We start from the raw sequence: 56694 nt of genomic DNA, 5'->3' as shown, positions 1-56694 counted from the left end.
CGGGGTTGCGCATCCATTCTTCTGAACCCGCATCATCCACCGAACAGGAGTCCGACCATGCAGGAACTGATCCCGATCACCCTCTTCATCTGCATCGCCTACGCGATCCATGCCATTGCCGATGCACGCGCCCGCAGCAAGCTGGTGGCCCCGCACGTGCCGGAGGAAGTGATCCGCTCGCTGGCCGTGCTGGAAGAAGAACGCCGCCGCCAGGGGGCGCTGCGCTGGGGCATCAGTCTGGTCTGCCTGGCGTTGGCCATGGCCCTGCTGGAAGCCATCGGTGCCCGTGACCTGACCTTCGGTGCCGCCGCCGCGCTGGTCGGCAGTGCTGGCCTGGGCCAGCTGCTGGCCTGGCACTTCACCCGCCCCGCCGCGCGCAAGGGCTGAGGCAGGCATGCCACGGGCACAGGGGGCGCCCCGCGCATGAGCCTGCTGGGTGGAGCATTGGCTGCATTGCGGGGGCGTCGCCGCGACGTCCCCGCCGAGCCCATACCCGACGCAGATGACGACCGCGCTCTGGTCCGCGCCATCATCGATGGTTCGCAGCCGGCGTTCGCGCAGCTGGTGCAGGCGCATCAGCGCACCTGCGCGCACGTGATCGGTCGCATGGTGGGCGACCGCGACCAGGTGGCCGATCTGCTGCAGGAAACCTTCCTGGCGGTGTTCCGCCAGTTGCACCGGTTCCGATTTGAATCTTCGTTGCGTACCTGGGTTTCGCGGGTGGCCTACACCACCGCGCTGCAGCACCTGCGACGGCGACGCCTGGAAGCGCAATGGATGGTTGCGGTGGAGGTGCCGGAAGAACTTGGCATCGGTGATGAAGGCCCGGGCCCGGCCGAACTGAGCGAGATGCTGCAGGCCGGGCGCCAGCTGGGCGCGGCACTGGAACGGCTGAGTGCGCCACAGCGGCTGATCGTCGGGTTGCACTACCTGGAGGATTTCGATCTGGCCGAGATCGAGCAGGTGACCGGGCTGGCGCGCGGTACCATCAAGAGCCACCTGCACCGCGCGCGCCAGGTCCTGAAGCAGGAACTGACGCGACATGCCGCCGCCGGAGAACTGCTGTGAGCCCATCGACTGACCCTCGCGATGCGGAAGAACGCGCGCTGGCGCAGGCGTTGCGTGAGCAGACGCAGCAGGAAGAAACACCGGATGTGAGCGAGGCGCTGCAGAAGCGCATTGCCGCTGAATCGCGCGATAGTGGCGTGGGCTATGTGGTGGTGCAGGTGGTGTTGTTGGGGGCGTTGGTGGCTGCCGCAGCCTGGTATTTCTGGGTCTAGAAGAACGCTGACGCCTGCACCTGATTCTGGACGCTTTTTCCTCCAACACCTGATCAGATGGCCAGGCATCGGGCGTTGTCTGCAAATCGACAGTTGGTCTTCCGCGTCAGATTCCGTCACCTCGGTCTCGTCATCAGTGTCGGTGGCTCTATCCAGGACCTACGAGCTGCGTGTGTTTCCTGAAGAAAGTTGCAAATTCCATGTCTCCACTTGAGGCGAAGTTTCACAAACAGAGATTCTCAACCATCAGCTTCCAAAGGCATGGAGTGAGAATCACGTGGACAGGTGCGCGAGTAAGCCAATGCCGGATGCAGTTGGATGATGCTCTACTACGTCCAGCTTTCGCTTGCCCGATTCAAGCAGAGAGTCGGCACTCATCTGGCAATCGCTCTCATGCTGGGTGCGGGGGTAGGGATCACCACCGTGATGCTTTCCATTGTTCTCCAGGCATCGTCGGATCCCGCTCCAGGCCGGAGCTCGGCACTGTTCCGCCCTTACCTTGACGCGCGTCCAGATGCACTGCGCAGTGGCTCTCCGGATCCTGGTCAGTCACTGACCTGGCCAGACGCGAAGGTGCTTCTGAACCAAGGCCGGACGTGGAAGCAGGCAGCAATGGCAGGGGGCGCGGTGACGCTCTCCCGGCCGGGAGAGCCCAGCGCAAGATTGCGCGCCAGGTTCGCCACGTCCGAAGTCTTCAGTGTCCTCGGCATTGCCGTTGTTCAAGGGCGCGCATGGACCGCCGAGGAGGGGCATGCTGCGAGTCGAATCGTGGTTCTGTCGCGTGCGCTCGCAGAGCGCGAGTGTGCACAGGGCTGTGTTGGTCATCAGTTGGACCTGGGCAGACGCACCTATACCGTGGTGGGTGTCGCGGAGGATTGGCATCCGGTGCCTATGTTTCAGGGAGACCTCGCGCGCAGACCGTTTGTGGAGCCTGACGAGATCTACCTGCCGCTTGAAACCGCAATCGCAGACAAGCTGACCGTTGTGGACGGGACGGCGATCTGGGGTGGTGACCAGGACACGGATCCTGCAGGGGCCAATGTTTCCTGGCTTCAATTGTGGGCGTGGCTGCCCACCGCAGACGATGTCGCCGCTTACCGCGCGAGTCTGAACGCCTATGCGCATGAAAAGGGGCTTCGGATCGAGCCAGGCGCCCAGCAGGTGGCACTCTGGCCGTTGATGGATTGGCTGGACAGGCTGGGATTGGTTCCGGAGCAGGCCAGGATGCAGCTTCGGTTGTCGCTGATCCTGCTCGGCGTGTGCATCGTCAACGCGGCGGCGCTGCTGAGCTTCAGTCTGGGGCGCCGTCGGCGGGAGCTCGCGATACGACGTGCACTGGGAGCACGACGCCGAGACGTGTTCATCCAGCTCATGTGGGAATCCATCGCGGCGGGCGTCGCAAGCGGTGCGCTCGCTGTCGTCACCTATACGCTGGGAATACGGGTGGTTGCTGCGGGAGACGTTCTGCCCAGCGCGATAACAGCGATGCATGCCGGGGCAATGCTGATGGCGGCTGGTCTGGGAGTCGTCACGACGTTGCTCTGTTCATTGGTCCCATCGTTTGAAATCTGCAGGGTCAGCTCACTGTCGAGTGCCTTCGCGAAGGGGGCTGCCTGAAATGTTCGAATCAATGAGGGAGACTCGACGACATCTGGGAAGCGCCGCACTGCTTGCAGTGCAGGCTGCGCTTGCAAGCCTGGCATGTGCGTTCGCACTGCAATCTGTGCTGGACAGCTTCGCCAGATTGAACACCCGCAGCATCCGGGACGCAGTATCGATTGGTGTGGTCAGGGTCTCGGATGTCGAAGAAGGCGCTGATGCTGCAGTGCTGCGGGCAGACCTGTCCGCGATCCGGCTGCCCGGTGTTCAGGACACGGTTGTGAGCGACGCTGTTCCGTTCGGGGGAAGAGCCCATCGATACGGCGTGTGCACCAGCGAGTCGGCCATGGCGTACTCGATGAACGCGGGTACGACAGACGTTGCTGGATGTGATCGCATTCCCGTGGCAACTGCCAGTTCTGGCTTGCTGGCGATGCTGGGCGCGGGAATCGTCCTGGGACGGGATGCCACAGAGGACGACATGGCTGAAGGTGCTCCGGTAGTGCTGATCAGTGAAGCGCTGGCTGCCCGTCTGTTCGGAACGGAGAGTGCTGTTGGCCGCCACCTGTATTTCGGCCCCGGCAGCAGCCGGGTCATCGTGGGCGTATTTGCGTCTGTTGCTGGACCGGCACCAGGAGGCAATGAGCGGGACTCGCAATGGGCGCTGCTTCCGGGCCTTCCCACGGGCGCCAGTCGCTATTATCTGGCGAAGTGGAAGTCGGAGGTTGATCGTTCATCGCTTGATCGCACTGTCGATGCGCTACAGCGGCCCTATCGGATCGTGAATTCGACCGGTGTCGAGACGCTGGCGGGATATCGCGACGCCTACGTCAAAGCTGATCGCTTCGCTACGACCGTGCTCGCGGTCATGACGGCCATCGTTCTCGGTGTGCTGATGGCCGGGGTTTCCGGAGTCGTAGGCGCCTGGCTTGATCGGCGCCGGCACTCCATTGGGGTTCGACGGACACTCGGTGCTCGCGGCTCAGTGATCTTTGCCGAAATCATGTTCGAAGTTTCACTGTTCACCACACTGGGCGCCCTGCTCGGCGCGTTGTCGTTGCAGTGGATAGGGCCGCCACAGGATGGCATCACAGGTTCACTGTGGTTATCGATATCGAGCGCTGTCGTGCTGGTGATGGCGGCCTGCTTGACTGCACTGGTACCCCGGGCCCTGCGAATCGCCAAGGAGCCGCCCTTGACCCTGCTGAAGCCCCTGTAGCCCGTTCATCCTGTCATCCAGCTTCCCTGCGACAAAGTGAAGCAGCGCGTCACCCGGTCGCATCCCACCTTAACGAAATCCTCCTAAAGTGGTCCGGTATCCCACCGGTCACAGGCAGGAGGCGTCCCTTGGACGCGTTGTTGTTGTCCCGGATCCAGTTCGGATTCGTCATCAGTTTCCACGTGCTGTTCCCCGCCTTCACCATCGGTACGGCCAGCTGGCTGGCCTTCATCGAATGGCGGTGGCTGCGCACGAAGTTGCCCGTGTGGCGCGAGCTGTATTTCTTCTGGCAGAAGATCTTCGCCGTGTCGTTCGGCATGGGCGTGGTCAGCGGCATCGTCATGGCCTTCCAGTTCGGCACCAACTGGCCGCGGCTGAGCGAGGTGGCCGGCACGGTCATCGGTCCGTTGCTGACCTATGAGGTGCTGACCGCGTTCTTCCTGGAAGCCAGCTTCCTCGGCGTGATGATGTTCGGCTGGGGCCGGGTCTCGCCGCGCCTGCATTTCTTCTCCACCTGCATGGTGGCGCTGGGCACGCTGTTCTCCACGTTCTGGATCCTGTCGTCCAACAGCTGGCTGCATACACCGGCCGGCTACGAGATGGTCAACGGCATCGTGCATCCGGTGGACTGGTGGCAGGTGGTGTTCAACCCCTCGTTCCCCTATCGCCTGGCCCACATGGCGCTGGGCTCGTTCATCACCACCTGTTTCGTGATCGGTGGCGTCGGCGCGTGGTACCTGCGCAAGGGCACACATGTCGAGGCCGGACGGCGCATGCTGATCGCGGCGGTGGCGTTCGCGGCGCTGACGGTGCCGGTACAGATCTTCGTCGGCGACATGCATGGCCTGAACACGCTCAAGCATCAGCCGATGAAGATCGCGGCGATGGAAGCGCACTGGCATGAAACCCAGGAAGGCGAGGGCGTACCGCTGGTGGTGTTCGCGCTGCCGAACGAGAAGGAAGAGCGCAACGACTTCGAAGTCGCCATCCCGAAGCTGGGCAGCGTGATCCTCACCCACAGCCTGGACGGCACCTTCGATCCGCTCACCTCGGTGCCGGCCAGCGAGCGGCCGCCGGTGACGCCGGTGTTCTTCGCCTTCCGCATCATGGTTGGGCTGGGCACGCTGATGCTGCTGCTGGCCTGGGTGTCGGCTTTCCAGCTGTGGCGCAGGAAGCTGCTGGATTCGCCGTGGCTGCTGCGCGGCTGGAACTGGATGCTGCCCAGCGGTTTCATCGCACTGCTGTCGGGTTGGTTCGTCACCGAGATGGGGCGCCAGCCGTGGGTGGTGTATGGCGTGCTGCGCACCGCTGATGCGGTCGGCCCGCAGAGTGCGTGGATGACGGCGTTGTCGCTGGGTGTCTATGTGGTTGGCTATGCCTTCGTGTTCGGCTGGGGCATCTGGTACCTGGTGAAGATCCTGCGCCACGGGCCGCAGCCGTATGCCGAGGGGCCGTCGCTGGACCATGGCAGCCATACCCCGGCACGTCCGTTGTCGGCCGCCGATGAACCGCTGGAGGAGCGCTGACATGGACCTGATGACCTGGCTGCCGGTGGCGTGGTTCGCGGTGATCGGCTTCGGCGTGCTGATGTACGTGGTGCTGGACGGCTTCGTGCTCGGCATCGGCATCCTTGCCCCGTTCGCCGAGGACGAGGAACAACTGGACCTGATGATGAACACCGCCGCGCCGATCTGGGACGGCAACGAGACCTGGCTGGTGCTCGGTGGCGCTGGCCTGCTGGCGGCCTTCCCCAAGGCCTATGCGGTGCTGCTGTCGGCGCTGTATCTGCCGGTGCTGCTGCTGGTGGTGGCGCTGGTATTCCGCGGCGTGGCCTTCGAGTTCCGCTTCAAGGCGCATCGATCGCGCCGGTTGTGGAGCGTGGCGTTCGGCCTCGGTTCGCTGCTGGCCACGTTTGCCCAGGGCGTGATCCTTGGCACCCTGGTGCAGGGCATCCCGCTGGTGGACGGTGTCTATCAGGGCGGGCCGTTTGCCTGGTTCAGCCCGTTCGCGATGCTGACCGGTGCCGCGCTGGTGGCCGGCTATGCGCTGCTGGGCAGCACCTGGCTGATCCTGAAGACCGAAGGGCGCGTGCAGGCGCTGGCGCGGCAGATGACCCGGCCACTGGTGGTGGCGGTGATCGCGGCGATGGGCCTGGTCAGCAGTTGGCTGCCGTTCCTCGATTCGCGGTTGATGGATCGCTGGTTCAGCGACGGCAACTTCTGGTGGCTGTCGCCGGTGCCGCTGCTGACCCTGGCGGTAGCCGCCGCGCTGTGGCGCAGTGCCACCCACCCGCGCCGTGACCTGCCGCCGTTCCTGCTCAGCCTGGCCCTGTTCGTGCTCGGCTTCCTCGGCCTGGTGCTGGGCATGTGGCCTTATCTGCTGCCACCGTCGATGACCCTGTGGCAGGCCGCCGCGCCGGCGTCGTCGCTGGGCTTCACGCTGGTCGGGCTGGTCATATTGCTGCCGGTCATCCTCGGCTATACGGCGTGGTCCTACCGGGTATTCCGCGGCAAGGTGCACGCCGACACCGGTTACCACTGATCGATTGAACACGGGGCCTGCCGGTGCCGGGCCCCCTGTTGGGGAATGTGAAACCTGCACACCCTGCGCGGGACGTGCTAGCGTGCGCTCCTTTCCGGCGGCCAGGGGGGCAGCCGGCGACGTCCTGGACGGACGCACGGCTGCAGGAACGGGGGGCCGCCGCGCGTCGCCGTAATGGCTCGTGCCTATCGTTCTCCCGTTGAAGCACCATCGCTAAATGATCGAATTCTCCATCGTCGACTGGGCCGCCTGGGCGCCCGGCCTGAGTGAGCGTAGCCAGTGGCTGGGCTGGGCCGATGCGCCGTACCCGCCGCATGGCGCGGACACGCCGGCGCTGGCCGAAGTGCCGGCGATGCAGCGCCGCCGCATCGAGCGGCTGGGCCGGATGGCGATCCAGGCCGCGTGCTGGTGCGAGGACGGGCAGGGCGCCGACAGTGACGTGCCGCTGGTGTTCGCCAGCCGCCACGGCGACGTGGCCCGTTCGATGGACCTGCTGGGCGCGCTGGTCGGCGACCAGCCGTTGTCGCCGACCGGATTCGGCCTGTCCGTGCACAACGCGATTGCCGCGCTGTATTCCATCGCCCGCGGCCACCGCGGCAACTACCTGGCGCTGGCGGCGGGCCAGGCCACGGTGGAGACGGCTTGCCTGGAGGCCGTCGGCCTGCTGGCCGACGGTGCCCGCGAGGTGCGGGTGGTGGTCTATGAGTCGCCACTTCCGGAAATTTACGCGACGTTCGCCGACGAACCCGACCCGTTCTTTGCCTGGTGCTGGCGCCTGACCGCCCCGACAGAGGGCCGGCCGACGCTGTCGCTGCAGTGGCAGCCGGCCGACGCCCAGGCCAGCACTGCGCCCGGCCTGCTGCCGCATGCGCTGGACCTGCACCGGTTCCTGTTGTCCGGCGCGCCGGCGCTGGAACACGTGGCCCACGGCCAGCGCTGGCGCTGGAGCCGCCGTGGCTGAGCTGCTGCGCCGCCTCGACCATGCCTGGCGGGTGTTTGGCACCGGCCTGAGCTTTGTCGCATTTGGCCTGGGCGGCCTGCTGCTCGGCGTTCTGGTGATGCCGGTACTGCTGCTGATGCGCGACCCGGTGGTCCGCCGCCGCCGGGCCCGCCGCGTGGTCCAGGCCGCCTTCGCCAGCCATCTGCGGCTGATGCGCGGGCTGGGGGTGATGACCTACGAGATCGAGGGCGGTGAACGCCTGCAGCGCGACGGCCTGCTGGTACTGGCCAATCACCCGACCCTGATCGACGTGGTCTGCCTGATCTCGCTGCTGCCCAACGCCGACTGCGTGGTGAAGCGGGCCGTGGCCTGCAACCCGTTCATGCGTGGCCCGGTACGGGCCGCCGGCTACATCTCCAATGACGATGGCGCCGGCCTGGTCGATGACTGCGTGGCGGCGGTACATGCCGGCGGCACCCTGGTGATCTTCCCGGAGGGCACCCGCAGCGTGCCGGGCCAGCCGCCGCGGCTGCAGCGCGGGGCCGCCAACATCGCCGTACGGGGCCGCCTGGACGTCACCCCGGTGCGGATTACCTGCAGCCCGCCAACGCTGACCAAGGGGCAGAAGTGGTATCGTGTCCCCTCACGTCGCTTTCACGTTCGGCTGCAGATCGGCGAAGATATCCCGATCGCGCCATTTCTGGCCGAAGACGACTCGCCAAGGGGGGATGCCTTGGCAGCCCGTCGCGTCAACGAGCACCTTTCTCGTTATTTCGACCTGTCTGGAGATCCGAACCGTGCAAGCACTTGAGCACGAGATCAAGGAATTGATCATTTCCTCCCTTTCGCTGGAGGACATCACGCCGGAGGACATCGATCCGACCGCCCCACTGTTCGTCGAGGGCCTCGGCCTGGATTCGATCGACGCGCTGGAGCTGGGCCTGGCGCTGCAGAAGAAGTACGGTGTGAGCCTCTCGGCCGATTCGGAAGAAACCCGTCGCCATTTCTCCAGCGTGCGCGCGCTCGGCGAGTTCGTCGCCGCCCGCCAGTCGTAACGGTGCCAGGACCTGCCATGACCAAGAATGAACTGTTCGAACGCATCGTCAGCATCCTGACCGACAGCTTCGAGATCGAAACCGCCCGGATCACCCCCGAGGCCCGCCTGTACGACGACCTGGACATCGACAGCATCGACTCGGTCGACCTGATCGTTCAGCTGAAGCCGCTGCTCGGCCGCAACCTGCAGCCGGAAGCGTTCAAGGCTGTGCGTACCGTGCAGGACATCGTCGATGTGGTGCACAGGCTGCTGCCGGACCAGGCAGCCGCCTGACCGCAGCGCCGGCGGCTCCACCATGGCACGCGCACGCACGGTCGTGGTGGCTGCGATCTCGCTGGCCTACCCGGTGCTGGTGTACCTGGCGATGGGCCGCTTCGAGCCACGCTGGTTGTCGCTGCTGCTGTTCACCCTGGCCCTGCTGCGCGCGCTGAGTACGCGTCAGCCGCTGTGGTGGGCCGCGGCCGCCGGCACCGGCCTGCTGGCGGTGCTGGCCACTGTGCTCAACCAGGCCCTGCCGCTGAAGCTGTACCCGGCGCTGGTCAACGCAGTGATGCTGGCGGTATTCGGCACCAGCCTGCGTTTCGGCCCGCCGCTGGTGGAACGCCTGGCACGGCTGCAGGAACCGGACCTGCCCCCGTTCGCGGTGGCCTATACCCGCCGCGTCACCCAGGTGTGGTGCGGCTTCTTCGTTCTCAACGGCAGCCTGGCCCTGCTGACCGCGCTGTACGCGTCGGACCGGGTCTGGATGCTCTACAACGGATTGTTGGCGTACGTGATGATGGGCGTGTTGTTCGCAGGTGAGTGGCTGGTGCGGCGGCGGGTGAAGGCGGCGCACGCGCATGGCTGAGTGGATTGCCCTGGACCGGCTGCTGCTGGAGGCGCGGCGGCATCGAAGCGTTGGCGTCTGCGATGGCGAGGTGATCGACCACGCCCGCTTCCGCCAGCGCGTACTGGCCTGGCGCGCCGCGTTTGCGGCGGCCGAAGGCCGTGACTGGGCCCTGTATTTCGATGATGCGGTGGCCTTTGCCGCTGCGTTGTTCGGTGCCTGGCATGCCGGCAAGCGGGTGTTCCTGGCTGCCGACAATCTGCCGGCCACGCTGCAGGCGCTGCAGCCGCAGGTGAGTGGTTTCGCAGGCGATGTGTCCGCCGATTATCGTCCGCTGGCGGCGCTGGACGCCGCACCGGACGAGGGTCTTCAGGCGCTGGACGAGCGCGCCTGCGAGCTGTGCGTGTTCACCTCCGGCAGCACCGGACAGCCCAGTGCGATCAACAAGCGCATGGACCAGCTGACGCGCGAGGTGGACGCACTGCAGGCTGCGTTCGGCACGCAGCTGGAAGGCGTGCAGGTGCATGGCACGGTGTCGCACCAGCACATCTATGGCCTGCTGTTCCGCGTGCTGTGGCCGCTGGCTGCCGGCCGCCTGATCCATCCACGCCGGTTCTTCCACGAAGATCTGGTGGGTGCGCTGGCCGGTACCGATACGGTGCTGGTCGCGACCCCGGCCCACCTCAAGCGCCTGCCCGGGCAGCTCGACTGGGCCAGCCTGCATGGCCGCCTGCGCGCGGTATTCTCCTCTGGCGGCCCGCTGCCGGAAGAAGCCGCACGCCAGGTGCGGCAGTGGCTGGGCGTGGCACCGACCGAGGTCTTTGGCAGCAGCGAGACCGGCGGCATCGCCTGGCGCCGCTGGGACACCGACCTGCCGCCGTGGCAGCCGCTGCCCGGCGTGCAGTGGCGCATCGAGGAGGGCTGCCTGGCGGTGGCCTCCGCACATCTGGAAACCCCGGATTGGTGGCGTACCCAGGACCGCGTTGAAGCGTTGGCCGATGGCCGCTTCCGCCTGCTGGGCCGCGCCGACCGCATCGTCAAGATTGAAGAGCGCCGCGTTTCGCTGGATGCACTGGAACGTGCGTTGCGCGAAGACGCCGAAGTGGATGACGTGCGCGTGCTGGTGCTGCCCGGGCAGCGCGAGCAGCTGGCCGCGGTGGTGGTACCGGCCGACCCGACGCTGCTGGAGGGCGGTGAGGCCGCGCGCCGCGCGCTGGGCCAGCGCCTTGGCACACGCCTGGCACAGGCTCATGACGCGGTCACCCGGCCGCGCCGCTGGCGGCTGGTGCCGGCGCTGCCGATCAACGCACAGGGCAAGGTCACCCAGGCGGCACTGGCAGCGTTGTTCCAGCCGCTGATGCCGGTGCCGGTCTGGGATCACCGCGATGCGGCCAGCGCCACGCTGCGGATGACCCTGGACCCGGCGCTGCGGCCGTTCCAGGGCCACTTCCCGCAGGCGGCGATCCTGCCCGGCGTGGCCCAGCTGGACTGGGCGGTGCGGTTTGGCCGCCAGGTGTTCGCCATGCCGGCAGTGTTCCTGCGCATGGATGCGGTGAAGTTCCAGCACGTGGCCCGCCCGGGCGATGAGCTGACCCTGCAGCTGGACTGGGATGCCGCACGCAACGTGATGGCCTTCCGTTACACCTCCAGGCACGGTGTGCATGCCAGCGGCAAAGTGGTCTTCGCCGATGCGGACTGATCCGGCCGGTGCCGGTGCCGCGTTCGCGCCACTGGTGGTGATTCCCGTCTACGACCACGAGCACGCCATCGCGGCGGTGGTCGACGGCGTGCAGGCCGCCGGCCTGCCGTGCCTGCTGGTCGACGATGGCTCGCATGAGGCGTGCGCGGCAGCACTGCGTTCGCTGGCACAGCGCCAGGGCGTCGACCTGCTGCGCCTGGACGTCAACCAGGGCAAGGGCGGGGCGATGCTGGCCGGTTTCGCCGAAGCCGGCGCGCGAGGCTACAGCCACGTGCTGCAGATCGATGCCGACGGCCAGCACGATACCCGCGATCTGCCACGCTTCATCGAAGCGGCGCGCGCCCATCCCGAGGCGGTGATCTGTGGCATTCCGGCCTACGACGCCAGCGTTCCCAAGGCGCGCCTGTATGGCCGCTACGCGACCCACATCTGGGTCTGGATCAACACACTGTCGCTGCACCTGCGCGACACCATGTGCGGCTTCCGCGTGTATCCACTGCCGCCAGTGCTGCGCCTGGTCGGCGAAGAGACCATCGGCCGGCGCATGGATTTCGATACCGAAGTGATGGTGCGCCTGTACTGGCGGCACCTGCCGGTCGAGCACCTGGCCACGCGCGTGACCTATCCATCCGATGGCGTCTCGCACTTCGATGTGTGGCGCGACAACGTGCGCATCAGCCGCATGCACACCCGCTTGTTCTTCGGCATGCTCTGGCGCGCACCGCGCCTGCTGTGGCGCCGCCTGCGGGGGCAGCGCTGAGATGGCGGCCGCGCAGGGGGCCCCGCACTGGGCCGACATCGGCGAATCGACGTCGGTGGCCGGCGTGCTGTTCCTGTGCTGGGTGCACCGCTGGTTCGGGCGCTGGCCGTTCCGCCTGTGCGTGTGGCCGGTGGTGGCCTGCCACTGGCTGGGCAACCGCGTTGGCCGCCAGGCCTCGATGCAGTACCTGCAGCGGCTGCAGGCATACAGCGGCGTGCTCGGCCGCACGCCGACCCGGGGTGACAGCCTGCGCCACTTCTTCGCGTTTGCCGACACGATGCTGGACAAGATCCTCGGCCTGGGCGGACGCTATCCGGCCGAACGCATCCACCTGCATCGCGACCTGGTGCTGGAAAAGATCGCGCGCCGCGAAGGCGGGCTGATCCTGACCGCGCACATCGGCTGCCTGGAACTGTGCCAGGTGCTGGCCGAACAGGTGCCTGGGTTCCGCATCACTGTGCTGGTGCACACCGCGCATGCGCAGCGCTTCAACCGCCTGCTGCAGCGGCTGGACCCGCTGGCGGCGGTGGAGCTGGTGCAGGTAACCGAAATGGGCCCGGCCACGGCGGTGATGCTGGCAGAGCGCGTGGCGGCCGGTGGCTTCGTCGCCATCGTCGGCGACCGCACGCCGGTGCAGGGCGGCCGCAGCGTCACTGCCGATTTCCTTGGCCACCGCGCCCCGTTCCCGATCGGCGCCTATGTGCTCGCCGCCGCGCTGGGTTGCCCGGTCTACACCATGGCCTGCCTGCACCAGGGCGAGGGCTATCGCGTGGCGTTTGAACAGTTCGCCGAACGCATCGTGCTGCCGCGTGGTTCGCGCGACGCCGCACTGGCAGAACAGGCACAGCGCTTCGCGCGCTGGCTGGAACTCCAGGTCATCCAGTCCCCGTTGGACTGGTTCAATTTCTTCCCCTTCTGGGATCAGGCTCCGCATGACGACTGACGCCGTACCCGTGTGCCGCTTTGGCGATGCACCGTTGACCATCGAAGACGTGGTTGCCCTGGCCCAGCGCCAGTGCGAGGCCGCGCTGAGCGACGCGCCGGCGTTCCGCGCGCACATCCAGCGTGGTGCCGACTTCCTCGACCGCCTGCTGCGCGAGGATGGCGTGATCTACGGTGTGACCACCGGCTATGGTGATTCGTGCACGGTGAACATCCCGCCGGCACTGGTGGCTGAACTGCCGCACCACCTGTACACCTACCACGGCTGTGGCCTGGGCCGTTACCTGGACCCGGTCGAGACCCGCGCGGTGCTGGCTGCGCGCCTGGCGTCGCTGGTGCGTGGCATGTCCGGTGTCAGTGTGCCGCTGCTGGAAGGCCTGGCCACACTGCTGCAGCACGACGTGCTGCCGATGATTCCGGCCGAGGGCTCGGTGGGTGCCAGTGGTGACCTGACCCCGCTGTCGTACGTGGCCGCGGTGCTGTGCGGCGAGCGCGAGGTGCTGCACGACGGCCGCGTGCAGCCGGCGGCGGATGTGCTGGCGAAGATCGGCATGACCCCGCTGAAGCTGCGGCCGAAGGAAGGCCTGGCGATCATGAACGGTACCGCGGTGATGACCGGCCTGGCCTGCCTGGCCTGGCAGCGCGCCGATTACCTGGCGCGCATGGCCACGCGGCTGACCGCGTTCAACGTGCTGGCCAGCGACGGCAACGCGCATCACTTCGACGAAACCCTGTTCGCCGCCAAGCCGCACCCGGGCCAGGGCCGCATCGCCGCGCGCCTGCGCAGCGACCTGCACAGCGAGCGTCCGCCGCGCAATGAACAGCGCCTGCAGGACCGCTACTCGCTGCGCTGCGCGCCGCATGTGATCGGCGTGCTGGAGGACAGCCTGCCGTTCCTGCGCCAGCTGATCGAAACCGAACTGAACAGCGCCAACGACAACCCGCTGATCGATGCTGACGGCGAGCGCATCCTGCACGGCGGTCATTTCTACGGCGGCCACATCGCGCTGGCGATGGACACCCTGAAGAACACCGTGGCCAACGTCGCCGACCTGCTCGACCGGCAGCTGGCGCTGGTGGTCGATGCCCGCTACAACCACGGCCTGCCGGCCAACCTGTCGGCGGCCACCGGCCCGCGCGCGGCCATCAACCATGGCCTGAAGGCGCTGCAGATCAGCGTTTCGGCATGGACCGCCGAAGCGCTGAAGCAGACCATGCCGGCCAGCGTGTTCTCGCGCTCCACCGAATGCCACAACCAGGACAAGGTCAGCATGGGCACCATTGCCGCGCGCGATTGCCTGCGCGTGATCGAGCTGACTGAACAGGTAGTGGCCGCGATGCTGATCGCTGCCCGCCAGGGCCTGGCGCTGCGCGAACGGGTTGGCCTGAACGCGCAGCTGCATGGCAGTCTGGCCGACATGTACGCCGACCTGGGGCAGCGCATCGCCCTGGTTGAAGAAGACCGCGCGCTGGATCGCGAACTGCGGGAACTGCTGGTGGAGATCCGCGCGCAACGTTGGGAGCTGTATGCCGGTGAATGAAGCAATCGAACGGGCCGGCGAGATTTCGCTGACCCCGGCCTTCCATGACTGCGATCCGATGAACGTGGTCTGGCATGGCAACTACTTCAAGTACTTCGAGATCGCGCGCTGCGCGCTGCTCGGCCGCTACGACTACGACTACCCGCAGATGCTCGAATCGGGCTACCTGTGGCCGGTGGTCGATGCGCGGGTGAAGTACGTGCGTCCGTTGCTGTTCAACCAGGCCCTGCGCGTGATCGCGCGCATCGTGGAATGGGAGAACCGGCTGAAGATCGAGTACGAGATCGTCGATGCGCAGAGCGGCCAGGTGCTGACCCGCGCGATGACCATCCAGGTTGCGGTGGACGCTGCCAGCAAGGAAATGCTGTACCAGTGCCCGCCGGTATTGTGGGAACGCCTGGGAGTGCCTGCGCCATGAGCCGAGCGAACCGTTTCGCCCGTGCGCTGCTGTGCGCGCTGCTGCTGGTGGCCGCACCGCTGGTGCAGGCCGCCGATCCGGCCATCGATGCGATCACCCAGGCGGTGGCGCGGCCGGATGTGCTGCGTGGCCAGTTCAGCCAGGAAAAGCAGGTCAGCGGCTTCAAGAATCCGCTGCGTTCGCAGGGCCGCTTCGTGGTCGCGCGTCAGCACGGCGTGATCTGGTCCACGCTCAAGCCGTTCCCCTCCGAGGTGGTGGTCACCGCCGACCGCATCCTCAGCCGCCAGCGCGATGGCAGCACCCGCGTCGAACTCGATGCACGGCAGCAACCGGCGATGCGTTCGGTGAACGCGATCATGTTCGCGCTGATGAGTGGCGACGTGCAGGCGCTGTCCAGCCAGTTCAACGTGGCGGCCAGCCGTGAAGGGCAGGGCTGGCGGCTGCGGCTGACGCCGAAGTCGGCGATGCTGGCCAAGGCGTTCCAGTCGCTGACCCTGCAGGGTGACCGCTACGTGCGCCAGGTCGAGATCGTCGAGGCCAACAAGGACCGCACGCAGATCCAGTTCAGCGCATTGAGCGAGGCACCGGCCACGCTCAACGCCGACGAGGCGCGCCGCTTTGAGTGAGGGTGCAGCATCGAACGCGCCGGACCGGTTGCGGCGCTGGTGGCACTGGCTGGGCATCGCCTGGCTGCTGGTGCTGGTGGTACTGGGCGCGCAGCAGTGGCACCTGTGGAGCCAGCAATCGCGGATCGACACCGACATCCTCGCCCTGCTGCCGCAGGATGCACACGACCGTCTGTTGAGCGATGTCACCCGGCGCATTGCCGATGGCAGTTCGCGGCAGGTGGTGGTGCTGCTGGGCGGCAAGGACGGCGCTGCCGCCAAGCGTGCGCAGGCCGCGTTTGCTGCAGCCATGGCCAAGGACGCCGATCACGCCCTGCTGGTACCCAGCGGCTCGATCGAAGGCTGGTTCGATGAGGCGCGCGCGTTCTACGCGCCGTACCGTGACCGCCTGCTGACCCCGGCCCAGCGCGAGCAGCTGCAGGGCAGCGAGCCGGGCGCGCTGGCCGAACAGGCGTTGGCCGCGCTGTACGGCCCGATGGGCGCGCCGCGCCTGACCGACTGGCGGCAGGACCCGTTGTCGCTGTGGCCGCAATGGTGGCAGCAGCAGGCGCAGGGGTCGGGGCTGCGGTTGGGCGATGACGGCCTGCTTGAAGCCGAGGGCAGGCACTGGGCCGTGCTGCAGTTCGATACGCCCGGCTCGGCGTTCCAGCTGGATGGCGAGCGCCATCTCGATGGCCTGCTGGAACGTGCCGGGCAGGCCGCAAAAGCAGCGGCGCCGGAGCTGGAAATCCTGCACGCCGGCGTGCCGCTGCATGCCGAGGCCGCCGCGGTGCAGGCCAACCAGGAGATCAACACCATCGGTTGGGGGTCGCTGGCGGCGGTGCTGCTGCTGGTGTGGCTGGCATTCCGCTCGCTGCGGCCGATCCTGCTGGTCGCCGCCTCACTGCTGATCGGTTGTGGCGTGGCGCTGGCGGTGACCGTGCTGGTGTTCGGCAAGGTGCACGTGCTGACCCTGGTGTTCGGTGCATCGCTGGTGGGCGTGGCCGAGGACTACGGCATTCACTGGTTCGCCTCGCGCCAGGCCGAGCCGGCCGATCGTCGCTGGAAACTGCTGCGGCATCTGCTGCCTGGCCTGTGGCTGGCCCTGCTGACCAGTGCGCTGGCCTACCTGGCATTGGGCCTGGCCCCGTTCCCGGGCCTGCGCCAGATGGCGCTGTTCTCGGTGGTCGGCCTGGCTGCCGCCTTCCTCACGGTGATCTTCTGGTTCCCGTGGCTGGATGGTGGCGAGATCCGCCAGACCCGCTTCTCGCAGTGGCTGGGCAACACGCTGGAGCGTTTCCCGCGCCTGCATGGCCGCCGCGCGGTGACGATGTTCGTGGTGATCACGCTGGCACTGTCTGCCATCGGCATCGCGCGCCTGCAGAGCAACGACGACCTGCGCAGCCTGCAGTCGTCGCCGCCGGCATTGATGGCGCAGCAGATCCGCCTGAGCCAGTTGCTGGGCATGCCCAGCCCGGCGCAGTTCTACCTGGTGCAGGGTGCCGATGCCGCGCAGCTGCTGCAGCGCGAAGAAGCGCTGACCGAACGCCTGCGTGTATTGGCCAACGACAAGCGCATTGGTGGCTATCGCGCGATCAGCGATTGGCTGCCGTCGCCGTCGCGCCAGCAGGCCGATGCCGCGCTGACCGCGAGGGTGGAACCCGGCGTGCTGTCGGCCGTGTCCGAGGCCGTGGGCGAGCCGCTGCAGCGACCGCAGTTCGCGGCCGCACCACTCAGCGCCGAAGCCTTCCTGGCCTCGCCGGCCTCGCAGCCGTTCCGTCACCTGTGGGTGGGTGAGGTCGGTGAGCAGATGATCAGCGTGGTGATGGTCGATGACCTGTCGCGTGCCGATGCGCTGGCCACCCTGCAGGGTGCGGCCGAAGGCCTGCCGGGCGTGCGCTGGGTGGACCGTACTGCCGACTTCTCCACGCTGCTGGGCCACTACCGCAAGCTGATGGGTGGGCTGCTGCTGGTCGGCATCGCGCTGGTGTTCGGCGCGCTGTGGCTGCGCTACCGCCGCCAGGCCTGGCGCGTGTTCGCACCGACCCTGATTGCCGGTGCCTTGACCCTGGGCCTGCTGGGTCTGTTCGGCCAGCCGCTGCAGCTGTTCAACGTGCTGGCACTGATGCTGCTGCTGGGCATGGGCATTGACTACGGCATCTTCCTGATCGAGCACCGTGGCGATGCCAGCGCCTGGCTGGCAGTGTGCGTGGGCGCGGCCAGCACCTGGCTGTCGTTCGGCCTGCTGGGCCTGTCGCAGACCCCAGCGCTGCGCGCGTTCGGCCTGACCCTGCTGTTCGGCATCGGCCTGGTCTGGCTGATCTCGCCGCTGTTCCGGCCGCCGCCACATGACCTGCCGCCAGCTTGAACCTGTCTTCCGACTTCCTTCTTTCCACCTGATCGAGCAACAAGGACGCACCGATGAATACTGCTGTGGATGCTGTCGAACGTACTGAAATCCTGATCATCGGTGCGGGCCCGGCCGGCTCGGTGGCCGCGGCGATGCTGCGCCAGCAGGGCCGCCAGGTGCTGATGCTGGAGCGCCAGCAGTTCCCGCGCTTCTCGATCGGTGAAAGCCTGCTGCCGCAGAGCATGGAGTACATCGAAGCGGCAGGCCTGCTGCAGGACGTGGTCGAAGCGGGCTTCCAGCACAAGAACGGCGCCGCGTTCGTGCATGGCGAGGCGCGCACCGCGTTCGACTTCAGGAAGAAGTTCTCGCCAGGTTGGGGCACCACCTACCAGGTGCAGCGCGCCGACTTCGACAACGTGCTGGCGCGCGGCGCCGAACGCATGGGCACCACGCTGCGCTTCGGTGATGAAGTGCTGTCGGTTGAAGCGGGCGAGCAGCCGGCGGTGACCGTGCGCCGTCCGGACGGCAGCGAGTACCGCATCGAAGCCGATTTCATCCTCGATGCATCCGGTTTCGCACGCCTGCTGCCGCGCCTGCTGCAGCTGGAATCGCCGTCCAACTTCCCGGTGCGCGGCGCGATCTTCTGCCACGTGCGCGACAACATTCCGGCCGAAGCGGACTTCGATCGCAACAAGATCCTGATCACCACCCATCCCGAGCACATCGACGTCTGGTACTGGACGATCCCGTTCTCCAACGGCTGCTGCTCGCTGGGCGTGGTCGCCGAGCCGTCGTTCTTCGAGCGCTACGAGGGCGACGACCTGCAGAAGCTGCAGGCCATCGTCGGCGAGGACCCCAACCTGACCCGGCTGCTGGCCAACGCCGAATGGGCGGTGCTGCCGGTGCGCCGCATCACCGGTTACTCGGCCAATGTCAGCTCGTTGTGGGGCCCGGGCTACGCCCTGCTGGGCAATGCCGGCGAGTTCCTCGACCCGGTGTTCTCCTCCGGCGTCACCATCGCCTTCAAGTCCGCGCAGCTGGCCAGCGAATGCCTGGCGCGCCGCTATGCCGGCGAAACCGTCGACTGGGAAGCTGAATTCTCGATCCCGCTGCGTGCCGGCGTGAAGACCTTCCGCCGCTTCGTTGAAAGCTGGTACGAGGGCGGCTTCCAGAAGATCATCTACCACCCGCAGCAGCAGCCCGAAGTACGCGACATGATCAGTTCCATCCTGGCCGGCTACGCCTGGGACACCAACAACCCGTATGTGGCCGACGAAAGCGGCCGCCGCATGCGCGTGCTGGAGCAGCTGTGCAGCGCCTGATCGCCCGTACCGCGGCCGTGCTGCTGTGCCTGCTGCTGGCCGCCTGTGCCGGCCGCATGCCCAAGCCATTGGTGGAACTGCCGCCGCTGCGCCTGTCGCCGGCCAGCCTGCCGGCGCCGCTGGCATTGCAGCAGCAGCTGCATTTCCGTTTCGGTACGCATGAGCGCGACCTGGATGCTCTGCTGGAAGCCGATGCGCAGCAGGTGCAGCTGGCGGTGCAGGCGATGGGCCAGACCGGCGTGCGCCTGCAGTGGGACGGCCAGCAGCTGACCCAGCAGCGCGCACCGTGGCTGCCGCCGCAGGTGCGTGCCGAGCGCGTGCTGGATGACCTGCAGTTCGCGCTGTGGCCGACCGCGGCCATTGCCGCCGCGTTGCCGGCAGGTTGGCAGGTCAGCGATGACCGCCGGCAGCGCAGCCTGTCGCGCGACGGCACGGTGTGGCTGCAGCTGCAGCGCCTGGACGATGGCAGCGTGCAGCTGGACAACCGCGCCGAAGGCTACGCCCTGCGCATCGAATCGATCGACATGGCCGGGCAGGACCGATGAGTGCACCGATCTACCTGAACGACCTGGGCGTGGTCTGTGCGCTCGGCGATGGCCGCGCCGCGGTCGCGTCGGCGATGTTCGCTGATGTGCCGGGTGGGCTCAGCGACAACGACAGCCTGCTGCCGGGGCGCACCCTGGCGCTGGGAGAGGTGCGCACGCCGCTGCCGGCGCTGGAGGACCTGCCGGTGGCCCTGCGCGGGCGCAACAACGCCCTGCTGGACGTGGCACTGGCGCAGATCGCACCAGCGGTGGCCGCCGCGATCGCCCGCCATGGTGCCGAGCGTGTGGCGGTGGTGCTGGGCACCAGCACCTCGGGCATTGGTGAATCCGAGCAGGCCCTGCGCACCCACGCCGAACAGGGCCAGTGGCCGCAGGGCTTCGATTACGCCCAGCAGGAAATGGGCACCGCCGCGCAGTTCGTGCGCCAGCGCAGTGGTGCACAGGGGCCGGCATGGACCCTGTCCACCGCCTGCTCGTCCAGCGCCAAGGCGCTGATGTCGGCCGCGCGCATGCTGCGCGCCGGCATCGTCGATGCGGTGATTGCCGGCGGTGCCGATTCGCTGTGCCGCTTCACCGTGGCCGGCTTCAGCGCGCTGGAATCGGTGTCGGCACTGCGCTGCAATCCGTTCTCGCAGCACCGCTCCGGCATCAACATCGGCGAGGGCGCCGCGCTGTTCCTGCTTACCCGCGAGCCGGGTCCGGTGTGCCTGGCCGGGTGGGGCGAATCGGCCGATGCCCATCACATGTCCGCCCCCGATCCGCAGGGGATGGGGGCCATCGACGCCCTGCAGCAGGCGCTGCTGCGCGCCGGCTGGGGCGCCGACGAAGTGGATTACGTGAACCTGCATGGCACCGCCACCGGGCACAACGATGCGATGGAAAGCCTGGCGGTCTCGCAGGTGCTGGGCAACGGCGTGCCGGCCAGTTCGACCAAGCCGCTGACCGGCCATACGCTGGGTGCCTCGGGCGCGATCGAGGCGGCGCTGTGCTGGATCCTGCTGGCCGAGAACCCACAGCAGCAGCTGCCGCCGCACTGGTGGGACGGCGTGCCCGACCCCGCACTGCCGGTGCTGCCGCTGGTCGCGCCGGGCTCCTGCCTGGCGCAGGCGCCGCGGCGGGTGCTGAGCAATTCGTTCGCCTTCGGCGGCAGCAATGCCGTGCTGGCACTGGAGCGTCGATGAACACGCTGTACGCGATCGAGGACGTGGTGCCGCACCGCCAGGACATGTGCCTGCTGGAGCGCATCACGCAGTGGGACCAGGACACCCTCGAGGCTGAACTGGTGGTGCCCGAATCCGGCCTGTTCGTGGAGAACGGCGAAGTGCCGGCGTGGGTCGGCATCGAATACATGGCGCAGGCCATCGCGGCCTGGGCCGGCTGCCGCGCGCGTGCGGCCGGCAAGCCGCAGCAGCTGGGCTTCCTGCTCGGCAGCCGCCGCTACAGCAGCGCGCGCAGCAGCTTCCCCAGCGGTTCGCGGCTGCGCGTACAGGCGCGCTGCGAGCTGTTGGGTGACAATGGATTGGGGATGTTCGCCTGCCGCATCCTGGCGGGCGAGGACGAATGGGCGACAGCCAACGTGTCGGTGTTCGAACCGGCCGACGCGATGGCCTATCTGGAGAGTGGACAGGCATGACAGGGAATCGAAGCGTGCTGGTGACCGGCGCCAGCCGGGGCATCGGCCGGGCCATCGCGCTGCGCATCGCGCGCGATGGCTTCGACGTGGTGGTGCATTGCCGCAGCCGCCTGGAAGAGGCACAGGCCGTGGTGGCCGAGATCCAGGCCATGGGCCAGCAGGCCCGCGTGCTGGCGTTCGACGTAGCCGACCGCGAGGCCGCACGCGCCGCGCTGGAGGCCGATGTCGAAGCGCACGGCGCGTACTACGGCGTGGTCTGCAATGCCGGTATTGCCCGTGATGGCGCCTTCCCGGCGCTGTCGGCGGAGGATTGGGACCAGGTCATCCACACCAACCTGGATGGCTTCTACAACGTGCTGCATCCGCTGATCATGCCGATGGTGCGGCGGCGCAAGCCGGGCCGCATCGTCACCCTGTCGTCGGTGTCCGGGCTGGCCGGCAACCGCGGCCAGGTCAACTACAGTGCCGCCAAGGCCGGCATCATCGGTGCCACCAAGGCGCTGGCACTGGAACTGGCCAGCCGCCAGATCACCGTCAACTGCGTGGCCCCGGGCCTGATCGAGACCGAAATGCTCAACGATGAAGTGATCGAACACGCGCTCAAGCTGATTCCCGCCGGCCGCGTCGGTCGTCCCGACGAAGTGGCGGCCACGGTGGCGTTCCTGCTGTCCGAGCCGGCCGGCTACATCACCCGCCAGGTGATCTCGGTGAACGGAGGCATGCTCTGATGGCTGCCGATCGTCGCGTGGTGGTCACCGGTGCGGCCGCCATCAGTCCGCTCGGCCACGACTGGCCCACCATCGAAGCGCACCTGCGCAGCTGCCGCAATGCCGTGCGCACGATGCCCGAATGGGATGTCTATGCCGGCCTGAACACCAAGCTGGCCGCGCCGGCGCAGGACTTCGAGCTGCCGCCGAACTACAACCGCAAGACCACCCGCTCGATGGGCAAGGTCGCGATCATGTCGGTGCGCGCCACCGAGGTGGCACTGCGCGAGGCTGGCCTGCACGAGCACCCGGTGCTGCGCAGTGGCCGTACCGGCGTGGCCTACGGTTCGTCCTCGGGCAGCCACGAGGCCACCGGTGAATTCGGCCGCATGCTCAACGAGTTCACCACCGACGGCATCAGTGCCACCACCTACCTGAAGATGATGAGCCACACCGCGCCGGTCAACATCGGTGTGTTCTTTGGTTTGTCCGGGCGCGTCTACACCACCTCCAGTGCCTGCACCTCGGGCAGCCAGGGCGTGGGCGCGGCCTACGAAGCGATCCGCAGCGGCAAGCAGACGGTGATGGTGGCTGGCGGTGCCGAGCAGCTCGATGCCACTGCCGCGGCAGTGTTCGACACCCTGTTCGCCACCAGTGTGCGCAATGATGCGCCGCAGACCACGCCGCGCCCGTTCGATGCCGGCCGCGATGGCCTGGTGCTGGGCGAGGGTGCCTGCACGCTGATCCTGGAAGACCTGGAGCACGCGCAGGCGCGCGGTGCCACCATCCTTGCCGAGGTGGTCGGCTACGGCACCAACAGCGATGGCCAGCACGTCACCCAGCCCAGTGCCGACACCATGGCCCAGGCCATGCGCCTGGCGCTGGAGGATGCCGGGCTGGACGCGGCGCAGATCGACTACGTCAACGCCCACGGCACCGCCACCGACCACGGTGACATCGCCGAGACCCAGGCCACCGCGCAGGTGTTCGGCAGCCGCATGCCGATCAGCTCGCTGAAGAGCTACGTCGGCCACATGCTGGGCGCCTGTGGTGCGTTCGAGGCCTGGATGAGCATCGAGATGATGCGCGCCGGCTGGTTCGCGCCCACCCTGAACCTGGCCGAGGTCGATCCACGCTGCGGCCAGCTCGACTTCATCACCGGGCAGGGCCGTGAACTGCAGGCTGAGTACGTGATGAGCAACAACTTCGCCTTCGGTGGCATCAACACCTCGCTGGTGTTCCGCCGCTGGAGCGAGTGATCCACCGCCCCACCACCGCTGTTCCCGCAACCTACCCGCACCCTCGACAAGGAGATGTTCCGATGCGCCGCACCCTGATGATCGCCACGGCCACCGCGCTGCTGGCCCTGACCTCCACCGCCTCCGCCCGCGACACCCGCGTGGAGCAGTCCCTGCAGGAACTGGTCAGCTCGCAGGCTGCCAAGGACGCCGGCATCGACGGCAGCGTCCGCTTCTACCTGGCCGGCCAGCCGGTCAGCGTGCAGCAGCGCCTGGGCGAAGACGTGACCAACAAGAAGACCAACGCCGCCAACAAGAGCGACGCCGAGGCCTGCCGCTGGGTTGCGCTGTCGGCGCTGCGCGCGCTGCAGGACGGTGCCAAGTCGCGCGGTGCCAACGCCGTGGTCGACATCGTCAGCTACTACAAGAAGAACGAGTTCAAGAGCAGCACCAACTACGAATGCTATGCCGGTGCGATCCTCGCCGGTGTCGCGCTGAAGGGCACCTACGCCAAGGTCAAGTAAGCGCCCGTGCGGCGGCGGCGTTGGCTGAACGCCGCCGCCACATTGCTGAATCCCGCCGGGGAAACGCCGCCGATCACGCCGCCATCGTCGGCTGACGGCTTTCCCCGGTGTCGGCTTTCCGACACAATCATGGCTCTTCCCGGGTTATCGTCCCGCGGACATGCACGCCTACGTCTATAAAAGCCAACTCAAGCCGGACACCTACGTCTACGTTCCCCGTCGCGATGATTTCAGCGCGCTGCCTGCGCCGCTGCTCACCTCGCTGGGGACGCTCGCCTTCGTCCTGGACGTGGCCCTGGATGCCCAGCGCCGCCTGGCCCAGGCCGATCCGGAAAAGGTCCGCAGCGAAATGAGCGAGCGCGGGTTCTACCTGCAGGTGCCGCCATCGGTGGCCAGCCTGATGCCGCGCCACTATGACTGACACGTCCCGTCCGCGCGCCCTGTCGATCGCCTTCGCCGTGGGTGCCGTGCTGGCGCTGGGCGCCGCTGTGGGCGGCGTTCCAGGCGCCATCCTTGCGGCACTGGCGCAGCCGGCGTTCGCGCTGGGTGTGTCGTGGTGGCGTCGCAGCCGCGCGCTGCTGCCGCTGAAGATCGTCGCGCGCCAGGACCTGCCGGCGCTGCTGGCGTTGTGGACGGCAGCGCCGCTGTTGCTGGCGCTGCTGCTGGCCTGGCCGCTGGCGGCGCTGCGTGACAGCGGCAGCCTGGCCGCGGTGCTGGGCCTGAGCGTGCTGGTCAGTGCCGGCCTGCTGGCGGCCTGGCGCACCTGGCCGCTGTGGAACGATGTCGAACGCCTGGATGGCAATCTCGCCCAGCATTGGCAGGCGCTGGCCGGACGCGACCTGACCGCCTGGCGCGGTCTCGGTGTCGCCGCGCTGGTGATCGCGCTGGCCGCGCTGGTGGTGCTGCCGGCCTGGCCGGGCCTGTTGCCGGAAGGCGCGCGCTGGCCCGCCGCGCTGGCGGTGGTGCTGCTGTCGCCGGTGCTGCACCTGCTGCTGCAGCGGGTCGCGCCCGCGCCGCTGGTGTCGCTGCGCCCCAGCCCGTTCGCAGCGGCCAGCAGCGAACAGGAACCGATGTTCCCCGCTGCGGCCGAAACCGCGCCGCTGGAGGCGATGGCGCCGCAGGAACTGACACCGGCGCTGTATGAAGCCGCGCGCCAGGGTCGCATCGACCGCGGCCTGCAGCTGCTTCAGGCCGGTGCCGATCCGTATGCGCTACCGGACCCGAACTGGCGCGACCAGCGCAGCCTGGCGGTGCTGGCGGCGGTGCTGCCGGACCTGCGCCTGCTGCGCGAACTGATCGCCCGCGGCGTCGATGTGAATGCGCCGCACCGGGGCATGACCCCGCTGCTGGCCGCCACCCGCGACAGCTGGCACGGCCGTCCCGAAGCGGTGATGACCCTGCTCGCCAACGGTGCCGATTCGCGTGCCATCGACAGCGATGGCAACACCCCGCTGCACCATGCCGCACGCAGTTCCGACCCGGGCGTGGCCGCGCTGCTGCGCGATGCCGCCGCCGAAGTCGACGCGCTGAACAACGAGGGCTGGTCGCCGCTGGCCGTGGCCTGCCAGGTCGGCAACTGGCGCCTGGCCCGCTTCCTGCTCGAACGCGGTGCGCGCAGCGAACCGGCCGAGGGTACGCCGGTGCTGCTGGCCGCCGCCGCCACCGAAGACGACGATCCGGCCGGCGTGCAGCTGCTGCTCAAGCACAAGGCGCGGGCTGACGCGCGTGATCGCCAGCGCCGCAGCGCGCTGCATGAGGCCGCACTGGCTGGCCACGTCGAGATCATCGGCGTGCTGCTGGGTGCCGGTGCCAATCTGGAAGCGCGCGATGCGCTGGGCCGTACGCCGTGGCTGGAAGCTGCCCGTGCCGGTCGCGCTGCCGTGGTCGAGCATCTGCTGCCGCACAAGCCGGATCTGGTTGCGGTGGACGGCGAAGGCCGCAATGCGGTGCAGTTGGCGGCGATGGCCGAGGATGTCTCGCCATTGCTGATCAAGCGCCTGGTCGAGCTGGGCATCGCCGCCGACACCACCGATCCGGTTGGCCGCCGTGCGGTGGACTACGCCGCCGAAGCCGGTCGCTGGGCGATTGTGGCCCTGCTGGACCCGTCCTATCCGTTGCCGGCCGCCGTCAGTGATGGCCTGGCCGAGCGCGGCGAAGCCGCCAGCGCCAGTGGCCTGCTGCCGGACCGTCCGCCGCTGACCCTGCTGCGCGAAGCGCTGGGCTTCGGCAACACCGATGGCATGGCCGCGCTGGCCAAGCTGTGCCAGCCGGAAGAACTGGGTGGCCTGCTGCTCGATCCGGAACTGGCACTGGAGCCGCGTGCGGTCGATTGGCTGCTGGGCCACGGCGCCGATCCCTACGTGCGTGACGCCTGCTCCGACACGCCGATGTTCGCGCTGCTGTCGCGCGGCATCGATGCGGTGCCGGCGTTGCAGGTCATGCTGCAGCGCGGCCTGTCGCCAGCCGGACGCGGTGGCCTGGCGCGCTTCCTTGCCGCCTGCGCACAGCACGATCAGGCCGCCCGCGGCCTGGAGCAGCTGGCGCTGGAACTGCTGGAACGTGGTGCCGATCCGTTCGCGGCCTCGCCGGCGGGTGACCCGCCGTTGTCGCTGGCAGTGCGCCTGGGCTGGCTGCGCCTGCAGCAGGCCCTGCTCAAGGCCGGTGTCGATCGTGAAGCGCGTGACAGCCATGGCATGACCGCATTGCATCTGGCCACCGCATTGGCCCGCGAAGGCGCGCTGAAGCTGCTGGTGCAGCACGGTGCCTCGCCGGAAGCCCGTGCCGCCGACGGCCAGACGCCGCTGGGCGTGGCGCTGTCGATCGGTCGCCGTGACCTGGCCGACTGGCTGGACTGGCGGGTGTGGCCGTTGCCGCGCCGTACTCTGCGCGAGGCCGATCTGCCGGCCGCCGCGATGGCCGGTGATGTGGATGCGGTGCGCCGCCTGATCGATCTGGGATTTGCTGTTGACGCGGTCGATGCACAGGGCTGCACTGCGCTGCTGCGTGCGGCCGGTGGTGGTCACCTGGCGGTGACCGACCTGCTGCTGGCGCGTGGCGCCGATCCGCAGCATGCCGCGGCCAGTGGTGCGACGCCGCTGTCGGCGGCGGTCAGCATGCGCCAAGTGGATATCGTGTCGGCCCTGCTCGATGCCGGCGCCAAGCTGGAACACCGCCTGCCGGGTGGGGTGACCGTGCTGATGCTGGCCTCGGCGCTGGGCCTGCCGGACATCGTCGCGCGCCTGCTCACCGCCGGTGCCGACGTGCATGCCGGTGACGCGCAGCAGCTGGGCCCGCTGCACTGTGCCGCGCTGTACGGTTTCAGTGCCCGCGACCGCTCGCGTTTGCTGGCCCTGCTCGACACCCTGCTGCTGGCCGGTGCCGAACCGGACCAGGCCGCCGCCGGTTCGGTCACGCCGCTGCTGCTGCTGCTGGGTGCGCGTGCCGAGCCGGGTACCGCCTGCGACGAGCAGGTGGTGATGGCGGCGGTAGAGCGCCTGCTGGACGAGGACGTGAGCCTGGACGTGCGTGATCCGCGCGGTTTCGGCCCGCTGCATCTGGCCGCCCTGCACGGCCTGCCACTGCTGGTGCAGCGCCTGCTGCGCGCCGGTGCCGATCCGGAAGTGCGCGACAGCCTCAACCGCAGCCCGCGCGAGATCGCGGTGATGCGTGGCTTCATTGATGTGGCCGGCGAGTTCGAGCCGCGCGTGCCGGGCGTTTCGTCGATGGCGCGGTTCCTGCGCGACAACGGCTGATCGCTGGAAATGGGTAGTGCCGGCCGCTGGCCGGCAACCTCATGAAACCACCGGAATCTCGAGGCTGCCGGCCAGCGGCCGGCACTACCGCAATCTGTGGTGGGTGCCGACCGTTGGTCGGCACGCCTACTTGCCGTCGCTTTCCGCGTCGGCCTCGAACAGGTGCATCAGGTCGTTGCGTGCATCGCGCGAGGTCTGGATCACCGCCGCCTCGTCGTCGTACACCAGGTACTGGTCGCGCAGCAGCTGCTCGTCGTGCTCACGGAAGCGCTGCACGTGGCGTTCAGCCACTTCAGGTGCAACACCCAATGCAGTCAGCACGCGCCCGCTCATTTCCAGGCTGGTGCCGAACACTTCGCGGAACGGCTCAGCCGACATGTCCATCAGGCGCCACGCATGCTGGCGGTTGCGTGCACGCGCCAGCACCTTCGCGTCCGGGTACAGCCGGCGCACCATGCGCACTGCACGCAGGTTGGTCTCCGGGTCGTCCACGGTGATCACGAACACATCGATGTGCTCGCCGCCGGCCGCGCGCAGCATCTCCGGCCGGGTCGGGTCGCCGTAGTACAGCTGGTTGCCGAAGCGGCGCAGGTCGGCCACGGTATCGGGGTTCGCTTCCAGTGCCACGAACGGCACCTTCTGCGCGGTCAGCAGGCGCGCGATGACCTGGCCGAAGCGGCCCATGCCGGCGATCAGCACCTTCGGCCGGTTGTCCGGCGCCACCTTGTCGGCCTCGGCTGCCTCGCGCGGCGTTGCCTTCTCCTGGCCGAGCAGCTTGAGCAGCGCGATCATCAGCAGTGGCGTGATCGCCATCGACAGGCCGACGATCGCCACCAGGCGGTCATGGTTGGCGTTGCCCAGCAGGTGCGCGCGCTGCGCTTCGTTGAACACCACGAAGGCGAACTCGCCGCCCAGCCACAGCACGCTGCCCAGTAGCAGCGAGTGCCGTGAACTGAGCTTTGCGATGCGCCCGATCACGTACAGCAGGCTGAATTTGACCACCAGCAGGATCGCCACGCCGGCGGCGATCAGCCACGGCTCGGCAACGATGCGGTCGAGGTCGATGCCCATGCCCACCGCAATGAAGAACAGGCCCAGCAGCAGCCCCTTGAACGGCTCGATCTGCGCTTCCAGTTCGTGCCGGAACTCCGAATCGGACAGCAGCACGCCGGCCAGGAACGCGCCCAGGCTGGGGCTGAGGCCGGCCTCCTGCATGAACCAGGCGGTGCCCAGCACCACCAGCAGTGCGGTGGCGGTGAATACTTCCGGGCTGCGGGTACGCGCGATGATGCCGAACACCCTGCGCAGCACCGGTCGCCCGCACAGGATCACCACCGCCAGCGCGCCGAGGGCCACGGCGGCGTCTTCCCAGCGCAGGGTCTCGTTCTTTACCCCGCCCAGCAGCGGGATGGCCGCCAGCAGCGGAATCGCGATCAGGTCCTGGAACAGCAGGATGGCGAACCCGAGCCGGCCATGGTCGCTGTTGATCGACTTGTGTTCTGACAGCAGCTGCAGGCCGACCGCGGTGGATGACAGCGCCAGCGCCACGCCCACCACCAGCGCGCTTTTCCACTGGAAATGGTCGAGCAGCAGCAGGCCGCCCAGCACCAGCCCGGACAGCGCCACCTGTGCCGCACCGGCACCAAACACCGAGCGCCGCATCACCTTCAGGCGGGCCGGCGACAGTTCCAGACCGATCACGAACAGCAGCATCACCACGCCGATCTCGGCGGCGCCGAGGATGCGGTCGGCGTCCTGCACGAAGCCCAGCCCGTCCGGGCCCAGCACCACACCGGCCGCCAGGTAGCCCAGCACCGCGCCGAAGCCGAACTTCTTGAACACCGGCACGGCGATGACCGCCGCCAGCAGCAGCACCAGGGCCAGTTCCAGACCACCGCTATGCATGGGAATACCTGGTCATCGGGGAAGCCCGCAGTGCGTCCGTTCGGGTGGGGGAAGGGGAGGCGAGTGCCACCGCGTCATTATGCGCGCCGGCCTGTGTATGCACGAGAACAACCTGCCGGGCAGGCGCCCTGCGCAAGGCTGCCGGGTTGACCTGCAATGGCCCACGGGTCCAGACTGCCCGCCGCTGGCGGCGCGTCCGCCAGCACACGCATCCCGGAGTCCCCAACCCATGTCCAGCGACAGTAGAAGTCGACCTCGTTCGACGCCAGCGATGGCCACCGCCTGACATCGGGACGGTTTGCCTGCGTTGGTGTTGCGCGAGGTCGCACCCCCACAAGGCAAAACCGATGAACCAGAAGCAATTGCTGCGCCCGGTGGCCGATGCCGCCGCACTGGCCGCACCCCTGGCGAACTACAACACCGCCGACGCGGTGGAATTCCTCAATACGCTGGAACTGACGCGCGCTGCGGAAACGCTGGCGGCGCTGCCGTTGCCGCGCGCGGTGAAGATGCTCGAAGCACCGGAGCTGCACCGCAGCGGCGAGCTGGTGGCCGCGCTGCCGCCGGCGCGGGCTGCGGCGCTGCTGGGCCTGATGGCCGATGACCGCGCCACCGACATCGTCCACGAGCTGGATGAGGAAGAACGCGCGCGGCTGATCCCGCTGCTGGGCACCGACGCCCGCCAGGCCATCCAGAAGCTGCTCAGCTACCCACCGAACACTGCCGGTGCGCTGATGACCACCGAGTACGTGGCGGTGCCTGCCAGCTGGACGGTGGCGCAGACCCTGCAGCACATCCGCCAGGTCGAGCGCACCCGCGAGACGGTGTACGCGATCTACGTGCTGGACCCAGCCAGCCAGCAGCTGCAGCAGGTAGTGACCATGCGCCGGCTGATCACCGGCCTGCCCGAGGAATCGATCCTGGATGTGGCCCAGGTCAACCCGCCGGTGACCGTGGATGCGCTGATGGACCAGGAGGAAGTGGCGCGGCTGATCCGCCGCCACGACCTGCTGGCGATCCCGGTGGTCGACGACCAGCAGCAGATGCTTGGCATCGTCACCGTGGACGACGTGCTCGATGCGCTGATCGAGGAGTCCACCGAAGACGCGCACAAGTTCGGCGGCATGGAAGCGCTGGACAAGCCGTACATGCAGATCGGCTTCTTCGAGATGCTGCGCAAACGCGCCGGCTGGCTGAGCGTGCTGTTCCTGGGCGAGATGCTGACCGCGAGCGCGATGCAGCACTACGAGGATGAACTGGCGCGCGCCGTGGTGCTGACCCTGTTCATTCCGCTGATCATGAGTTCGGGCGGCAACTCCGGCTCGCAGGCTACCTCGCTGCTGATCCGCAGCTTGGCACTGCGCGAACTGCGCCTGCGTGACTGGTGGAAGGTGGCCCTGCGCGAAGTGCCCACCGGCATGGTGCTGGGCGCGATCCTTGGCTGCCTGGCCATCGTGCGTATCGTTATCTGGCAGCTGGGCGGCCTGCACGACTACGGCGAGCACTGGATCCTGCTGGCGATCACCATCGGCGCCGCGCTGGTCGGCATCGTCACCTTCGGCTCGCTGTCCGGCTCGATGCTGCCCTTCATCCTGAAACGGCTCGGCTTCGACCCGGCCAGCGCTTCGGCGCCGTTCGTGGCCACCCTGGTGGACGTGACCGGACTGGTGATCTATTTCAGCATCGCCGCGATGATCCTGCACGGCACACTGTTGTAAACCGGGGTCGGTTAAGGGGTCGGATCCCTTCGCGCAGCGAAGGGCTCTGACCCCTGAAGCACCGTGCCCCGGTAGTTGCCGACCTTGGTCGGCACGCAAGGGTCAGATCCCTTTCCTGGGGAAAGGGACCTGACCCCATCGCCATGGAATTTGGTTACCGTAGGCGCATGAGTACCTACCACCTGCAGTCTGTGTTCCGTCCGCAGTCGGTCGCGGTGATCGGCGGCAGTCCGCGTGAGCGTTCGGCCGGGCGCGCGGTGATGCGCAACCTGCGTGGCACTGGCTTCCCCGGCAAGGTGGCCTGGATCAACCCGCGGCATGCCGAGATCGATGGCATCCGCACGATCAAGCGGTTGAAGGATCTGGACTGGGTACCGGACCTGGTCGTCATCACCGCACCGGCGGCGATCGTGCCGCAGGTAGTGCGTACCGCAGCCGAACGCGGCGTGCAGGCCGCGATCATCCTCACCGCGCACCTGGGCGAAGGCCCGGGCTCGTTGTCGGAACAGGTGGAAACGGTGGCGCGCAAGCATGGCCTGCGCATCCTGGGCCCGCACTGCCTGGGTGTGATCGCACCGCATGCGCGGCTCAATGCCAGCATCGCCGCGCACTTCCCGCAGGCCGGTGACCTCGCGCTGATCTCCGAATCCTCGGCGATTGCGGCGGCGCTGGTGGAATGGGGTGTGGCGCGCTCGGTCGGCTTCTCCGCCGTGGTCTCGCTGGGCGACACGATGGACGTCGACTTCGGTGACCTGCTCGACTACTTCGCCACCGACTACCGCACCCGCGCCATCCTGCTCTATGTCGAGCAGATCAAGGATGCGCGCAAGTTCATGTCGGCCGCGCGTGCCGCCGCCCGCGCCAAGCCGGTGGTGGTGGTGAAGTCCGGCCGCGCCGAGCGCGTGCAGCCGGGCAGCCGCGATACCCATGTGCAGGCCCTGGCCCGCGCCGACGATGTGTACGGTGCAGCCTTCAACCGCGCCGGCCTGCTGCGCGTGGGCGCGCTGGACGAACTGTTCACGGCCGCCGAATCGTTGGGCCGGTTGGGGACCTTCCCCGGTCGTCGCCTGGCCATTCTCAGCAATGGTGGCGGTGTCGGCCGCCTGGCCGTGGACCAGCTCATTGCACTGCGTGGCACGCTGGCCAACCTGTCCGACAGCACGGTCGAGAAACTCGACGCCGTGCTGCCGCAGGGCTGGTCGCGCAGCAACCCGGTCGACATCGTGGTCGACGCCGATGGTGATCGCTATGCCGCCGCCATCGAGGCGCTGCTGGCCGACAACGAGAATGATGCGGTGATGGTGGTCAACGTGCCGACCGCATTCACTTCATCCGCAGACGCCGCACAGGCGCTTACCCGCACGCTCGGACTGCGCCCGCGCCATTACCGCGACAAGCCGGTGTTCGCGGTGTGGCTGGGCAACGATGACCAGGCCACCGCCACGCTCAACGCGGCACGGGTGCCGACCTATCCGACCGAGGCCGAAGCGGTGCGCGGCTTCCAGCATCTGGTGCGTTACCGCGAAGCGCAGAACGCCCTGATGGAAACACCACCCAGCCTGCCGCAGGATTTCAGTGTCGACACGGCCGCCGCGCGCGCACTGGTCGATGCCGCCCTGGCCAACGGCCAGCAGTGGCTGGACCCGCTGGCCACGCATGAACTGCTCAAGGCCTATGGCATTCCGTCCGCGCCGGTGATGCATGCGCGCGATGCGCACGAGGCGATGGACCTGGCGCAGCCGCTGCTGGAACGCGGTGCTACGGTCGCACTGAAGATCCTGTCGCCGGATATTCCGCACAAGTCCGAAGTGGATGGTGTGCGCCTGAACCTGGCGGCGCTGCCGGCGGTGCAGAGCGCGGCCCATGCGATCCTGTCGCGCGCGCGCCAGCTGCGGCCGGATGCACGCATCGATGGCCTGCTGGTACAGCCGACCATCGTCCGCCCGAAGGCGCGCGAACTGATCGTCGGCATCGCCGATGACGCGACGTTCGGTCCGGTGATCGTGGTCGGTCGCGGCGGCACTGCCGTCGAAGTGATCAATGACAAGGCGCTGGCGCTGCCGCCGCTGGACCTGCGCCTGGCCCACGAGCTGATCGGCCAGACCCGCGCCTCGCGCATCCTCAAGGCTTACGGTGACGTGCCGGCGGCTGACGAGCGCGCACTGGCGCTGGCGCTGGTGAAGCTTGCACAACTGGCTGCCGATATCCCCGAGGTGCGCACGCTGGACATCAACCCGCTGCTGGTCGACGGCAAGGGCATCCTCGCCCTCGATGCCCGCGTAGCGGTGGCGCCGTCGCGCATCCTGCACAAGGGCCGCGGCCATCCGCGTTTCTCGGTGTTCCCGTACCCGAAGGAGTGGGAGCGCACCATCGAGCTGTCCGATGGCGGCCGTGCCTTCGTGCGCCCGGTGCGGCCGGAGGACGACGCACTGTTCCGTGCGTTCTTCGCCCGCGTCAGTGACGAGGATCTGCGCCTGCGTTTCTTCCAGTCGGTGAAGCACTTCAGCCACGAGTTCATCGCGCGCCTGACCCAGCTCGATTACGCACGCTCGATCGCGCTGGTGGCGATCGAACCGCGCAGCGGCGAAATGCTGGGTGCGGTGCGCCTGCACGCCGATGCCGATTACCATCGTGGCGAGTACGGCATCCTGATCCGTTCGGACCTGAAGGGCCACGGCATCGGCTGGCGGTTGATGGCGATCATGATCGAGTACGCCAAGTGGCTGGGCCTGGACGTGGTCGAAGGCCAGGTGCTGCGCGAGAACAGCACCATGCTGGCGATGTGCCAGAGCCTGGGCTTCAAGACCAGGCTGGATCCAGACGATCCGACGGTGATGATGGTGACCCTGCCGGTGCAGCAGGTCGAAGTACCGCAAACCCCGATGTAGAACCGAGGCTACGCTCGGATGTTCCAGAGGCAGCCGAGCACGGGCTTGTATGTTCCTTGTATGTTCCTCCCGGCTCCTACGCGGTATGTAGGAGCCGGTGTGGAGGGACTGACGAGCATGGATCTGCGGATATGAGCCGACAGACGAGCCGACAGACGAGCCGACAGACGAGCCGAGCGATCCCCATCCCGCACACGAACGTCGATAGGGGATCGCACGGCGCCCAAAGGGGATTGTCGATGTAGGCAAGCTAACGCCGGTGCGATACCACTTGTCGTGGTCAAGTTTTGGTAGACACGTAGACAGGGGATTTCAGGCGGTGGCTTTGTCGTAGTCGGCCGGGGATCGACACCCGTGCGCATCCTGCTGCGATCTGACAATGGCTTGGTGTTCAGCGGCCGCGACTACACGCGACTGATGCGCAGCTATGGCTCGAAGCAGGAGTTCATCACGCCACACTGCCCGCAACAGAACGGATTGATGGAGCGAGTGATCCGAACGCTGGAAGAGCAATGCGTGCACTGGCATCGTTTCGAAAGCCAGATGCACGCTACACGGTTAATCACTGACTGCATCGCCTTCGACGACCAACAGCGCACTCATCAGTGCGCTGAAGATGATGACCGCAGATGCGGCCTATACCGCTACATTAACCCCATGACCTGAGCAGAAACCGATGGGTCATTACATGGCTCGATAGTGTCCCCCAATGCGGCAATCTGGGTCGGGCACTGCCCCATATTTCGCAGGGAGTTGTTTAGAAAACTCCCAACATCAGGTATTCCTTACGAGTCTTGTGGAGAAGTCGATTTCTCATCCGCATAGAACGAAGTGGATGGCTTACATTGATGTCGCAAATGCCTCTTGGATCTCTGCGGCAAGTCACGCTACGGTTTGGTACACGTTAGGGTGATGCGCCCGCCAACAGCGTTCGGAGACGGGATGTCGGATTCGTTGTTTAGAAACCAAGTGTTGGATGCAAAGCGAAGTAGCTGGTTGAGTGGAATTGTGCTCACCCAATCCTTGGGGCTTTGGGCGTTTACTCTGTTTGCCGCACTCTCGGTGTTGACTGCTGTTTGGTTCTCGGTTCTAGGGGCGTATATGGCATCCACGATCGAGCTGGCGCGCAGACTCTGGTCTTTGCGTGCGAGATTAACGTCCATCACCTCCAGCATATTTGCGGCAAGCCTATGCCTCTCCAACGGACGACGGAAGTTGATGATCGTGGACTCATCCGGGATCGCATCGAGCCCGCTGAGCCGGTGGAACAGCCGCATCGAAGCAATCTAGTGCAGGGCTTCCTCCATGTCCGGATCGCTCAAGGCATACCACTGCAGCAGGTGGATGCGCAGTGTCGTCTCCATCGCATACGGTGGCCGAACCGCGCGACCGGGACGCAGATAATGCGGCTCAATCTAGGCCAGCAGTGCCTTCCACGGCACTATCTGGTCCATCTCGTAAAGGAAAATATCGCGCCGGGTCTGCTTGCGCTTGCGCAGGCCCTGCGCATCCCCAAATGTCAGCCGTATGATGCATTCCACTACGCAGCTAAATAGTGTCCCCCCAAAGCGGCAATCTGTGGCGGGCACTACTGCACAGTTCGCAGGAAGCTGTTCAGAAGCTCCTTAGCGAATGCTCTTGCTGTGAAAAGTAAGTGCCAACTGACCTCCGATTCAAATTTCCGGGAATCGTCCCGGATCCCCGTGCGTGGAAATGCACGTATTAAGAAGGAGTTGTACTATGCGCGAAATGACCATGGAAGAGATTAATAATGTTGATGGCGCGGTGCTGCCTTTGATGTTCGTTGGCGCAGTTGCTCTTTCCCAGGTAAGTTGGACCAGTGTTGCGTTCATGGCCGGCACGATGACTGGAATTGGCATCGGTGGTTCCGTTCTATACAATGCAAAATAACTAGTTTGATGTCCAATTCAAAGCGGGAGAATGATGTGCGTGAATTGACCGGTCTTGAAATTGAGAGCGTCGACGGTGCAGTTGTGCCGGTCGTCATTGGGATTGGAATCGCGTTTGGTAAAGGTTTTGTTGCCGGCGTTGGTATCGCTGGTGCTGGTTATGCGGGTTATCAGTTTTATCAGATGGCTTGGTAAATAGTTAGCTGGATCGCAGGGCTTTTGCCCTGCGATTCTTTGAGGGTTGATATGAAAATTACTGGTGGATTTGATGGGCGACATGGAAAGTTCTATTTTATTTCCTTGGTAGCAATGGCGTCTGCCTCAGCGCTGATGCTGGTGGCGGCGCTTCGGGGTGCTGCGCCTTTGCAGGTTCCTCAAGAGGTTGGAGTTTTCGTTGCCGCATTTTCGCTGCTGTGTTCGACGGCAAGTTACCTGTTAATAAAGAAAGTTAAGTGCTCGTTCCTGCTGCTTGGGGTTTCGGCTGTCGTATTTTCTGCTGCTCTATGGTCGTTTGGTGCGCCTTTTTCGTTCGTGCTGCTTCTGGCACTTCCAGCTCTGCTCTTGTCTTTCATCTCAGCTATTTTTCGGGATAAGGTCGATGTCCAGGTCGAGAGGGATGACTAGCGTTCTGTATCTATAGATTGGTTTATTTCTAGTCCATTGATCACTCATGGCTGTGCGAGATTTGTCGTCCTCATGGCCTGCATCTGCGGACGCTCTGAACAACTATTTCGGTAGTGCCGTCCGCTGGCCGGCAGCCTGAGAGACAATAGAGGCACACGTTGAGAAGCCATCCATGCAGCTGACATTGTTTGCGCTGTGCAATCTGTGGATGGTGCACTGGCAGTTACTGCTGGCATAGGGATCAATCCGTCTCGAGGTGCTCGGAAGGGGCACTTCGAGCACGAAAGGACATGGCAACCCACTGCGGCTGATGACTTAGGAGCATTCTGGTGCTGGAAATCCAGCACTCAGCAACGATTGTTCAGTGCATCCCAAGCGACCGCCCGTTACGTGAAGAAGGAGAGCGATCGTCTGCGTGAATACGTACCGCGTACCGACGAGCAGCAACTGATGCACGATTTGCTGCACAAGCGGCGGGCCCGGGTGGAGACACGCGTGCGCTCGTAGCAATCCTTCGGGGTAAGCGGAAGTGGCCCCCTAGAGAACTGTCAGATCTGTTCCGCGCCCTAGCTGGGACGCTAGCCGAGCTTGAAAGCGCGCTGTGGCGCTTGAGTCGCGATGGAGGGCACTGCGCGCTCTACAAGCGTCTGGTGACCACTCCTGGTGTCGGCTCTGCCGTCGTGGCTCACTTGATCTACTACATGACGCGCTGGCCGTTGGCTAACGTCGACGTATGGATCGCCTGCATCGACCTGGATCCCCGGCCCAATGAGTCTGGCGGCAGAAGTGGGCGGCGTCGGCTGTCCAAACAGGGTACGCAGATGCTGCGCCAGATGCTCTACATGGCCGCGATGGGCCTCAAGCAGTGTCGCCGGGGGCAACCGCTCTACGATGAACTGTCAAAACGCGGTCACCCCTGCAGCACCATCTTCAACCTTCTGCCAAGGAAGCTGGCCAGGATCGCTTGGGATGTCTTCAAGAGTGGCCGCGATTTCGATCCGGCCATGCTGAAGGTGGGTAAAGCCCACTTCCAGCGGGCCTTACCACGAACATAGGATCTCGGCTCTACAACATCGTCCGGTCATCATGCTGGGTGGTGACGTAACGCGTGCCGATCAGAGCGTTGACGCCGGTTGTTCTGATGGCTGAACGCGGACCACGACGACGGCGTATGCCATCCTGGACGGCGCGCGGATGGCCCTGCGCGTCGGTGCGCTGAGTAGTTGGTGCTTCTCTCGGAAGAGATGAATGAATCATGGTCACTGTATGGGAGGAGAGCTGACGCATTTCGCTCTTTAACTCTGCGAAGAGACCTCGCTATCATCCAATGAACGCGGGCAAAGTTACTTTCTAAGAGTGTCTTCAGATCTGTTTCGCAGGGAAGTTCTGCAAGGAAAGCGCGCCGGTTGGTTGGGGTCGATTTCCATCACGCAACCGCTCAGGCTTTGGGTTTTTGCCATCGTAGCCTCTTCCACCGCACTAGTAGTAGTGCTGCTGCTTACATTTGGCACCTATACCCACCGTTCGCACGTGGGTGGACAGCTTGTGCCAGTCAATGGAATCGCGCAGGTCATGGCGCCCGCCAATGGGTTCATGTCGGAAGTCAGAAGTGCCGAAGGCGAGTACGTCGAAGCGGGTGAGGTAGTTGCGGTCCTGACTGTTCCGCGAGCCACCACCACTGATGGGGATACGCTGGCTGCGATGGAATCTCGCTTCGAGCGCAGGACGTCCGGCCTTGGGGCGGTACAGACTGCCAAGAAGATGCGGTTGAGCGCGCAGCAGAAGGGATTGCGTAGGCAGCTTTCCAACGCACAGCGGGAGCTGGCGCAGTTCGACGCCGAAGTGCTGACAAGACGGGATCAGATCAGGATTGCAGAGGAGACGCTGGAACGCCTCCGGCTCCTTGAAGAGGATCGTTACGTCAGCCTCCTCCAGATCAAGCAGCAGGAATCTGCAGCGCTCACACAGAAGGGTGAGATGCAGGCATTGCAGCGACAGGCCATTGCCACGCGCAGGATGATCGAGCAGATCATCCAGGCGCTCAATGAGCTGCCTGGCGAGCATGAGGCCGCGGAAGCGACATTCCAGCAGGATCTCGCCTTGCTTGAGCAGGAACGTGTGGAGAATGTCGCGCGCGGACGGTTGGCTATTGTCGCGCCAGTCTCTGGAATTGTAGCCAGCCAGCAGATCAAGGCCGGCCAAGCCGTGCAAAGCGGCCAGCCGATCATGAGCGTGCTGCCTGGGGATGGTCATTTGGAGGCGGAGCTGCTCGTTCCTAGCCGCGCGGTAGGATTCATAGAGCCCGATGATAAGGTCCTGCTCAGATACCAAGCATACCCTTACCAGAAATTTGGACACCATGAGGGGCGGGTTTCACGGATTAGTCGAAGCACACTGGGTGCAACACAGAACGGTGGCGCGACAGAACCGATGTATCGAATCACGGTCGTTCTCGCATCGCAAACCGTAAGCGCATACGGCAAGCCCGAGTCACTCAAGCCCGGAATGCTGGTGGATGCAGATGTTCTGGGTGAGACGAGATCGTTCTTTGAGTGGGCCCTTGAGCCTATCTACTCAATCAAGGGAACTGTATTCGGGCAATGACTGCAGCATTGGATGAGACATCGTGTCGCTGGCTAAGGCAGCCCATGCACAATGAACGTGTGCCAATTCTAGGGAGACTCACTGTGCGTGAACTGACCACGGATGAAGCTTTCGAAGTCGAGGGGGAAGCTGCTTGCATCAACGGTGCCGGTGCGCTAGTTGGCGGTCCTGCCGGGCCCGCTGCCGGTGCGTGCATCGGAGGTGGAATCGCCGTTGCACTTAACCCGTGCAGGTGTGTTCGTGCACTCCTACGCAGTTTGCTTGGAGGCACACGCTTCTGGAATGAACTGGCACGAGGAGAAAAGATCATGAAGTTTCCGGGTATCGACCAAAGGACTTTCGCCATCTGTGTGTGCTGCCTGGCCGTGATCGCGGCATCTTCAGACAGCCGGATATGGCCACTTCTCTGTGCTGGTGCGGTTGTGGTAGCTACCGCTAGATTCGCTGATACAAGACGCAAGCGGATTCAGAAAAATCATACGTCGCATTGAAGTCTGTGCGCGGTGGGGCAATCACGCGGCCGAGGGCGAACATGCGGCGTACTTGGTATAGGCCATTGGTACTGAAGTTTGCACCAGCCGCGTCTTTTTCAGATTGACTGGGATCTTGGGCTTGTCATCGGAATGAAAGCGATACTGCAGTCGGAGACAACGGAGTGTGGACTGGCGTCGATCGCGATGATCGCCGACTTTCATGGAAAGAAGATCGGCCTAAGCGAGATTCGCCGACGCTATCCGTTGTCGCTCAAGGGTGCCAAGCTGGGCCAGCTCATCCACATTGCACAGCAGTTGGGACTGTCTTCGCGGCCCTTGCGGCTTGAGATGGAGCACCTTTCCGAACTCAAGCTGCCTTGTATTCTGCATTGGAATCTGAACCACTACGTGGTGCTGGTAAAGGTGGGCCGCAGCGGTTTCAGGATTCTTGACCCCGCCATCGGTGAGCGGGTGCTTGCACTGGAGGAAGTGTCCGAGCACTTCACGGGTGTGGCGCTTGAGCTGACTCCCACTGCGGAGTTCCAGAAGGAGGCCCGGCCGGCCCCGATCTCACTACGGCAGCTGACGGGGCAGATCAACGGTCTGTGGCCCTCACTGGCGTTGGTCCTGCTTCTCTCGGTCGCACTCCAGATCTTCGTGGTCCTTGCGCCGTTCTATACCCAGTGGGTGGTGGATCAGGCACTGGTTTCGGCAGATCGGGATCTGCTTACGGTACTGGGGATAAGCTTCGGGCTTGCCATGCTGTTGCAGGTGGCCATCGGGCTGTTGCGCGGTTGGTCTGTCATTTATCTCTCCTCCACTCTGGGCTTGAGATGGATGGGGAATGTTATCGGGCATCTGCTGCGATTGCCGTTGGACTTCTTCGAGAAGCGACACCTGGGCGATATCATTTCTCGGGTCTCGTCGGTGCAATCCATCCAGAAGACGTTAACGACCAGTTTCGTCGAAGCGCTCATCGATGGCCTGATGGCGATCGTCACGCTAGGAGTCATGGTTCTCTACAGCTGGAAGCTGGCGTTGGTGACGCTGGCGGCGGTGGTGCTGTACACCTTGGTCCGCGCCACCGCGTACGCGCCAGTTCGCAATCGTACCGAGCGCCAGCTCGTTGCCAGTGCAAAGCAGCAATCGCATCTGCTTGAGTCGATCCGCGGCATGCAGAGCATCAAGATCGCCGTCCAGGAGCCGATGCGGAGGGCAGCCTACGAGAACCTGATGGTTGGCACGGTCAATGAGGAAGTTAGGCTTTCGAAGCTGACGCTCGGCTTCACCGTTACCAGTCAGCTGATCTTCGGAGTCGAGAGGATTGCTGTCATCTGGATTGGCGCGGTGCTGACCATGAACAATCTGTTCTCGGTCGGCATGCTGGTAGCCTATCTTGCGTACAAGGACCAGTTCGCACTACGAATGGCCGGTCTGATCGACAAGGCCGTCGAGTTCAGGATGCTTCGGCTGCATGGCGAGCGATTGGCGGATGTCGTTCTGAGTGAACCTGACCAGGATCTCGATCAAATCGAGACAGTGGTACCAATTTCGTCCTCCATCGAGGTCGAGAATCTCTCCTTCCGTTACGCCGAAGGTGAGCCCTGGATCGTCCGCAACTGTTCCTTCCGCGTGGAACAGGGTGAAGCAGTGGCCATCGTGGGCGCATCGGGTTGCGGCAAGTCGACCCTGATTAAACTGCTGCTCGGATTGCTCAAGCCCAGCGAAGGAAGCGTAAGCATCGGCGGGGTAGATATCCAGAAGCACGGTCCACGTGGCATCCGCTCCATGATCGGAGCGGTGATGCAGGATGACCAGTTGTTTGCCGGAAGCATTGCCGACAACATCAGCGGCTTCGATAGCGGCTTCGATGAACAGCGCATCGAGGAAGCTGCTCGGATGGCAGCCGTGCACGACGATATCGCGGGGCTGCCGATGGGCTATCACGGTCTTATCGGAGACATGGGCAACTCGCTTTCAGGCGGTCAGAAACAGCGCGTGATTCTGGCCCGTGCCCTCTACCGCCGGCCTCGGATTCTGTTTCTGGATGAGGCCACCAGCCATCTTGATGTCATGCGCGAGCGCTTGGTCAACGAAGCCGTGCAACGTATGAAGCTGACCAAGGTGATCGTGGCCCATAGGCCGGAGACCATAAGCAGCGCCGACCGTGTCCTGATAATGGAGCAGGGGCGGATCGTCCAGGAGGTGCGGCCACAGCGTGAGGCGTCGACGGCGCCTGCTTCCGATGCCGAGGAAGCAGGCGCGGCATCGGTCTGACTGGCGTCCCACAGGGTATCCAGAAGCGGGCGCCGGTCCGGCGTGCCTGGCTCATCCGGGGCACGTCCCCGCGCTCTGCGCGGTCGCTGGCATGGCTCCGTCACCGTGATGGCGCGACAATAGCCCCATGACCGACCGTATCCCCCTGTTGCTGCTGCCCGGCCTACTCAACGATGCCGAGCTGTGGCGCTCACAGTTGGCTGACCTGGCCGACATCGCCGATTGCACGGTGGGCGACCAGACCCGCGGTGAAACCCTGCAGGGCGTAGCCGAGGACGTGCTGGCGCAGGCGCCGGAGCGCTTTGCGCTGGCCGGTTTCTCGCTGGGCGGTTTCGTCGCCCAGCAGATCCTGCGCATCGCGCCGGAACGTGTGCTGCAGCTGGCGCTGATCGATACCTCGATCCATGCCGATTCGCCGGAACGTGCCGAGCAGCGCCGCAGCCAACGTGCCAGCGTGCGTCTTCCGGGAAAATTCCACGGCTTCGGTGACGTGCTGATGCGCAGCTACATCGATGCTTCTCGGCTGGATGACTACGTGCTGGTGCAGCGTGTGCGCGACATGACCGCGCGGTTGGGCGCCGAAGTGTTCCTGCGCCAGAGCGCGCTGGAGCGCCGCGACGGCCATGACGTGCTGGCCGGCTACCGCGATCCGCTGCTGATCGTCTGCGGTGCGAACGACCGCATCACGCCGCTGGCGGTAAGCGAGGAGATGCACGCCCTGGTGCCGCACTCGCAGCTGGTGGTGGTGCCCGATTGCGGGCACCTGGCACCGATGGAAAAGCCGGACGAGGTCAGTGCGGCCATGCGTGGGTGGTTGCTGCAAGGCGAGGGATAGCGCTGCCTTTGGTAGGTGCCGACCTTGGTCGGCACGATGTGTCATCGACTGACCAGAGGCCAGTGCCGACCAAGGTCGGCATCTACCTGTAGAGCCGAGCCATGCTCGGCTGCAGACGGCCCGGAGCCGAGCGTGGGCTCGGCTCTACAACAATGCCTCAATCCCAGGCCGGGGCAATCCCTTCCGGATTCGCGAGGCGATGGCCGCGATCCAGCTTGGCGATCTGCGCCATGTCTTCGTCGGTCAGGCGTACGGCCGCTGCTTCGAGGTTGGCTGCCAGGTTTTCGCGCTTGGTCGACGACGGAATGACCGAGAAGCCCTGCTGCAGCGCCCACGCCAGCGCAACCTGCGCCGGCGTAGCCTGGTGACGGCCGGCAATGGCCTGGATCACCGGGTCCTTCAGCACTTCGCCATAGGCCAGGCTCATGTAGGCGGTGATGTGGATGCCGTTGTCCTGCAGGAACTTCACCAGCAGGCGGTTCTGCAGGTACGGGTGGATCTCGATCTGGTTGGTGGCGATGGCTTCGGCGCCGAGGATCTCGATCGCCTTGCGGGTCTGCGCGATGGTGAAGTTGGAGATGCCGATCTCGCGGGTCAGCCCCTGCGCCTTGGCTTCGGCCAGTGCCGGCAGGTATTCCTCCATCGGCACATCGACCTTGTCATTCGGTGACGGCCAGTGGATCAGCGCCAGGTCGACGCGGTCGGTGCGCAGCTTCTCGAGGCTGGTACGCAGGCTGGCCAGCAGCGCATCGCGCTTGAACTCGGTGATCCACACCTTGGTGGTCAGGTACAGATCATCACGCGGCACGCCCGACTCGGCGATGGCCTGGCCGACTTCGGCTTCATTGCCGTAGATCTGCGCGGTATCGATGGCGCGGTAGCCGACCTCCAGTGCGTTGCGCACCGAGTCGATCACGGTCTGGTCTTTGAGGCGGAAGGTGCCGAGACCGAAAGCGGGGACAGTCATGGGAAGCTCCAACGGGGGGAAGGGAGTAGCAGAGGGAAGAGGTTAGGACAGGCACCGTATGCATGCCGGCAACGGTGCATTGCATGGATCAATGCGCGGTGGCGGCAATGCCGTCGGCGCGGTGGTCGACGCCATCGCGGCGGTCGAGGCGGCCACTGAGCACGGTCAGCGCGTAGGCCAGTACGACCACCAGCGCGCCCAGCCAGGGCGTATGCATCAGGCCGATGTGCTCCACCACCAGACCGCCCAGCGAGGCGCCCATGGCGATGCCGACGTTGAACGCGGCAATGTTCAGGCCCGATGCCACGTCGGTGGCCTGCGGTGCATAGCGCTGCGCCTGCTTGACCACGTAGACCTGCAGGCCGGGCACGTTGCCGAATGCCACCGCACCCAGCGCCAGCACCGTCAGCAGCATCAACCAGGTGTTGTAGGCAGTGAACGTGAGCACGAACAGCACCAATGCCAGCAGTCCGAAGATGCGCTTCAGCGCGGGCACCGGGCCCAAGCGGTCGGCCATGCGCCCGCCCCACAGGTTGCCGATCGCCACCGACACGCCGTACACCAGCAGCACCAGGCTCACGGCGTTGGCCGGAAGGCCGGTGACGTCCTGCAGGATCGGCGCCAGGTAGGTGAAGGCCAGGAAGGTGCCACCGTAGCCCAGCGCGGTCATCGCATAGACCAGCAGCAGGCGTGGCTGGCCGAGCACTGCCAGCTGCTGGCGGAGGCTGGCCGGCGCACTCTGCGGCAGGTTGCGCGGTACGAACAGCAGCGCGCCGATCAGGGCGACCACGCCGAGGCCGGCCACCGCCAGGAAGGTCGCGCGCCAGCCCAGATGCTGGCCGATGAAGGTGCCCAGCGGCACGCCGGTCACCAGCGCCACGGTCAGGCCGGTGAACATGATGGCGATCGCGCTGGCCGCCTTCTCCTTCGGCACCACGGCGGTGGCGATGATCGCGCCGATCGAGAAGAACACGCCGTGCGCCAGGCCGGTGAGGATGCGGGCGATGATCAGCGAGGTATAGCCGGGTGCCATCCAGGCGACGACATTGCCGAGCGTGAACAACACCATCAGCGCCACCAGCAGTTGCTTGCGCGGTACGCGTCCGGTCAGCGCAGTCAGCACCGGCGCACCGATGGCCACACCCAGCGCGTACAGCGAGACCAGCAGGCCGGCCGAGGGCAGGCTGACCTGCAGGTCGCCGGCGATGGTCGGGATCAGGCCGACGATGACGAATTCGGTGGTGCCGATGGCAAAGGCACCGAGGGTCAACGCCAGCAGGGCGAGGGGAATGCCACGGATCATGACAGGGTCCAGCAGGAGGAAGAGGCTGCGCAGTCTGCGCCGCCGACCTTTGCTGAAAAACCGGTCTTCACGCCAATCACTATTGCCGTGCAGTCAATAATAAGGGCATGAAGACCACTCTCGATGAAATGCAGGCGTTCCTTTCGGTGATCGACAGCGGTTCGATCAGTGCTGCCGCCGAGCAGCTGGGGCAGACGCCCTCGGGTGTGAGCCGCGCGCTGGGGCGGCTGGAGGACAAGCTGGGGATCACCCTGCTGACCCGCACCACCCGCCGCCTGCACCTGACTGCCGAGGGTGAGGCGTTCCTGCGCCATGCGCGCGCGATCATCGATGCGGTGGAATCGGCCGAGGAACAGATGGCGGCGCGCCGCGAGCGCCCGGCGGGGCGCCTGCGCGTGGATGCGGCGATGCCGTTCGTGCTGCACGTGATTGCGCCGCTGGTGGCCGGCTATCGCGCGCGTTACCCGGAAGTACAGCTGGAGTTGAACAGTTCCGACCGCTACATCGACCTGCTCGAACGGCGCACCGATCTGGCGATCCGGATCGGCCCGCTGGCCGACTCCACCCTGCATGCGCGGCTGCTGGGCCGCTGCCAGCTGCGGCTGGTGGCCAGCCCGGACTACCTGGCCAGGCACGGCGAACCGGCCAGCGTCGCCGCGCTGGGCCAGCACACGCTGGTCAGCTTCAACGAGCCGGAATCACTCAACCGTTGGCCGCTGCCCGGAGAGTCGGATGGGCTGCTGCTGGTGCGCCCGGATATTGCCGTATCCAGTGGCGAGACGCTGCGCCGGCTGGCGGTGGAAGGTGTGGGCATCACCTGCCTGTCTGACTTCGTCACCGATCGCGACCGCAGCGCCGGCACCCTGGTGCAGGTGCTGGCGGCGCAGACGCTGGATGTGTACCAGCCGATCCATGCGGTGTACTACCGCAACACCGCCGTGTCGTCGCGGATCAGCTCGTTCGTGGATTACCTGGCCGACGCGATGGCGCAGAGCGACTACGTGCGCTGAGGTTGCCGGCCAGCGGCCGGCACTACCGCATGCGCGGGTGGGCGCGGCCGCTCTGGTGGGTGCGGACCGTTGGTCCGCACTGATCCTGCCGTCGCCCGACCAATGGTCGGGCGCTACCCATGCTGGGGCGGAGGTTGCCGGCCAGCGGCCGGCACTACCGCACGCGCCGGTGGGCGCGGCCGCTCTGGTGGGTGCGGACCGTTGGTCCGCACTGATCCTGCCGTCGCCCGACCAACGGTCGGGCGCTACCCAAGTGGCGGTGGACGCTGCCGGCCTGCGGCCGGCACATCGCACGGGTAGTGCCGGCCGCTGGCCGGCAACCGGATCACTCAGGCCGCACGCGCCAACGCGTCCTTCGCCGCTGTTGTGGTCGACAGATCGAACACATCCACCGCGTCGATCAACCGGTTCGCCTGTTGTTCGAGGCTGCGTGCGGCGGCACTGGCTTCCTCCACCAGCGCCGCGTTCTGCTGGGTGGTGCCGTCCATCTGGATCACGGTCTGGCTGACCTGTTCGATGCCCGCGCTCTGCTCCTGCGAGGCCGCTGAAATCTCGGCCATGATGTCGGTCACGCGCTGCACCGATGCCACGATCTCGGCCATGGTGTCACCGGCCTCGCGCACGCGCTGCGCGCCGTGGCCGACCTGCTCAACCGAGGCTTCGATCAACGCCTTGATCTCCTTCGCGGCCGCCGCCGAGCGCTGCGCCAGCGTGCGTACTTCACTGGCGACCACCGCGAAGCCGCGGCCCTGCTCGCCGGCACGCGCGGCTTCCACTGCCGCGTTCAGCGCCAGGATGTTGGTCTGGAACGCGATGCCATCGATCACGCTGATGATCTCGTCGATCTGCCGTGACGAGGTCTCGATCGCACCCATCGTCGCCACCACTTGGCCGACCACGCTGCCGCCCTGCGAGGCGACCGTGTGCGCGCCGATCGCCAGCTGGTTGGCCTGGCGTGCATGCTCGGCGTTCTGGCGCACGGTGGAGGTCAGTTCTTCCATCGACGCGGCGGTTTCTTCCAGATTGGCCGCCTGCTGCTCGGTACGGCGCGACAGATCATTGTTGCCGGCGGCGATCTCTGCAGCCGCAGTGTGGATGTTGCCGGAGGCGTGCTTGATGTCGGTGACGATGGTCGCCAGCTGCGCGGCGGTGGTGTTGGCATCGCCGGCGATGCGCGCGAACACGCCCTGGAAATCGCCATGCATGCGCGCGCCGAGGCGGCCATCGGCAATCGCGCGCAGCATGCTGGAGACCTCGCCGAGGTTCAGTTCGGTCGTCTGCATCAATCGGTTCAAGCCGTCGACCATCGCGCGGAAGTCATGCTCGAAGCGCGCGCTGTCGCCACGCTGGCCGAAGTCACCCATGGCAGCGGCTTCGGCCAGGCGGCGGATCTCGCCATTGATCATGCCGAGATTGACCTTGGCGGTATCCAGTGCGTCGGTGATCACTGCCTTCTCGCCGGGCAGGCGTTCCATGTCCTGGCTGAGGTCACCGATGGCGTAACGGCCCATGATCGCAATCGCGCGCAGCTTCACCTGGATGTGCGCATCGACCAGCGCGTTGCTATCGGCCACCATCGTGCCGAATGCGCCGGGGAAGGCACTGGCATCCATGCGGTGGCTGATGGTGCCGGCTTCATGCGCCTGTGCCATCGTGGCCTGCGCATCGAGCACGCCGCGCAGTGTGGACTGCACCGCCTGCATGGCCTGCGCGAGCCGACCGATCTCATCGCGGCTGCGCACCTGCACCACATGCTGCAGATCACCGGCGGCCACTGCACGCGCAGCGGCTTCCACCGCCAGCACCGGCTGCACCACCGCACGCCGCAGCCACCAGCCCAGGCCCATCAGCAGCAGCACGGCGGCCAGCACGGTCAGCGCCGCGCACAGCAGCAGCGTCTGCCGCGCCTGCTGCGAACGGGCCGCTACCGCCGCTTCGGCCACCTGCGTGGCGTGCGTACTCAACGCATCCAGCGCGGTTGCCACCGGGCGGTCCTTGCCGCGCACGAGGTTGTCGCCGGCGGCGGGATCGTAGCTGGCCTCGGCGAACGCCTGCAGCGCCGCGTGATAGTCCTGCTGCAGCTGCGCATGCAGGCCGATGAAGGCCTGCGCCAGTTCGCGCGTGCGTGCATCCGGGCTGCTGACCAGGCCCTTGGCCAGCTGCTCGACCAGACGACCCTCGCTGTCGAAGGCGTCCAGGTGGCGTTGGCGCAACGCGTCGTCGTGGCCGCGCAGCAGCACGTTCTTCCATTCCTGCACCTGGCCGCGGAACTCGCGCTGCAGGCGTTCGGCATCGCGGCTGTGCGCGACTTCGGGTGGAACCTCGGTGGACAACTTCAACCAGGCGGAGGCCAGGCCGGCCAGAGCGCACAGCAGGACCACAGCCAGACCAACAGAAACCGCGCCGAGCAGCTTGGACTGCAGGCGCGGAGCACGGACAGACGCATTCATGGGGAAGAACTCTCGGGAAGGGGCACTGCGGTATCGACCCGCTGCGCACGCCCTGAAGTGGGATGTTGATCACATTCGCGTTTCGTTTAGTGATGTGAAGGAGATGTTTCATAGGACAGATGTGTCCATATGGAACGAAAGCAGACCCTCGACAGAGGAATTAAATGTAACTAATGTTGTTACATGAAATCCGCGAACCCCCTCTCCGACGCCCTGCACGTGATGGCGCATCTGGTCGGCCATGCCGCCCCGCGCACGTCCGAACAGCTGGCGTCCTGCCTGCCGACCCATCCTGTGGTGATCCGTCGTCTGCTGGCACAGCTGCACAAGGCCGGCCTGGTGCGCAGCACCCGTGGTCACGGCGGCGGCAGCCTGCTGGCACGCGATGCCGCGGCGATCACCCTGCATGACATCTATCTGGCGGTGGGAGCACCGCCGCTGGTCCAGGTCGGCGCTCGCGATTCCGGCGGTGGCTGCCCGATCCAGCAGCTGGTCAACAGCGCCCTGCTCGAAGGCGCGCGCGAGGCGCAGCGGCTGCTTGAGCAGCGCCTGCAGGCGACCACGCTGGACCAGCTCGGCGCCGACTTCGCCCGCCATCTTGCCCATCACCGTTCCCTGGAAGGTCACCATGAATCCTGATGTGCTCATCGTCGGCGGCAGCTACGCCGGCATTGCCGCCGGCCTGATCCTGGCCCGTGCCCGTCGCCCGGTCACCGTCATCGATGCCGGTTCACCGCGCAATCGCTTCGCCAGTCATTCGCACGGGGTGCTGGGGCTGGATGGCATCAGTGGCGCCGAGCTGCTGAAGACCGCGCGTCAGCAGCTGCTGGACTACCCCACGGTGCGTTGGGTGCATGCCGAAGTGGAGCACGCCCGCACCACCGCCGAAGGTGTGGAAGTGCGTACCGCCGATGGCCAGGTGCTGGCCGCGCGCAAGCTGCTGCTGGCCAGCGGCATCGCCGACCAGCTGCCGGAACTGCCCGGACTGGCCGAGCGCTGGGGCAGCACCGTGCTGCACTGCCCCTACTGCCACGGCTATGAAGTCGGTGGTGGTGCCATCGGCCTGCTCGGCGGCCATCCGATGTCCGCCAGCAAGGCGCCGCTGTTCGCCGATTGGGGCAATGTCACGTTCTTCAGCATGGGTCTGGAGATCACCGATGAGGAACGCGCCGCCATGCAGCAGCGTGGCGTGCACATCGAGACGTCACCCGTGCTGGGTGTGCAGGGCGACCAGCCTACCTGGCTGGAAGTGGAGCTGGCCGATGGCCGCCGTATCGCACAGCGTGCGTTGTTCGTGCCGGCTACCCAGGCGATGGCCACGCCGCTGGTGCAGCAGCTGGGGTGCACATTGGTCGAGAGCCCGCTGGGGGTGCTGATCGAGGTCGACATGATGAAGCAGACCTCGGTGCCGAACGTGTATGCCGCAGGCGATGCGACCACGGTCGGCAACATCACCCTGGCCACCGCCGAGGGCGTGCGTGCGGGGATCGGCGTGCATCATGCGCTGGTGGCCGAGGACAGCGTGCCGCGCTGACCCCCGACGCGACGTGCTGCTCTGGTAGATGCCGACCTTGGTCGGCGCCGTTTCATCCACGCATGGCGTGGAAGAGCAGTCGAGCAAGCTCGACGCTACGGATCCCGGGCATCCAGTCGCCCGTGCCCGTCGAGCAGGTGCCGGCCGAGGCCGGCACCGTTCCATCATCCCTTCACGCACAGCACCTGCCGCAGCGTGTGCACCACGTCGACCAGGTCGAGCTGCGCGGCCATCACATCGTCGATCGACTTGTACGCGGCCGGCGACTCATCCAGCACGCCGCTGTCCTTGCGGCATTCCACATGCGCGGTGGCCTCGCGGTGCTGGGCCAGCGTGATCTGCTGCCGCGCAGCGCCACGGCTCATTACCCGGCCGGCACCGTGGCTACAGCTGTGGAAGCTGTCCGCGTTGCCCTTGCCACGCACGATGTAGCTGCGCGTGCCCATGCTGCCGGGAATGATGCCCAGCTCGCCCTCGCGCGCGCTGACCGCGCCCTTGCGCGTCACCAGCAGTTCCTGGCCGTGGTGCGTCTCCTTCTGCACGTAGTTGTGATGGCAGTTCACCGCCATCGTTGCCAGCTGGAACTTCGGCAGCCGGTGGCGCATCTCGGCCAGCACCCGCGACATCATTGCCTCGCGGTTCTGCCGGGCATAGTCCTGCGCCCACGACACCGCCTCGACGTAGTCATCGAACAGCGGCTCGCCCTCCATGAAGAACGCCAGGTCCTTGTCCGGCAGATGGAAGCCGAGCACGCGCCGGGCCAGTTCCTCGCGCGCCTTCTCGATGAAGTAGGTGCCGATCAGGTTGCCGGTGCCGCGCGATCCGCTGTGCAGCATCACCCACACCGTGTCCGTCTCGTCCAGGCACAGTTCGATGAAGTGGTTGCCGCCGCCCAGCGTACCCAGCTGGCGGTCCAGCTTGTCGGTGCGGATTCTGCGGTGCTTGTCCTTGATGTTCTCCAGGCCGGCGGCCAGCCCGGACTGCACCAGCCGCGTGTGGATGCTGTCGGGCATGCGGTGGTGCTCGCCGCCGCGTCCGTTGCCGACCGGGATGCTGCGCTCGATGCTGTTGCGCAGCTGCCGCAGGTCATCGGGCAGGTCGTTGGCACGCAGCGTGGTGCGCACGGCGGCCATGCCGCAGCCGATGTCGACGCCGACCGCCGCCGGGATGATCGCACCGCGGGTCGGGATCACCGAGCCCACGGTCGCGCCCTTGCCCAGGTGCACGTCCGGCATCACGGCCACCCACGGCCCGACGAACGGGATCGCGGCGATGTTGCGCAGCTGCTCATGCGCCTGCGCTTCCAGCGGCACACCGTTGACCCAGCCCTTGATCGGCGTGGTGCCCTCGGCGTGCAGCCATTGATAGTTGTGTTGAGTGTCCATGTCTTCGTGTTTGTCCTTGATGGGCCGGCGGCGCGTCCCTGCGCCGCCGCGACCCCCTACCTGATCGTCACCAGCTGCTTCAGCACGCCATCCAGGCCGCCGAACACGGTGAGCTTGTCGATCTTCTCGGTGACCTTCTCCAGTGCCTCCAGCTCCTTCAAGCGCATCAGCACCGGGTTGTCCTCGATCAGCTTTGCGGTGTTGAGCTGCGAACGCGTGGCGTTGGCCTCTTCGCGACGGCGGATCACGCTGGCCTGGGCCTGCTTCTCGGCCAGCACCACACCGTTGAGGATCTCCTTCATCTCACCCGGCAGGATCACGTCCTTGATGCCCACGCCGAGCAAGCGCACGCCGTGGCCCTCGATCGCCGCCTGCACATGCGCGGCGATCTCGCCGTCCAGTGCCGCCTTGTCGCCCAGCAGCTCGTCCAGGCTGCGCGCGGCAATCGCCTGGCGCAGGCCGAACTGCAGCTGCCGGTAGACGAACTCGTCGGCATTGCTGAGCGTACGGTGTGCACGCACCGGGTCGACCACCTGCACGGTCGCGGCCAGGTTCACCCGCAGGGTCACCTTGTCGCGGCTGAGCAGTTCCTGGCCGGACACGTCCAGCGAACGTGCACGCAGCTCCACACGCTCCACCGATACGTTGCCATTGAAGTTCCAGAACGCGTGCAGGCCGGCGTCCAGCGTCTGTCGCAGCGTGCCATCGATGAACAGCAGGCCGACCGACTCGCTCGGCACGGTGCTGATCACTGCCACACGCGGCAGCACGCCCAACTGGCCCAGGCGCTGCTGCACGTCCGCCGGAATGCGCGGCTCGTCACCCAGCGCCATCACGCGCACCTGGGTGTCGACCGAACCCCGCCAGTACAGACGGCGGCTGCCCGGCGGCAGCACTTCATCGATGCGGCCGTTGCGCAGCAACAGACCGACCTCGCTGGCGCCGACGTTGGCCAGCACGAAGTGCGTGTCCAGCTCGGTGCCCAGCGCTTCGATCAGGCTGTCCTGGTCGCTGCCGGTATAGGCCGCGCCCTTCGATGCGGTGTGGATGTCCACGTGCGGGCGGCCGCCGAACGGCGACAGGCGGTGCACGCCCGGCAGCAGGATCTGCTGGAAACGACGGTTGCGATACACCAGGCCGCGCTCGCCGTCGCCGATCACGACCTTGATGGTCCAGAACATGGGAGTCTCTCCTTGTATGGCTCTGGTGGTTCGACCCGTTGCGGATGAATCGCCATGACCCGGGCCGATCAGGTCGTGGCGAGGCCGCCTGCACACGACGTGCAGGCAGCGGAAGAGGGCGGCCATCGGCGGACGGTCCACGCGCGGAGCCTTCGGTGCACCGGCACTGCTGCCGTCGTCGTTCCCGGCAGGCAGCACCGGTGCGGAACGTGGCTGGCAGTGGCGGCGGGCCGGGGCCCGGCGTGCGGTCCGTTGCCTTCCACGTTCCTGCCCGAAGGCGTTGTCCGTGGACGGCGACGATGGCCGCTGGGGCTTGCGCCCCGGGTGTTGCTTCAAGTCATGACGTGACAGGTCATGTGGTTTGGAGTGGGAATCGAACCCACGACAGACGGATTAAGGATCCGTTGCTCTGACCAAGCTGAGCTATCCAGTTGGGGACCGCGCGGAATCGAACCGCGTACCGGCGAACCGGCGCCTGCTTCCAGCAGGCGATCCAGGCGATGGCATGTTCGAGACCTCCGGCATACGCCACGGCAACGCCGCGCGCACCAGCCCGTGGTGGAAACGGGACCGTTGGAGAATCGAGGGTGCAGGCCATCGACATTATCGCGAGCGATAATGTTTTGATGCGATGCAGATAATGTCCAGGCGTCGCCACTCGCGCGAAGTAAATCCTTCGGCGGAGCGGAAAAAACCTGTGTCAGTGAGCGGCGGGTTGCCGCGCGGGGTGCAGTTCTGGCATCGCGGGTCCTTGTGCCGACGCAAACGAAAACGCCCCCGGGACTTGCGTTCCGAGGGCGTCGTCAAGCCTCGGAGATCGGGGTGGCCGATCTCCGCAGGGCGGGTATCAGGCCGTTGTCAGCTGGACTTCCTTGCCGAACACGCGCGCCAGCACGTCCATGCGCAGGCATGGCAGCAGTTTGGCGATGGCGACGGAATGCGCGTTCAAGGGAAGTTTCCAGTGGTTGTTGAAACGAGGTGCGCACGATAAACCACGATTTACTCGCGCGCAACCATTTTGTTCAATTATTTTCTTCTTTTACCGCGCAATGCCGGCCAGCGGCCGGCACTACCGGACTGTGCAATGCCGGCCAGCGGCCGGCACTACCGGGTCTCAAGCTTCCGTGCTGGCGGCATCCAGCTGCGCGACATCCTGCACGCTCAGCGACACGTTGGCTGCGGCCAGCAGATCGTGCAGCTGCTCGACGCTGGTGGCGCTGACGATCGGCGCGGTGATCGACGGCCGTGCGATCTGCCACGCCAGTGCGATCTGCGCGGCACTGGCGCTGTGCTTGCTGGCCACGTCATCCAGCGCCTGCAGGATGCGCAGGCCACGCGGATTCAGATAGCGCTTCACCACGTTCTCGCCACGTGCCGGGCTCTTGGCCGCATCGGCCGACGTGCGGTACTTGCCGCTGAGGAAGCCGCTGGCCAGGGCGTAGTAGCCGATCACGCCGATCTGTTCGCGCTGCACCAGCGGTTCCAGCTCCTTCTCGTAGCCGGCGCGGTCGTACAGGTTGTACTCGGGCTGCAGGGTTTCGTAACGCGGCAGCTTGTAGTCGGTGGATACCTTCAGCGCATCGGCCAGGCGCGTGGCGCTGTAGTTGGACGCACCGATCGCACGCACCTTGCCGGCTTCGATCAGCCGGCCGAATGCGGCCAGGGTCGCTTCCAGCGGCGTTGACTCGTCATCCTCGTGGGCCTGGTACAGATCGATCACGTCGGTCTGCAGGCGGCGCAGCGAATCTTCCACCGCGGCGTTGATGTTGTCCGGGGTCAGGCCGGGGCGCTCGGCCCACTTGGCCACCTTGGTCGCCAGCACCACCTTGTCGCGCTTGCCGCTGCGGGCAAACCACTTGCCGATCAGCGTTTCCGATTCGCCGCCGGCATTGCCCGGCACCCAGGCCGAATACACATCGGCGGTGTCGACCAGGTTGAAGCCGGCATCGACGAAGGCATCGAGCAGGGCGAAGCTGGCCTTCTCATCGGCGCTCCAGCCGAACACGTTGCCACCGAAGGCGAGCGGACGTACATGCAGGCCGGAACGGCCCAGTTCGCGGGTTGCCGTCATGGGCACGGACTCCTTGGGGGAAGTGCTCCAGAATAAAACGCGTTGTGTGACCGTGCTGCGGCGGTGACCACAAAACAGTGTTCCGCGATGCGCACGCAGCTAACGTTTTGTGAACACCTGGGACGCTGCGGCTGCTAGTCTCGCCGCATCTTCCGCTGGAGTCGCTCCGATGATGCCTGCTTCGTCCCTGCGTGGTTGCCGCCTGCTGCTTGCTTCGGCCCTGCTTGCCGCTGTTCCCGCGTTCGCCGCACCGGCCACGGTGGCACCGGCGAAGATCCAGGTGTCACCGGCCATCGATGCGGCGGTGAAGGCGTCGACCCGTGATGCCAACAACGTCAAGCGCGATGGCTTCCGTCATCCGGCGCAGACGCTGTCGTTCTTCAAGGTGACGCCGGAAAAGACCGTCATCGAGATCACCCCCGGCAACGGCTGGTACTCGGAGATCCTGGCGCCGCTGCTGCAGGACAAGGGCCACTATGTTGCCGCCGTGGTCGACCCGATGGCGGTGCCCGAGGGCCGCGGCCGTGACTACCAGCAGCGCAGCCGCGACAGCCTGGAAAAGAAGTACGCCGGTGCGCCGGCACAGTTCGGCAAGACCGCCGTGGTCGCCTACGATCCGGCCAAGCCGGTGTTCGGCCCGGCCAGTTCAGCCGACGTGGTGCTGACCTTCCGCAACGTGCACAACTGGCGCAAGGCCGGCCAGGCGCAGGGCATGTTCCAGGGCTTCTTCAACGTGCTCAAGCCGGGCGGTGTGCTGGGTGTGATTGAGCACCGCGCCAAGGCCGACGTGGCCGACGACGATGACACCGGCTATGTCGGCCAGCAGCAGGTGATCGCGATGGCCGAGGCCGCCGGCTTCAAGCTGGACGCGCGCAGCGAGGTCAATGCCAACCCGCGGGACACCAAGGACCACCCGAACGGCGTGTGGACGCTGCCGCCGACCAACCAGCACGACAAGGCTGATGATGCGAAATACCAGGCGATCGGCGAAAGCGACCGCATGACCCTGCGCTTCATCAAGCCGTAAGAGGGGTGCCGGTCAGGACGGCCGACATCGTTCCTGCTCGGCTCATCGCGCGTAGCGCGGCGCATGGCTGGTCCCAACCGGCCATGCGCCGGAATTCGATCGTATGCAAGGACATGAATTGTTGAAGAAGGTCTTTTACATCGCTGTCGCGGTGCTGGTGCTGGGGCGGTTGATCGATTTTGTGTTCTACGGTGGTCATGCCCACGATCTGATGGCGACGGTAGGGTTTGCCGTGCTGTTCGCGGGTGCCCTTCTGGAGGAACGTTCGCGCAGGGCCGACCCGCCGGCCGCAGGCCTGCGGCGGCGGGCCAATGTCATCGCCGCGTGCGGCATCGCACTGGTGCTGGGCTCGTTCCTGCTGGAATGGAAGGTTTTCGGCTGAGCCGGCCGAGATTGGGGCGGCAGGAAAGCGCAGCCGCAACCACGCTCACCGCGCGCAGCGCAACGTATGGCTGGCCCCAGGTCCGGCCATGCGCCGGAGTCCAATCGAATTCAAGGACATGGACCGTTGAAGAAGGTGCTGTATATCGTCATCGCGGTGCTGGTGCTGCCGCGGCTGTATGACTTTGTGTACCACGGTGGGCATGCTTACGACCTGCTGGGAGCGACGGGTTTTGCGGTGCTGTTCTTTGGCGGGGTGCTGGACGAACGCGCCCGCATGACCTGTCCGCCACCCGCGGCGCTGCGTCGCCGGGCCAATGTCGTCACGGCATGCGGTTTCGTGTTGGTGCTGGGGTCGTTCCTGCTGCAGTGGAAGGTATTCGGCTGAGCCCTTCGTGTTCGTGGTCGCAGGAAAGCGCAGCCGGGCATGGGCTATGCCGGCCGACTTGACCGGCACCTTTCGAGCCGCCGCACGCGGCATGGGACAATGCCCCACCCGCCGCCTGCCGTGCCCGCAATGCTGATCGCCTTCAACAAGCCCTTCAACGTGCTCTGCCAGTTCACCGACCGCAGCGTGCCACCGCGGCCGACCCTGGCCGGGTTCGGCCTGCCGCCGCGCGTGTATGCCGCCGGTCGCCTGGACCATGACAGCG

The 56694-nt window shown here is 66.1% G+C and carries 52 protein-coding genes, 1 tRNA gene and 1 pseudogene (1 of these 54 running past the window's edge); 45 read left to right on the top strand and 9 right to left on the bottom strand.

Annotated features, from left to right (window positions below; translation table 11 throughout):
• The first annotated feature begins 57 nt into the window (after positions 1 to 57).
• The 28 genes from ACZK3J_RS21955 to ACZK3J_RS21820 all read left to right on the top strand — a co-directional run bounded on the left by ACZK3J_RS21955 (position 58) and on the right by ACZK3J_RS21820 (position 27498).
• A complete protein-coding gene (locus ACZK3J_RS21955; protein WP_005414880.1) occupies positions 58 to 387 on the top strand; it encodes a hypothetical protein in 330 nt (109 codons plus the stop codon).
• Positions 388 to 423: 36 nt separating this feature from the next.
• Positions 424 to 1068 carry an RNA polymerase sigma factor gene (locus ACZK3J_RS21950; protein WP_134951988.1) on the top strand — a complete coding sequence of 215 codons (645 nt, stop codon included), beginning with the start codon at positions 424 to 426 and terminating at the stop codon, positions 1066 to 1068.
• A complete protein-coding gene (locus tag ACZK3J_RS21945; protein WP_071228599.1) occupies positions 1065 to 1280 on the top strand; it encodes a hypothetical protein in 216 nt (71 codons plus the stop codon). The genes ACZK3J_RS21950 and ACZK3J_RS21945 overlap by 4 nt, the downstream gene beginning before the upstream one ends.
• A 318-nt stretch (positions 1281 to 1598) precedes the next feature.
• A complete protein-coding gene (locus ACZK3J_RS21940) occupies positions 1599 to 2897 on the top strand; it encodes an ABC transporter permease (RefSeq protein ID WP_049462285.1) in 1299 nt (432 codons plus the stop codon).
• A 1-nt stretch (position 2898) separates the two neighbouring features.
• The gene (locus tag ACZK3J_RS21935; protein WP_049462286.1) at positions 2899 to 4098 is read left to right on the top strand and encodes an ABC transporter permease; all 1200 of its coding nucleotides are present in this window, start codon (positions 2899 to 2901) and stop codon (positions 4096 to 4098) included.
• 128 nt (positions 4099 to 4226) lie between these two features.
• On the top strand, positions 4227 to 5624 hold the full coding sequence (locus ACZK3J_RS21930) for a cytochrome ubiquinol oxidase subunit I (protein WP_049462287.1): 1398 nt from the start codon (positions 4227 to 4229) through the stop codon (positions 5622 to 5624).
• A gap of 1 nt (position 5625) precedes the next feature.
• The gene (gene cydB, locus ACZK3J_RS21925) at positions 5626 to 6639 is read left to right on the top strand and encodes a cytochrome d ubiquinol oxidase subunit II (protein ID WP_010482330.1); all 1014 of its coding nucleotides are present in this window, start codon (positions 5626 to 5628) and stop codon (positions 6637 to 6639) included.
• A gap of 217 nt (positions 6640 to 6856) precedes the next feature.
• Positions 6857 to 7600 (top strand): beta-ketoacyl synthase chain length factor, encoded by a 744-nt coding sequence (locus ACZK3J_RS21920; RefSeq protein ID WP_049398632.1) that lies wholly within the window; start codon positions 6857 to 6859, stop codon positions 7598 to 7600.
• Positions 7593 to 8390, top strand: a complete 798-nt coding sequence (locus ACZK3J_RS21915) for a lysophospholipid acyltransferase family protein (protein ID WP_478476238.1) — start codon at positions 7593 to 7595, stop codon at positions 8388 to 8390. Before ACZK3J_RS21920 ends, ACZK3J_RS21915 begins: the two co-directional genes overlap by 8 nt.
• Positions 8377 to 8634 carry a phosphopantetheine-binding protein gene (locus ACZK3J_RS21910; protein ID WP_005411610.1) on the top strand — a complete coding sequence of 86 codons (258 nt, stop codon included), beginning with the start codon at positions 8377 to 8379 and terminating at the stop codon, positions 8632 to 8634. The genes ACZK3J_RS21915 and ACZK3J_RS21910 overlap by 14 nt, the downstream gene beginning before the upstream one ends.
• Positions 8635 to 8651: 17 nt before the next feature.
• Positions 8652 to 8909, top strand: coding sequence for an acyl carrier protein (locus ACZK3J_RS21905; RefSeq protein WP_478476237.1), 258 nt, complete (start codon positions 8652 to 8654; stop codon positions 8907 to 8909).
• Positions 8910 to 8931: 22 nt separating this feature from the next.
• Complete coding sequence (locus ACZK3J_RS21900) at positions 8932 to 9483, top strand: COG4648 family protein (RefSeq protein ID WP_012512473.1); 552 nt, start codon at positions 8932 to 8934, stop codon at positions 9481 to 9483.
• Entirely contained in the window at positions 9476 to 11161 is a 1686-nt protein-coding gene (locus ACZK3J_RS21895; RefSeq protein WP_197655627.1) for an ApeI family dehydratase, read from the top strand. Before ACZK3J_RS21900 ends, ACZK3J_RS21895 begins: the two co-directional genes overlap by 8 nt.
• Complete coding sequence (locus ACZK3J_RS21890) at positions 11151 to 11921, top strand: glycosyltransferase family 2 protein (RefSeq protein WP_049462289.1); 771 nt, start codon at positions 11151 to 11153, stop codon at positions 11919 to 11921. The genes ACZK3J_RS21895 and ACZK3J_RS21890 overlap by 11 nt, the downstream gene beginning before the upstream one ends.
• Before the next feature lies 1 nt (position 11922).
• Positions 11923 to 12864: an LpxL/LpxP family acyltransferase gene (locus ACZK3J_RS21885; RefSeq protein ID WP_049424200.1), complete on the top strand. Its 942-nt coding sequence runs from the start codon at positions 11923 to 11925 to the stop codon at positions 12862 to 12864.
• Positions 12854 to 14404, top strand: a complete 1551-nt coding sequence (locus ACZK3J_RS21880) for an HAL/PAL/TAL family ammonia-lyase (RefSeq protein WP_049462290.1) — start codon at positions 12854 to 12856, stop codon at positions 14402 to 14404. Before ACZK3J_RS21885 ends, ACZK3J_RS21880 begins: the two co-directional genes overlap by 11 nt.
• Positions 14391 to 14822 (top strand): acyl-CoA thioesterase, encoded by a 432-nt coding sequence (locus ACZK3J_RS21875; protein ID WP_049462291.1) that lies wholly within the window; start codon positions 14391 to 14393, stop codon positions 14820 to 14822. Before ACZK3J_RS21880 ends, ACZK3J_RS21875 begins: the two co-directional genes overlap by 14 nt.
• Positions 14819 to 15448 (top strand): outer membrane lipoprotein carrier protein LolA, encoded by a 630-nt coding sequence (locus ACZK3J_RS21870; RefSeq protein WP_049462292.1) that lies wholly within the window; start codon positions 14819 to 14821, stop codon positions 15446 to 15448. Before ACZK3J_RS21875 ends, ACZK3J_RS21870 begins: the two co-directional genes overlap by 4 nt.
• Positions 15441 to 17795: an MMPL family transporter gene (locus ACZK3J_RS21865; RefSeq protein WP_049462293.1), complete on the top strand. Its 2355-nt coding sequence runs from the start codon at positions 15441 to 15443 to the stop codon at positions 17793 to 17795. The genes ACZK3J_RS21870 and ACZK3J_RS21865 overlap by 8 nt, the downstream gene beginning before the upstream one ends.
• A 53-nt stretch (positions 17796 to 17848) precedes the next feature.
• Entirely contained in the window at positions 17849 to 19099 is a 1251-nt protein-coding gene (locus tag ACZK3J_RS21860; protein WP_049462294.1) for an NAD(P)/FAD-dependent oxidoreductase, read from the top strand.
• Positions 19087 to 19644 (top strand): DUF3261 domain-containing protein, encoded by a 558-nt coding sequence (locus ACZK3J_RS21855; RefSeq protein WP_049462295.1) that lies wholly within the window; start codon positions 19087 to 19089, stop codon positions 19642 to 19644. The genes ACZK3J_RS21860 and ACZK3J_RS21855 overlap by 13 nt, the downstream gene beginning before the upstream one ends.
• Entirely contained in the window at positions 19641 to 20825 is a 1185-nt protein-coding gene (locus ACZK3J_RS21850) for a beta-ketoacyl-[acyl-carrier-protein] synthase family protein (protein WP_049424190.1), read from the top strand. The genes ACZK3J_RS21855 and ACZK3J_RS21850 overlap by 4 nt, the downstream gene beginning before the upstream one ends.
• Positions 20822 to 21277, top strand: coding sequence for a hotdog family protein (locus tag ACZK3J_RS21845; protein ID WP_049462296.1), 456 nt, complete (start codon positions 20822 to 20824; stop codon positions 21275 to 21277). Before ACZK3J_RS21850 ends, ACZK3J_RS21845 begins: the two co-directional genes overlap by 4 nt.
• Entirely contained in the window at positions 21274 to 22005 is a 732-nt protein-coding gene (locus tag ACZK3J_RS21840; RefSeq protein WP_012512461.1) for a 3-ketoacyl-ACP reductase FabG2, read from the top strand. Before ACZK3J_RS21845 ends, ACZK3J_RS21840 begins: the two co-directional genes overlap by 4 nt.
• Positions 22005 to 23243, top strand: coding sequence for a beta-ketoacyl-ACP synthase (locus ACZK3J_RS21835; RefSeq protein WP_049462297.1), 1239 nt, complete (start codon positions 22005 to 22007; stop codon positions 23241 to 23243). The genes ACZK3J_RS21840 and ACZK3J_RS21835 overlap by 1 nt, the downstream gene beginning before the upstream one ends.
• Positions 23244 to 23305: 62 nt before the next feature.
• Positions 23306 to 23746, top strand: coding sequence for a hypothetical protein (locus tag ACZK3J_RS21830; protein ID WP_049454153.1), 441 nt, complete (start codon positions 23306 to 23308; stop codon positions 23744 to 23746).
• Positions 23747 to 23906: 160 nt separating this feature from the next.
• Entirely contained in the window at positions 23907 to 24167 is a 261-nt protein-coding gene (locus ACZK3J_RS21825) for a YcgL domain-containing protein (RefSeq protein WP_010482302.1), read from the top strand.
• On the top strand, positions 24160 to 27498 hold the full coding sequence (locus tag ACZK3J_RS21820; protein ID WP_049462298.1) for an ankyrin repeat domain-containing protein: 3339 nt from the start codon (positions 24160 to 24162) through the stop codon (positions 27496 to 27498). The genes ACZK3J_RS21825 and ACZK3J_RS21820 overlap by 8 nt, the downstream gene beginning before the upstream one ends.
• Positions 27499 to 27624: 126 nt before the next feature.
• Here ACZK3J_RS21820 and ACZK3J_RS21815 read toward each other — a convergent pair whose 3' ends face one another.
• Complete coding sequence (locus ACZK3J_RS21815) at positions 27625 to 29403, bottom strand: monovalent cation:proton antiporter-2 (CPA2) family protein (RefSeq protein WP_049462129.1); 1779 nt, start codon at positions 29401 to 29403, stop codon at positions 27625 to 27627.
• Positions 29404 to 29750: 347 nt separating this feature from the next.
• Here ACZK3J_RS21815 and mgtE point away from each other — a divergent pair, with 347 nt between their 5' ends.
• The 3 genes from mgtE to ACZK3J_RS21800 all read left to right on the top strand — a co-directional run bounded on the left by mgtE (position 29751) and on the right by ACZK3J_RS21800 (position 34675).
• Positions 29751 to 31121, top strand: coding sequence for a magnesium transporter (mgtE, locus tag ACZK3J_RS21810; protein WP_032129164.1), 1371 nt, complete (start codon positions 29751 to 29753; stop codon positions 31119 to 31121).
• Positions 31122 to 31288: 167 nt separating this feature from the next.
• Positions 31289 to 34009 carry a bifunctional acetate--CoA ligase family protein/GNAT family N-acetyltransferase gene (locus ACZK3J_RS21805; protein ID WP_049462128.1) on the top strand — a complete coding sequence of 907 codons (2721 nt, stop codon included), beginning with the start codon at positions 31289 to 31291 and terminating at the stop codon, positions 34007 to 34009.
• A 354-nt stretch (positions 34010 to 34363) separates the two neighbouring features.
• On the top strand, positions 34364 to 34675 hold the full coding sequence (locus ACZK3J_RS21800) for an integrase core domain-containing protein (protein ID WP_223224680.1): 312 nt from the start codon (positions 34364 to 34366) through the stop codon (positions 34673 to 34675).
• 437 nt (positions 34676 to 35112) lie between these two features.
• On the opposite strand, the pseudogene ACZK3J_RS21795 reads toward ACZK3J_RS21800, so the two are convergent.
• A pseudogene (locus ACZK3J_RS21795) lies at positions 35113 to 35538 on the bottom strand (transposase); the annotation flags it as partial.
• A gap of 211 nt (positions 35539 to 35749) precedes the next feature.
• Between ACZK3J_RS21795 and ACZK3J_RS21790 the strand changes: the two are divergent.
• The 7 genes from ACZK3J_RS21790 (at position 35750) to ACZK3J_RS21760 (ending at position 42732) form a co-directional block, all read left to right on the top strand.
• Positions 35750 to 35920 carry a hypothetical protein gene (locus ACZK3J_RS21790; protein ID WP_157805916.1) on the top strand — a complete coding sequence of 57 codons (171 nt, stop codon included), beginning with the start codon at positions 35750 to 35752 and terminating at the stop codon, positions 35918 to 35920.
• Positions 35921 to 35928: 8 nt separating this feature from the next.
• Positions 35929 to 36114: a hypothetical protein gene (locus tag ACZK3J_RS21785; RefSeq protein WP_152911143.1), complete on the top strand. Its 186-nt coding sequence runs from the start codon at positions 35929 to 35931 to the stop codon at positions 36112 to 36114.
• 51 nt (positions 36115 to 36165) lie between these two features.
• On the top strand, positions 36166 to 36543 hold the full coding sequence (locus tag ACZK3J_RS21780) for a hypothetical protein (protein ID WP_149908938.1): 378 nt from the start codon (positions 36166 to 36168) through the stop codon (positions 36541 to 36543).
• 689 nt (positions 36544 to 37232) lie between these two features.
• Positions 37233 to 37598 (top strand): transposase, encoded by a 366-nt coding sequence (locus ACZK3J_RS21775; RefSeq protein WP_478476236.1) that lies wholly within the window; start codon positions 37233 to 37235, stop codon positions 37596 to 37598.
• Positions 37599 to 37899: 301 nt separating this feature from the next.
• The gene (locus ACZK3J_RS21770; protein WP_049462126.1) at positions 37900 to 39147 is read left to right on the top strand and encodes an HlyD family secretion protein; all 1248 of its coding nucleotides are present in this window, start codon (positions 37900 to 37902) and stop codon (positions 39145 to 39147) included.
• 623 nt (positions 39148 to 39770) lie between these two features.
• Positions 39771 to 41897, top strand: a complete 2127-nt coding sequence (locus ACZK3J_RS21765; RefSeq protein ID WP_049462130.1) for a peptidase domain-containing ABC transporter — start codon at positions 39771 to 39773, stop codon at positions 41895 to 41897.
• Positions 41898 to 42024: 127 nt separating this feature from the next.
• Complete coding sequence (locus ACZK3J_RS21760) at positions 42025 to 42732, top strand: alpha/beta fold hydrolase (protein ID WP_049462125.1); 708 nt, start codon at positions 42025 to 42027, stop codon at positions 42730 to 42732.
• Positions 42733 to 42889: 157 nt separating this feature from the next.
• Here the strand turns inward: ACZK3J_RS21760 and dkgB are convergent, their stop codons facing one another.
• Both dkgB and ACZK3J_RS21750 read right to left on the bottom strand, forming a co-directional pair.
• Positions 42890 to 43699 carry a 2,5-didehydrogluconate reductase DkgB gene (gene dkgB / locus ACZK3J_RS21755; protein WP_032129158.1) on the bottom strand — a complete coding sequence of 270 codons (810 nt, stop codon included), beginning with the start codon at positions 43697 to 43699 and terminating at the stop codon, positions 42890 to 42892.
• A gap of 88 nt (positions 43700 to 43787) precedes the next feature.
• Entirely contained in the window at positions 43788 to 45002 is a 1215-nt protein-coding gene (locus ACZK3J_RS21750) for an MFS transporter (protein WP_049424175.1), read from the bottom strand.
• Between the two features lie 107 nt (positions 45003 to 45109).
• Here ACZK3J_RS21750 and ACZK3J_RS21745 point away from each other — a divergent pair, with 107 nt between their 5' ends.
• A complete protein-coding gene (locus ACZK3J_RS21745) occupies positions 45110 to 46012 on the top strand; it encodes a LysR family transcriptional regulator (RefSeq protein ID WP_049462124.1) in 903 nt (300 codons plus the stop codon).
• A 329-nt stretch (positions 46013 to 46341) separates the two neighbouring features.
• On the opposite strand, the gene ACZK3J_RS21740 is transcribed toward ACZK3J_RS21745, so the two are convergent.
• Positions 46342 to 48462 carry a methyl-accepting chemotaxis protein gene (locus ACZK3J_RS21740; RefSeq protein ID WP_478476235.1) on the bottom strand — a complete coding sequence of 707 codons (2121 nt, stop codon included), beginning with the start codon at positions 48460 to 48462 and terminating at the stop codon, positions 46342 to 46344.
• A gap of 183 nt (positions 48463 to 48645) precedes the next feature.
• Between ACZK3J_RS21740 and ACZK3J_RS21735 the strand changes: the two genes are divergently transcribed.
• Entirely contained in the window at positions 48646 to 49101 is a 456-nt protein-coding gene (locus tag ACZK3J_RS21735) for an Rrf2 family transcriptional regulator (protein ID WP_033833804.1), read from the top strand.
• The gene (locus ACZK3J_RS21730; protein WP_049398662.1) at positions 49091 to 49996 is read left to right on the top strand and encodes an NAD(P)/FAD-dependent oxidoreductase; all 906 of its coding nucleotides are present in this window, start codon (positions 49091 to 49093) and stop codon (positions 49994 to 49996) included. The genes ACZK3J_RS21735 and ACZK3J_RS21730 overlap by 11 nt, the downstream gene beginning before the upstream one ends.
• Before the next feature lie 164 nt (positions 49997 to 50160).
• On the opposite strand, the gene ACZK3J_RS21725 is transcribed toward ACZK3J_RS21730, so the two are convergent.
• The 4 genes from ACZK3J_RS21725 to ACZK3J_RS21710 form a co-directional block, all read right to left on the bottom strand.
• The gene (locus ACZK3J_RS21725; RefSeq protein WP_049460613.1) at positions 50161 to 51381 is read right to left on the bottom strand and encodes an RtcB family protein; all 1221 of its coding nucleotides are present in this window, start codon (positions 51379 to 51381) and stop codon (positions 50161 to 50163) included.
• 56 nt (positions 51382 to 51437) lie between these two features.
• Positions 51438 to 52562 (bottom strand): slipin family protein, encoded by a 1125-nt coding sequence (locus ACZK3J_RS21720; RefSeq protein ID WP_049398660.1) that lies wholly within the window; start codon positions 52560 to 52562, stop codon positions 51438 to 51440.
• A 357-nt stretch (positions 52563 to 52919) separates the two neighbouring features.
• Positions 52920 to 52993, bottom strand: a tRNA-Lys gene (locus tag ACZK3J_RS21715).
• Positions 52994 to 53676: 683 nt separating this feature from the next.
• Entirely contained in the window at positions 53677 to 54633 is a 957-nt protein-coding gene (locus tag ACZK3J_RS21710) for an aldo/keto reductase (protein ID WP_049460611.1), read from the bottom strand.
• A gap of 169 nt (positions 54634 to 54802) precedes the next feature.
• Here ACZK3J_RS21710 and ACZK3J_RS21705 point away from each other — a divergent pair, with 169 nt between their 5' ends.
• From ACZK3J_RS21705 to ACZK3J_RS21690, 4 genes are all read left to right on the top strand, one after another.
• The gene (locus tag ACZK3J_RS21705; protein WP_049460609.1) at positions 54803 to 55660 is read left to right on the top strand and encodes a class I SAM-dependent methyltransferase; all 858 of its coding nucleotides are present in this window, start codon (positions 54803 to 54805) and stop codon (positions 55658 to 55660) included.
• A 118-nt stretch (positions 55661 to 55778) separates the two neighbouring features.
• A complete protein-coding gene (locus tag ACZK3J_RS21700) occupies positions 55779 to 56042 on the top strand; it encodes a hypothetical protein (protein ID WP_223276875.1) in 264 nt (87 codons plus the stop codon).
• A 135-nt stretch (positions 56043 to 56177) separates the two neighbouring features.
• Positions 56178 to 56429, top strand: a complete 252-nt coding sequence (locus tag ACZK3J_RS21695) for a hypothetical protein (RefSeq protein WP_223224685.1) — start codon at positions 56178 to 56180, stop codon at positions 56427 to 56429.
• A gap of 129 nt (positions 56430 to 56558) precedes the next feature.
• A protein-coding gene (locus tag ACZK3J_RS21690) for a pseudouridine synthase (RefSeq protein ID WP_049460607.1) crosses the window boundary here: on the top strand, positions 56559 to 56694 show its start. Its footprint extends 404 nt past the window's final position; only the first 136 of its 540 coding nucleotides appear in the window; its start codon is at positions 56559 to 56561; its stop codon lies off the right edge, out of view.

It is taken from the genome of Stenotrophomonas sp. 86428_Sma, assembly GCF_056481585.1.
The sequence above is the reverse complement of the archived record's forward strand: the minus strand, read 5'-3'. Positions and strand labels throughout refer to the sequence as shown.

Excerpts from the sequence above, each read along its gene's own strand:
- ACZK3J_RS21820 (WP_049462298.1), top strand. The coding sequence starts at position 24,160 with ATGACTGACACGTCCCGTCCGCGCGCCCTGTCGATCGCCTTCGCCGTG.
- ACZK3J_RS21805 (WP_049462128.1), top strand. The coding sequence starts at position 31,289 with ATGAGTACCTACCACCTGCAGTCTGTGTTCCGTCCGCAGTCGGTCGCG.
- ACZK3J_RS21875 (WP_049462291.1), top strand. The coding sequence starts at position 14,391 with ATGCCGGTGAATGAAGCAATCGAACGGGCCGGCGAGATTTCGCTGACC.
- ACZK3J_RS21815 (WP_049462129.1), bottom strand. The coding sequence starts at position 29,403 with ATGCATAGCGGTGGTCTGGAACTGGCCCTGGTGCTGCTGCTGGCGGCG.
- ACZK3J_RS21790 (WP_157805916.1), top strand. The coding sequence starts at position 35,750 with ATGCGCGAAATGACCATGGAAGAGATTAATAATGTTGATGGCGCGGTG.
- mgtE (WP_032129164.1), top strand. The coding sequence starts at position 29,751 with ATGAACCAGAAGCAATTGCTGCGCCCGGTGGCCGATGCCGCCGCACTG.
- ACZK3J_RS21830 (WP_049454153.1), top strand. The coding sequence starts at position 23,306 with ATGCGCCGCACCCTGATGATCGCCACGGCCACCGCGCTGCTGGCCCTG.
- ACZK3J_RS21720 (WP_049398660.1), bottom strand. The coding sequence starts at position 52,562 with ATGTTCTGGACCATCAAGGTCGTGATCGGCGACGGCGAGCGCGGCCTG.
- ACZK3J_RS21850 (WP_049424190.1), top strand. The coding sequence starts at position 19,641 with ATGAGTGCACCGATCTACCTGAACGACCTGGGCGTGGTCTGTGCGCTC.
- ACZK3J_RS21840 (WP_012512461.1), top strand. The coding sequence starts at position 21,274 with ATGACAGGGAATCGAAGCGTGCTGGTGACCGGCGCCAGCCGGGGCATC.
- ACZK3J_RS21920 (WP_049398632.1), top strand. The coding sequence starts at position 6,857 with ATGATCGAATTCTCCATCGTCGACTGGGCCGCCTGGGCGCCCGGCCTG.
- ACZK3J_RS21885 (WP_049424200.1), top strand. The coding sequence starts at position 11,923 with ATGGCGGCCGCGCAGGGGGCCCCGCACTGGGCCGACATCGGCGAATCG.
- ACZK3J_RS21955 (WP_005414880.1), top strand. The coding sequence starts at position 58 with ATGCAGGAACTGATCCCGATCACCCTCTTCATCTGCATCGCCTACGCG.
- ACZK3J_RS21890 (WP_049462289.1), top strand. The coding sequence starts at position 11,151 with ATGCGGACTGATCCGGCCGGTGCCGGTGCCGCGTTCGCGCCACTGGTG.
- ACZK3J_RS21760 (WP_049462125.1), top strand. The coding sequence starts at position 42,025 with ATGACCGACCGTATCCCCCTGTTGCTGCTGCCCGGCCTACTCAACGAT.
- ACZK3J_RS21835 (WP_049462297.1), top strand. The coding sequence starts at position 22,005 with ATGGCTGCCGATCGTCGCGTGGTGGTCACCGGTGCGGCCGCCATCAGT.
- ACZK3J_RS21710 (WP_049460611.1), bottom strand. The coding sequence starts at position 54,633 with ATGACGGCAACCCGCGAACTGGGCCGTTCCGGCCTGCATGTACGTCCG.
- ACZK3J_RS21900 (WP_012512473.1), top strand. The coding sequence starts at position 8,932 with ATGGCACGCGCACGCACGGTCGTGGTGGCTGCGATCTCGCTGGCCTAC.
- ACZK3J_RS21740 (WP_478476235.1), bottom strand. The coding sequence starts at position 48,462 with ATGAATGCGTCTGTCCGTGCTCCGCGCCTGCAGTCCAAGCTGCTCGGC.
- ACZK3J_RS21705 (WP_049460609.1), top strand. The coding sequence starts at position 54,803 with ATGATGCCTGCTTCGTCCCTGCGTGGTTGCCGCCTGCTGCTTGCTTCG.
- ACZK3J_RS21950 (WP_134951988.1), top strand. The coding sequence starts at position 424 with ATGAGCCTGCTGGGTGGAGCATTGGCTGCATTGCGGGGGCGTCGCCGC.
- ACZK3J_RS21880 (WP_049462290.1), top strand. The coding sequence starts at position 12,854 with ATGACGACTGACGCCGTACCCGTGTGCCGCTTTGGCGATGCACCGTTG.
- ACZK3J_RS21745 (WP_049462124.1), top strand. The coding sequence starts at position 45,110 with ATGAAGACCACTCTCGATGAAATGCAGGCGTTCCTTTCGGTGATCGAC.
- ACZK3J_RS21935 (WP_049462286.1), top strand. The coding sequence starts at position 2,899 with ATGTTCGAATCAATGAGGGAGACTCGACGACATCTGGGAAGCGCCGCA.
- ACZK3J_RS21905 (WP_478476237.1), top strand. The coding sequence starts at position 8,652 with ATGACCAAGAATGAACTGTTCGAACGCATCGTCAGCATCCTGACCGAC.
- ACZK3J_RS21825 (WP_010482302.1), top strand. The coding sequence starts at position 23,907 with ATGCACGCCTACGTCTATAAAAGCCAACTCAAGCCGGACACCTACGTC.
- cydB (WP_010482330.1), top strand. The coding sequence starts at position 5,626 with ATGGACCTGATGACCTGGCTGCCGGTGGCGTGGTTCGCGGTGATCGGC.
- dkgB (WP_032129158.1), bottom strand. The coding sequence starts at position 43,699 with ATGACTGTCCCCGCTTTCGGTCTCGGCACCTTCCGCCTCAAAGACCAG.
- ACZK3J_RS21725 (WP_049460613.1), bottom strand. The coding sequence starts at position 51,381 with ATGGACACTCAACACAACTATCAATGGCTGCACGCCGAGGGCACCACG.
- ACZK3J_RS21845 (WP_049462296.1), top strand. The coding sequence starts at position 20,822 with ATGAACACGCTGTACGCGATCGAGGACGTGGTGCCGCACCGCCAGGAC.
- ACZK3J_RS21870 (WP_049462292.1), top strand. The coding sequence starts at position 14,819 with ATGAGCCGAGCGAACCGTTTCGCCCGTGCGCTGCTGTGCGCGCTGCTG.
- ACZK3J_RS21780 (WP_149908938.1), top strand. The coding sequence starts at position 36,166 with ATGAAAATTACTGGTGGATTTGATGGGCGACATGGAAAGTTCTATTTT.
- ACZK3J_RS21895 (WP_197655627.1), top strand. The coding sequence starts at position 9,476 with ATGGCTGAGTGGATTGCCCTGGACCGGCTGCTGCTGGAGGCGCGGCGG.
- ACZK3J_RS21730 (WP_049398662.1), top strand. The coding sequence starts at position 49,091 with ATGAATCCTGATGTGCTCATCGTCGGCGGCAGCTACGCCGGCATTGCC.
- ACZK3J_RS21785 (WP_152911143.1), top strand. The coding sequence starts at position 35,929 with ATGTCCAATTCAAAGCGGGAGAATGATGTGCGTGAATTGACCGGTCTT.
- ACZK3J_RS21765 (WP_049462130.1), top strand. The coding sequence starts at position 39,771 with ATGAAAGCGATACTGCAGTCGGAGACAACGGAGTGTGGACTGGCGTCG.
- ACZK3J_RS21860 (WP_049462294.1), top strand. The coding sequence starts at position 17,849 with ATGAATACTGCTGTGGATGCTGTCGAACGTACTGAAATCCTGATCATC.
- ACZK3J_RS21750 (WP_049424175.1), bottom strand. The coding sequence starts at position 45,002 with ATGATCCGTGGCATTCCCCTCGCCCTGCTGGCGTTGACCCTCGGTGCC.
- ACZK3J_RS21735 (WP_033833804.1), top strand. The coding sequence starts at position 48,646 with ATGAAATCCGCGAACCCCCTCTCCGACGCCCTGCACGTGATGGCGCAT.
- ACZK3J_RS21940 (WP_049462285.1), top strand. The coding sequence starts at position 1,599 with ATGATGCTCTACTACGTCCAGCTTTCGCTTGCCCGATTCAAGCAGAGA.